General features: G+C 64.0%; 54 protein-coding genes and 1 pseudogene (1 of these 55 running past the window's edge). 36 read left to right on the top strand and 19 right to left on the bottom strand.

Going from position 1 to position 57,671, the window contains the following annotated elements:
* On the top strand, positions 1–95 hold the 3' portion of the coding sequence (locus tag AC50X9_RS11355) for an AAA family ATPase (protein ID WP_494893597.1). Its footprint begins 2,737 nt before the window's first position; 95 of the gene's 2,832 nt are visible here — the last part of the coding sequence; its start codon lies beyond the left edge, outside the window; the stop codon is at positions 93–95.
* Positions 96–134: 39 nt separating this feature from the next.
* Here the strand turns inward: AC50X9_RS11355 and catC are convergent, their stop codons facing one another.
* The 4 genes from catC to AC50X9_RS11335 all read right to left on the bottom strand — a co-directional run bounded on the left by catC (position 135) and on the right by AC50X9_RS11335 (position 3,993).
* Positions 135–413 (bottom strand): muconolactone Delta-isomerase, encoded by a 279-nt coding sequence (catC, locus tag AC50X9_RS11350; protein WP_494893595.1) that lies wholly within the window; start codon positions 411–413, stop codon positions 135–137.
* 25 nt (positions 414–438) lie between these two features.
* Positions 439–1,542 carry a mandelate racemase/muconate lactonizing enzyme family protein gene (locus tag AC50X9_RS11345; RefSeq protein ID WP_494893593.1) on the bottom strand — a complete coding sequence of 368 codons (1,104 nt, stop codon included), beginning with the start codon at positions 1,540–1,542 and terminating at the stop codon, positions 439–441.
* Positions 1,539–2,477, bottom strand: a complete 939-nt coding sequence (locus AC50X9_RS11340) for a LysR substrate-binding domain-containing protein (protein ID WP_494893591.1) — start codon at positions 2,475–2,477, stop codon at positions 1,539–1,541. Before AC50X9_RS11340 ends, AC50X9_RS11345 begins: the two co-directional genes overlap by 4 nt.
* 130 nt (positions 2,478–2,607) lie before the next feature.
* On the bottom strand, positions 2,608–3,993 hold the full coding sequence (locus AC50X9_RS11335) for an MFS transporter (RefSeq protein WP_494893589.1): 1,386 nt from the start codon (positions 3,991–3,993) through the stop codon (positions 2,608–2,610).
* A gap of 283 nt (positions 3,994–4,276) precedes the next feature.
* Between AC50X9_RS11335 and AC50X9_RS11330 the strand changes: the two genes are divergently transcribed.
* The 3 genes from AC50X9_RS11330 (at position 4,277) to AC50X9_RS11320 (ending at position 7,203) form a co-directional block, all read left to right on the top strand.
* Entirely contained in the window at positions 4,277–4,975 is a 699-nt protein-coding gene (locus tag AC50X9_RS11330) for a maleylpyruvate isomerase family mycothiol-dependent enzyme (RefSeq protein ID WP_494893587.1), read from the top strand.
* Positions 4,976–5,885: 910 nt separating this feature from the next.
* Positions 5,886–6,617 carry an SDR family NAD(P)-dependent oxidoreductase gene (locus AC50X9_RS11325; protein ID WP_494893585.1) on the top strand — a complete coding sequence of 244 codons (732 nt, stop codon included), beginning with the start codon at positions 5,886–5,888 and terminating at the stop codon, positions 6,615–6,617.
* Between the two features lie 25 nt (positions 6,618–6,642).
* Positions 6,643–7,203 carry a GNAT family N-acetyltransferase gene (locus AC50X9_RS11320; protein WP_494893580.1) on the top strand — a complete coding sequence of 187 codons (561 nt, stop codon included), beginning with the start codon at positions 6,643–6,645 and terminating at the stop codon, positions 7,201–7,203.
* Positions 7,204–7,532: 329 nt separating this feature from the next.
* Here the strand turns inward: AC50X9_RS11320 and AC50X9_RS11315 are convergent, their stop codons facing one another.
* The 4 genes from AC50X9_RS11315 to mftR all read right to left on the bottom strand — a co-directional run bounded on the left by AC50X9_RS11315 (position 7,533) and on the right by mftR (position 11,495).
* Complete coding sequence (locus AC50X9_RS11315; RefSeq protein WP_494893575.1) at positions 7,533–8,834, bottom strand: type II toxin-antitoxin system HipA family toxin; 1,302 nt, start codon at positions 8,832–8,834, stop codon at positions 7,533–7,535.
* Positions 8,827–9,042, bottom strand: coding sequence for a helix-turn-helix domain-containing protein (locus AC50X9_RS11310; protein WP_494893573.1), 216 nt, complete (start codon positions 9,040–9,042; stop codon positions 8,827–8,829). Before AC50X9_RS11310 ends, AC50X9_RS11315 begins: the two co-directional genes overlap by 8 nt.
* Before the next feature lie 102 nt (positions 9,043–9,144).
* The gene (locus AC50X9_RS11305; protein WP_494893571.1) at positions 9,145–10,785 is read right to left on the bottom strand and encodes a GMC family oxidoreductase; all 1,641 of its coding nucleotides are present in this window, start codon (positions 10,783–10,785) and stop codon (positions 9,145–9,147) included.
* Positions 10,782–11,495, bottom strand: a complete 714-nt coding sequence (gene mftR, locus AC50X9_RS11300; RefSeq protein WP_494893569.1) for a mycofactocin system transcriptional regulator MftR — start codon at positions 11,493–11,495, stop codon at positions 10,782–10,784. The genes AC50X9_RS11305 and mftR overlap by 4 nt, the downstream gene beginning before the upstream one ends.
* A gap of 94 nt (positions 11,496–11,589) precedes the next feature.
* On the opposite strand from mftR, the gene mftA reads away from it, so the two are divergent.
* The 12 genes from mftA to mftF all read left to right on the top strand — a co-directional run bounded on the left by mftA (position 11,590) and on the right by mftF (position 22,523).
* Entirely contained in the window at positions 11,590–11,718 is a 129-nt protein-coding gene (gene mftA, locus AC50X9_RS11295; protein ID WP_494893567.1) for a mycofactocin precursor MftA, read from the top strand.
* Positions 11,719–11,727: 9 nt separating this feature from the next.
* On the top strand, positions 11,728–12,003 hold the full coding sequence (gene mftB, locus AC50X9_RS11290) for a mycofactocin biosynthesis chaperone MftB (protein WP_494893565.1): 276 nt from the start codon (positions 11,728–11,730) through the stop codon (positions 12,001–12,003).
* On the top strand, positions 12,000–13,313 hold the full coding sequence (gene mftC / locus AC50X9_RS11285; RefSeq protein ID WP_494893563.1) for a mycofactocin radical SAM maturase: 1,314 nt from the start codon (positions 12,000–12,002) through the stop codon (positions 13,311–13,313). The genes mftB and mftC overlap by 4 nt, the downstream gene beginning before the upstream one ends.
* A gap of 203 nt (positions 13,314–13,516) precedes the next feature.
* Positions 13,517–14,350, top strand: coding sequence for a mycofactocin-coupled SDR family oxidoreductase (locus AC50X9_RS11280; protein ID WP_494893561.1), 834 nt, complete (start codon positions 13,517–13,519; stop codon positions 14,348–14,350).
* Between the two features lie 88 nt (positions 14,351–14,438).
* Positions 14,439–15,272: a mycofactocin-coupled SDR family oxidoreductase gene (locus AC50X9_RS11275; RefSeq protein ID WP_494893559.1), complete on the top strand. Its 834-nt coding sequence runs from the start codon at positions 14,439–14,441 to the stop codon at positions 15,270–15,272.
* A gap of 89 nt (positions 15,273–15,361) precedes the next feature.
* A complete protein-coding gene (locus AC50X9_RS11270; protein WP_494893557.1) occupies positions 15,362–16,195 on the top strand; it encodes a mycofactocin-coupled SDR family oxidoreductase in 834 nt (277 codons plus the stop codon).
* 66 nt (positions 16,196–16,261) lie between these two features.
* Positions 16,262–17,122, top strand: coding sequence for a mycofactocin-coupled SDR family oxidoreductase (locus tag AC50X9_RS11265; RefSeq protein ID WP_494893555.1), 861 nt, complete (start codon positions 16,262–16,264; stop codon positions 17,120–17,122).
* 78 nt (positions 17,123–17,200) lie between these two features.
* Complete coding sequence (locus AC50X9_RS11260) at positions 17,201–18,112, top strand: AAA family ATPase (protein WP_494893553.1); 912 nt, start codon at positions 17,201–17,203, stop codon at positions 18,110–18,112.
* 108 nt (positions 18,113–18,220) lie between these two features.
* Positions 18,221–19,096, top strand: coding sequence for a vWA domain-containing protein (locus AC50X9_RS11255; protein WP_494893551.1), 876 nt, complete (start codon positions 18,221–18,223; stop codon positions 19,094–19,096).
* A gap of 62 nt (positions 19,097–19,158) precedes the next feature.
* On the top strand, positions 19,159–20,355 hold the full coding sequence (gene mftD / locus AC50X9_RS11250; protein ID WP_494893549.1) for a pre-mycofactocin synthase MftD: 1,197 nt from the start codon (positions 19,159–19,161) through the stop codon (positions 20,353–20,355).
* 24 nt (positions 20,356–20,379) lie between these two features.
* Entirely contained in the window at positions 20,380–21,117 is a 738-nt protein-coding gene (gene mftE / locus AC50X9_RS11245; RefSeq protein WP_494893544.1) for a mycofactocin biosynthesis peptidyl-dipeptidase MftE, read from the top strand.
* Positions 21,114–22,523, top strand: coding sequence for a mycofactocin biosynthesis glycosyltransferase MftF (gene mftF / locus AC50X9_RS11240; protein ID WP_494893542.1), 1,410 nt, complete (start codon positions 21,114–21,116; stop codon positions 22,521–22,523). Before mftE ends, mftF begins: the two co-directional genes overlap by 4 nt.
* 287 nt (positions 22,524–22,810) lie before the next feature.
* Here mftF and AC50X9_RS11235 read toward each other — a convergent pair whose 3' ends face one another.
* A complete protein-coding gene (locus AC50X9_RS11235) occupies positions 22,811–23,152 on the bottom strand; it encodes a YciI family protein (protein ID WP_494893540.1) in 342 nt (113 codons plus the stop codon).
* Between the two features lie 350 nt (positions 23,153–23,502).
* On the opposite strand from AC50X9_RS11235, the gene AC50X9_RS11230 reads away from it, so the two are divergent.
* Complete coding sequence (locus tag AC50X9_RS11230) at positions 23,503–24,387, top strand: AraC family transcriptional regulator (RefSeq protein WP_494893538.1); 885 nt, start codon at positions 23,503–23,505, stop codon at positions 24,385–24,387.
* Positions 24,388–24,690: 303 nt separating this feature from the next.
* Here the strand turns inward: AC50X9_RS11230 and AC50X9_RS11225 are convergent, their stop codons facing one another.
* A complete protein-coding gene (locus AC50X9_RS11225) occupies positions 24,691–26,934 on the bottom strand; it encodes a S9 family peptidase (RefSeq protein ID WP_494893536.1) in 2,244 nt (747 codons plus the stop codon).
* Positions 26,935–27,070: 136 nt separating this feature from the next.
* Positions 27,071–27,943, bottom strand: a complete 873-nt coding sequence (gene rfbA, locus AC50X9_RS11220) for a glucose-1-phosphate thymidylyltransferase RfbA (protein WP_494893534.1) — start codon at positions 27,941–27,943, stop codon at positions 27,071–27,073.
* Positions 27,944–28,009: 66 nt separating this feature from the next.
* Between rfbA and rfbB the strand changes: the two genes are divergently transcribed.
* The gene (gene rfbB / locus AC50X9_RS11215; protein WP_494893532.1) at positions 28,010–29,008 is read left to right on the top strand and encodes a dTDP-glucose 4,6-dehydratase; all 999 of its coding nucleotides are present in this window, start codon (positions 28,010–28,012) and stop codon (positions 29,006–29,008) included.
* A gap of 3 nt (positions 29,009–29,011) precedes the next feature.
* Positions 29,012–30,433 (top strand): sugar nucleotide-binding protein, encoded by a 1,422-nt coding sequence (locus AC50X9_RS11210; protein WP_494893530.1) that lies wholly within the window; start codon positions 29,012–29,014, stop codon positions 30,431–30,433.
* A 54-nt stretch (positions 30,434–30,487) separates the two neighbouring features.
* Here the strand turns inward: AC50X9_RS11210 and AC50X9_RS11205 are convergent, their stop codons facing one another.
* Together AC50X9_RS11205 and AC50X9_RS11200 are read right to left on the bottom strand one after the other, a co-directional pair.
* Entirely contained in the window at positions 30,488–31,570 is a 1,083-nt protein-coding gene (locus tag AC50X9_RS11205) for an LCP family protein (protein WP_494893528.1), read from the bottom strand.
* Positions 31,571–31,628: 58 nt separating this feature from the next.
* Positions 31,629–32,219, bottom strand: coding sequence for an arsenate reductase/protein-tyrosine-phosphatase family protein (locus tag AC50X9_RS11200; RefSeq protein ID WP_494893774.1), 591 nt, complete (start codon positions 32,217–32,219; stop codon positions 31,629–31,631).
* A 237-nt stretch (positions 32,220–32,456) separates the two neighbouring features.
* Between AC50X9_RS11200 and AC50X9_RS11195 the strand changes: the two genes are divergently transcribed.
* From AC50X9_RS11195 to AC50X9_RS11185, 3 genes are all read left to right on the top strand, one after another.
* Positions 32,457–33,035, top strand: coding sequence for a hypothetical protein (locus AC50X9_RS11195; RefSeq protein WP_494893526.1), 579 nt, complete (start codon positions 32,457–32,459; stop codon positions 33,033–33,035).
* Positions 33,036–33,275: 240 nt separating this feature from the next.
* Positions 33,276–34,400 carry a hypothetical protein gene (locus AC50X9_RS11190; RefSeq protein WP_494893524.1) on the top strand — a complete coding sequence of 375 codons (1,125 nt, stop codon included), beginning with the start codon at positions 33,276–33,278 and terminating at the stop codon, positions 34,398–34,400.
* 95 nt (positions 34,401–34,495) lie between these two features.
* Entirely contained in the window at positions 34,496–35,962 is a 1,467-nt protein-coding gene (locus AC50X9_RS11185) for a tyrosine-protein kinase domain-containing protein (RefSeq protein ID WP_494893522.1), read from the top strand.
* A gap of 60 nt (positions 35,963–36,022) precedes the next feature.
* Here AC50X9_RS11185 and lepB read toward each other — a convergent pair whose 3' ends face one another.
* On the bottom strand, positions 36,023–36,739 hold the full coding sequence (lepB, locus tag AC50X9_RS11180; protein WP_494893520.1) for a signal peptidase I: 717 nt from the start codon (positions 36,737–36,739) through the stop codon (positions 36,023–36,025).
* A 131-nt stretch (positions 36,740–36,870) separates the two neighbouring features.
* Here lepB and paaA point away from each other — a divergent pair, with 131 nt between their 5' ends.
* Genes paaA through galU form a run of 7 tightly spaced genes read left to right on the top strand, consistent with a single transcriptional unit; the run spans position 36,871 to position 42,650 of the window.
* Positions 36,871–37,902: a 1,2-phenylacetyl-CoA epoxidase subunit PaaA gene (paaA, locus tag AC50X9_RS11175; protein WP_494893518.1), complete on the top strand. Its 1,032-nt coding sequence runs from the start codon at positions 36,871–36,873 to the stop codon at positions 37,900–37,902.
* Positions 37,899–38,204, top strand: a complete 306-nt coding sequence (gene paaB, locus AC50X9_RS11170) for a 1,2-phenylacetyl-CoA epoxidase subunit PaaB (protein ID WP_136321706.1) — start codon at positions 37,899–37,901, stop codon at positions 38,202–38,204. Before paaA ends, paaB begins: the two co-directional genes overlap by 4 nt.
* Positions 38,201–39,139 (top strand): 1,2-phenylacetyl-CoA epoxidase subunit PaaC, encoded by a 939-nt coding sequence (paaC, locus tag AC50X9_RS11165; protein WP_494893515.1) that lies wholly within the window; start codon positions 38,201–38,203, stop codon positions 39,137–39,139. The genes paaB and paaC overlap by 4 nt, the downstream gene beginning before the upstream one ends.
* Positions 39,140–39,141: 2 nt before the next feature.
* Positions 39,142–39,666 (top strand): 1,2-phenylacetyl-CoA epoxidase subunit PaaD, encoded by a 525-nt coding sequence (paaD, locus tag AC50X9_RS11160; protein ID WP_494893513.1) that lies wholly within the window; start codon positions 39,142–39,144, stop codon positions 39,664–39,666.
* A gap of 15 nt (positions 39,667–39,681) precedes the next feature.
* Positions 39,682–40,902 (top strand): 1,2-phenylacetyl-CoA epoxidase subunit PaaE, encoded by a 1,221-nt coding sequence (gene paaE / locus AC50X9_RS11155; RefSeq protein WP_494893511.1) that lies wholly within the window; start codon positions 39,682–39,684, stop codon positions 40,900–40,902.
* A 39-nt stretch (positions 40,903–40,941) separates the two neighbouring features.
* Positions 40,942–41,721: an enoyl-CoA hydratase/isomerase family protein gene (locus tag AC50X9_RS11150; RefSeq protein ID WP_494893509.1), complete on the top strand. Its 780-nt coding sequence runs from the start codon at positions 40,942–40,944 to the stop codon at positions 41,719–41,721.
* 38 nt (positions 41,722–41,759) lie between these two features.
* Positions 41,760–42,650 carry a UTP--glucose-1-phosphate uridylyltransferase GalU gene (gene galU / locus AC50X9_RS11145; RefSeq protein WP_494893507.1) on the top strand — a complete coding sequence of 297 codons (891 nt, stop codon included), beginning with the start codon at positions 41,760–41,762 and terminating at the stop codon, positions 42,648–42,650.
* Here galU and AC50X9_RS11140 read toward each other — a convergent pair.
* The 5 genes from AC50X9_RS11140 to AC50X9_RS11120 all read right to left on the bottom strand — a co-directional run bounded on the left by AC50X9_RS11140 (position 42,643) and on the right by AC50X9_RS11120 (position 48,646).
* Positions 42,643–43,077: a VanZ family protein gene (locus tag AC50X9_RS11140; RefSeq protein WP_494893505.1), complete on the bottom strand. Its 435-nt coding sequence runs from the start codon at positions 43,075–43,077 to the stop codon at positions 42,643–42,645. The two genes, galU and AC50X9_RS11140, sit on opposite strands and share 8 nt — an antisense overlap.
* 86 nt (positions 43,078–43,163) lie before the next feature.
* The gene (locus tag AC50X9_RS11135; RefSeq protein ID WP_494893503.1) at positions 43,164–43,778 is read right to left on the bottom strand and encodes an LPXTG cell wall anchor domain-containing protein; all 615 of its coding nucleotides are present in this window, start codon (positions 43,776–43,778) and stop codon (positions 43,164–43,166) included.
* Between the two features lie 172 nt (positions 43,779–43,950).
* Positions 43,951–45,687, bottom strand: a complete 1,737-nt coding sequence (locus AC50X9_RS11130; RefSeq protein ID WP_494893498.1) for a DUF4012 domain-containing protein — start codon at positions 45,685–45,687, stop codon at positions 43,951–43,953.
* 150 nt (positions 45,688–45,837) lie between these two features.
* Positions 45,838–47,151: a UDP-glucose dehydrogenase family protein gene (locus AC50X9_RS11125; RefSeq protein ID WP_494893494.1), complete on the bottom strand. Its 1,314-nt coding sequence runs from the start codon at positions 47,149–47,151 to the stop codon at positions 45,838–45,840.
* 58 nt (positions 47,152–47,209) lie between these two features.
* Positions 47,210–48,646 (bottom strand): sugar transferase, encoded by a 1,437-nt coding sequence (locus AC50X9_RS11120; protein ID WP_494893772.1) that lies wholly within the window; start codon positions 48,644–48,646, stop codon positions 47,210–47,212.
* Between the two features lie 265 nt (positions 48,647–48,911).
* Here AC50X9_RS11120 and AC50X9_RS11115 point away from each other — a divergent pair, with 265 nt between their 5' ends.
* From AC50X9_RS11115 to AC50X9_RS11085, 7 genes and pseudogenes are all read left to right on the top strand, one after another.
* Positions 48,912–50,099: a glycosyltransferase gene (locus tag AC50X9_RS11115; protein WP_494893492.1), complete on the top strand. Its 1,188-nt coding sequence runs from the start codon at positions 48,912–48,914 to the stop codon at positions 50,097–50,099.
* 69 nt (positions 50,100–50,168) lie between these two features.
* On the top strand, positions 50,169–51,161 hold the full coding sequence (locus AC50X9_RS11110) for a glycosyltransferase (RefSeq protein WP_494893490.1): 993 nt from the start codon (positions 50,169–50,171) through the stop codon (positions 51,159–51,161).
* An 8-nt stretch (positions 51,162–51,169) separates the two neighbouring features.
* Positions 51,170–52,165, top strand: coding sequence for a glycosyltransferase family 4 protein (locus AC50X9_RS11105; RefSeq protein WP_494893488.1), 996 nt, complete (start codon positions 51,170–51,172; stop codon positions 52,163–52,165).
* Positions 52,166–52,197: 32 nt separating this feature from the next.
* Entirely contained in the window at positions 52,198–53,271 is a 1,074-nt protein-coding gene (locus tag AC50X9_RS11100) for a glycosyltransferase family protein (RefSeq protein ID WP_494893486.1), read from the top strand.
* Positions 53,272–53,960: 689 nt separating this feature from the next.
* Positions 53,961–54,680, top strand: a complete 720-nt coding sequence (locus tag AC50X9_RS11095) for a hypothetical protein (protein ID WP_494893484.1) — start codon at positions 53,961–53,963, stop codon at positions 54,678–54,680.
* Between the two features lie 75 nt (positions 54,681–54,755).
* Positions 54,756–56,015 carry an O-antigen polymerase gene (locus tag AC50X9_RS11090; RefSeq protein ID WP_494893482.1) on the top strand — a complete coding sequence of 420 codons (1,260 nt, stop codon included), beginning with the start codon at positions 54,756–54,758 and terminating at the stop codon, positions 56,013–56,015.
* A gap of 305 nt (positions 56,016–56,320) precedes the next feature.
* A pseudogene (locus AC50X9_RS11085) lies at positions 56,321–57,534 on the top strand (ISL3 family transposase).
* The last annotated feature ends 137 nt before the right edge of the window (positions 57,535–57,671 follow it).

Here is a 57,671-nt window from a genome sequence, read left to right as displayed (position 1 = left end):
AGAAGACCGTGCAGTACCACCTGACGCGGCTCTACAGGAAAATGGGAATCCGCTCCCGCAGCGAGCTCGCGGCCGTGTTCCGGGCCAACGACTGACCCCGGTCCACGGCCGTTCCTCGGCCTCTTGCGCCGGTGCTACTTGACGTCTGAGGGGTGTTTCGCGAGTGGCACCACCGAGATATCCATGTAGGGAAACAGCGGCAGGTTCTGCAGGATCTCATGGAGTTCGTCGTTCGAATCGACATCGAAGATCGAGTAATTGGCGTATTCCCCCACCACTCGCCAGATTTCCGGCCACTTGCCAGTCCGCTGCAGCTGTTGCGAGTAGGCCTTCTCCGTGGCCTTGATCTCCGCGGCTTCGCCGGCTGGCAGGTCGGCGGGCAGGTTCACGTCCATATGGACCAGGTATTTCATAAATGTCCTTTCAGAAAAGGGGTTGCTATCGATCGGTGCGGTAAAGGGAGAGCTTTTCTTCGTCAACAGCGGTACCCACCCCGGGACCTTCAGGAACCCGGATGCGTCCGCCGGTGATGGCCAAGGGCACGGCCAGCAGGTCGTCGGCCATGTCGAGGTAATTGGACAGCTCCGCCGCGCGTTTGGACGAATGGGCAAAAGCGGCGCCGAAGGTCACCGAGGCGGCCGTTCCGACCTGGGTGTCGATCTGATTGCCTATGTAAACGTCGATGCCCATGCCCTCGGCCATCCCCACGATTTTGGCCGCCTCCGTGAAGCCGGACCGGGCCGTCTTTACCGCCAGCAGGTTCGCGCCGCCGGTGAGGATTTCCCGCGCGGCCTCGCCGAGGTTCGCGGCAGATTCGTCGGCGGCGATGGGGATGGGGGAGTTCTCCACGAGGCGGCGGCGGCCGAGGACCTCGCGGGCGTCGTCAGGCTCCTCAAGGAACTGCAGGCCCAACTCCGCCGTGCGACGCAGTACCTCGGCGGCCTCGTTCGCAGACCAGCCGCGGTTGGCGTCCATGTAGAGCTCGGCATCTTCGCCAAGGCCCTCCCGCAACACCCGGGCGGCCTCGACGTCGAGGTGAAGGGGACGGCGGCCGGTCTTGAGCTTGAACGTGTTGATGCCGTAGATCTCGCGGAACTCCAGGGCCAGTTCCAGCAGCTCCTGCGCAGGCTTGAAGCCGAGCATGTGAGAGACCCGGAGCGAGTCGGTGTACCCGCCCAGCAGTTTTGTCACAGGCTGTCCGAGAGTCTTGCCGATGACGTCCCAGAGGGCGATGTCTACGGCGCCCTTGGCTGTCTGGTTGTGGACCGTCCGGTACAGGATTGCCTGGACCTTCTCTCGGTCGAAAATGTCGACGCCGACCAGCTGCGGAGCAAAAATGTCCTCCACCACCGCAACTATCGACTTCTGCGTCTCGCCGTAGGTGTAGGGGCGCGGCGGGGTGTCAGCGGTGCCCACCACACCGTCATCGGTGCGAAGCCTGACGAGCACATGGTCTGCCTCGTGCACGGAACCGGACGCGAAGTGCAGTGGATGAAGGTAAGGGATCGAGTACGGAATCGCCTCAATGGCTGCGATCTTCATACGTGGGTAAGCCTTTCATCAGTGGGAAACGGCGCAGGGCCGGGGGCAGGCGCCGTCGCTCCCGCAGTTGCGGTCACCACGACCTCCAGAAAGTTGTGTAGCAGCGCAGAGTGATGCCCGCGCATCCAGGCGACGGCGAGCTCCACTTCGGGGACGTTTTCTATCTCCCGGTAGACCACGCCTTCAAGCTGGAAGGCCTGAACGCTGGACGGCATGACGGCCACCCCGCCCCCTGCGGCTACGAACGCCAGCATGGTGGAAGTCTCTCCAACCACCTGGCTGATGCGTGGCTGGAAGCCCGCCTGGCGGCACAGGTCTGCGGTGGTGCGGTAGAGCACGGATTGGGGCCCGTAGGCGATGAAGTCCTGGTCCTGAAGTTCGTGCATCGCCACGGGCCGATCCACGGCCAGGGCGCTGAACGAGGGAAGCGCGACGACGAGCGGCTCCCTGGTCACCGTCCGGTAGTCGATGTCCTGGGAGGCGACGGGGGGACGCAGCAGCGCGGCGTCCAGAGTACCGTCCCGCAGCCCCGCTTCCATGGATGGCGTAAGCATTTCGCCGCGCAGCGCAAGGGACAGGCCTGGCAGGACCTGTTTGGCAAGGCGGGCGATTTGGGGCATAACGCCGTAGGTTGCCGACCCTGAGAAGCCCACCCTCAGGACGCCGGTGGCGCCCTTCCCGACCTGATATACGTCGGCCTGAAGAGTCGCTACGTCGTTGACGATCTGCCGTCCGCGGTCCAGCAGGAGTTGGCCCGCGGCTGTCAGGTCAACCCTGCGGGTGGTCCGGTTGAGCAGCCGGACTCCAAGCTGGTCTTCCAGCTGGCGGATCTGCTGCGAGAGGGGTGGCTGCGCCATGTGCAGGCGCTTGGCCGCGCGGCCGAAATGCCTCTCTTCAGCAACCGCGATGAAATAGTTCAGTTGGCGGATGTCCAACGTAGTGCCGTCCTTCCGCTAACCGGCCCGCGAGATGCTGCCCTGGGCTCATGATTCATTCAGAGAATAACCATAATAAGCCCTACTAGGATATTTCGTAGACGTAATATTGTCAGGGCAGCCGCGCGGACTATCTGAGGTGGTCAGCGGGGCTGCTGGCCTCTGCCCGGCCTTCGACGATTTCCTCCACTTTGTGCTCGGCTTCCTCCAGCTTTCGCTGGCGGGGGACCAAAATGGTCACGACTGCGCCGACGAGGGCTACGGCCCCATAGATATAAAACGCCGTGGCCCCGCCGATGCCTGCGGCAGCCAGCCAGCCACCGATGATCGGCCCTAGTATCCCGCCGAAGCGTCCCACGCTGGCGCACCATGCCACGCCAGCGGCCCGGGCATTGGTGGTGTAGTAATTCGACTGGAACCCATAAATCAGAACCTGGGTGCCCAGTGTGCCTACCCCGGCGAAGGCGATGAAGGTGAACAGCAAGGGGAGCGGGAAGCTGAAGGTCATCAGCACCAGGCTGATGGTCGCCAGTACAAAGGTGGAGGCGATGACCCGCTGGGGGCCGCCCTTGTCAGCGAGGCGCGAAAGCAGCAGACCGCCCGCGACGGCACCCAGGTTCAGCGCCAGGGGGAAGAATAGGGCGTATGTGCGCCCGTAGCCGTAGCCTTCCATGATTTTCGGCAACCATGTGTTCAGGCCGTAAGTCAGGAGCAGGCCACAGAACGACATCAGGCCAAGCAAAATGGATGGCACAGCGAACTGCCGGGAGAACACCGCGGCGAAACCTGTTTTTTGCGGTGCGGCGCCCACCTGTTGAATGACCCGTTCCTCGATAAGCGGAACGCCAGTGCGTTGGGAAGCGGCCTGGGCTTCCTGCTCACGGCCGCGGGCCAGCAGCCAGCGCGGAGACTCAGGGAGCTTGAACCACGCGATGGGCACGAGGAGGACGAGGGGTAGGGCGCCGATCATGAACAGTCCGCGCCAGCCGATGTCATTGAGCAGCAGGATGCCCATGATCGAAGCGAACACGCCGCCGGCGGGAACGCCGGAGTAAACGATCGCGTTGTAGAACTGCCGCCTTCCCGCGGGCGCGAATTCAGCCATGGTGGCGCCGGCGGTGGCGATAACCACTCCCAGGCCGAGTCCGGTCACGAACCGCAAGGCACCGAAGGCAGGGACGCTGGTGGCAAAAGCTGTGGCGAACATACCGACGGAGAACCAGGCGATGCCCAGGAGCATCAGCCGGCGCCGGCCGAAAAAGTCCCCTACGGCGCCGCAGATCAGTGAGCCTACGAGTACTCCGATGAGGGCCCAGGACCCGAGGAGGCCGGCGGTGACTGCATCAAAAGCTCCGATCTGGCTTGGGTCTGCGAGCAGCCCCGGTAGGACGGTGCCGTAGATGACGAGGTCGTATCCGTCAAACAAAAGGGCGGTGCAGATGACGAAGGCGACCCAATTTGCCGTGCGCGCCTCCTTCTGCGGATTTTCGGCTATAACGGCATGCGGTTGTGTCATGGTCCCCAACTCCTCTCTGAGTGAAGCGGAGGCCAGCGGCACAGGGAGGATCCGAGGGCCGTCCTCCGAGTGATTTCAGCTTGACAGACATGTGACACAAGTCATATGAGGGGAATCCCCTGCTTTCCACCCGGGGGGTATTTATATGCTGGGGCTCTCAAACAGCCATTTGGTGGAAGTCCACCGTCATTGATGCTCCCCCTTCTCAGTCCATACCATCTGGATATGGAACGGTGGCGCAGGAAGGGTGGTTCGGGAACCGGCTCGTGAGTAGGCTGGGACAATGATCAACGCCGCACGCCTCCACTCGGATCTGTCCCGCCTCGGCAGGGAGACGGACATGTTTCTGGCCACCGTCGAGTCCCTTGCCGACAACGAGATGGCCGTTTCCTCGCAGTCTGAGGGGTGGACGCGCGCGGACGTTATCGCCCACGTCGCCTCCAGCGGCCGTGCCCTGGTAAAGCTCATTGACTGGGCGACCTCCGGCGAGGAACGTCCGCTGTATGCCTCCAGCGAGGCCCGCTCCCAAGAGATCGCTGCCCTGGCGGCCCTGCCGCGGGAGGAGCTCATTGGGGAACTGCGGGAGTCGGCCCGGAACTTTGCCGAGCAGGCACAGCGGCTAAGCGGGGAACTCGCGGCCAGGGAAGTGCAGGTTAGCGGCAAGGTGGTCCCCGCCACGTCCATCGTGGCGCTCCGGATAGCCGAGGTCGTGGTGCATCACCATGACCTCGACACTGCCTGGACCATCGAGGAAGCCGATCCGGATTCGCTGCTGAACGCCCTCGAAGCCGTGGTGCGGTCCCTGCGCGCCAAGGGTGCTCCGGGTATGACGCTGGTGACCGAAGAACGTGACGAGTGGGTGATCGGCGACGGCGGGCTGCGCGTTGGATCCGACCGCGAGGGCCTGCTCCTGTGGCTGGCACGCGGGGACGCCGAACATGTTGATGCTGACGGCCCGCTGCCGGTACTACCGTCGTGGTGAGCACGTTGGCCACCTGACTGGCGAAACCGTGTAACCACGGGAATGCCCGGTTCGTTCGCCGGGTTCTACGAGCACTTCCGCGTCCCTAAATAAGCGGGGAAACGCTTGAAAAGTTCCTTGCCGGGACGGCCCGGTGTTCGTCCTGCCCAAGAACAGGCGTGATCTTGCCCGCACAATGGTCGGGTTATCCGCGGCTGGAAATTGGGAGCCATTGGCTTAGCTCCCTGGCCGCAGTAGCGACGTCGCCGGCATCAGCCGGAGCGGCGCCGCTGCTGGCACCATCAGCACGGGGAGAAGGCACAGCGGGCCGCCCACGACCAGCGGCTGCAGGACGAGCTGCTGGACTATTTTTCCGCATCACCGGAGAGGGCCCTGCCAGATCCCACACACATCGCTGCCATTGACTGCACGCACTGTTGGCTGCGGGGGCGTCTCTGGGTGGCTTGGTCGGGGAGGGCGGAACGCCGTTGCGGGCAGGCTTGGGCTTAGCCGGAACGGCTGCACGCGACCCTGGCAGATGTACCCGGTGGGGCTCCTTTCCGGGTTGGGGCTCGATGCCGCAACGGAGGTCACGCTGCTCGTTGTTGCCGGGGCGCGGCAATATTGGCTCTTCCCTGGTACGCCTTCTCATCCCTGGTACGCCTTCTCATCCTGCCGACGCTTTTCGCCGCTGGGAGGTGCCTGGTGGACACCTTGGACGGCTGGTTCATGAATCTCGCCTACGGGCCGGGCGTACTCCAGCCGGCGCAGAAGGATGGCATACAACCCCGTGCTCACGGGCTTCCTGCAGCGGTCGCCCTGGGCATCGGCTCGGGGCAACTGATGTCCCTGTCCGCAGCCGACGCCGGCGCCACCGGGGGCCGGCTGCTGCAATCGCAGGCGCGTCACGTAGGGGCCCATAATTGGGGACATGGGGCGCATCTTCATCACCGGTTCGAGCGACGGACTCGGCCGGGCTACCGCACAGTCCCTGCTCGACGACGGCCACAGTGTCGTCGTGCATGCACGCAGCGCCGGCCGCCTTGCCGCGGTGCAGGATCTCCTGGACCGCGGCGCGCTAGGCGTAGTTGGTGACCTTTCGGACCCCGGGCAAACGCGAGCCGTCGCCGACCAGGTGAACCAAGCCGGTCCCATGGACGCCGTGGTCCACAATGCCGGCGTGTTCAACGGCGCTCATATCTTTCAGGTCAACGTCGCCGCCCCCTACCTCCTCACCGCCCTCATCCACCGCCCGCGCCGGCTGATCTACCTCAGCAGCGGCATGCACCGCGGCGGCCGCACCGACCTCACCGGCATCAACCAAAGCGGAGGGGCCCGAAAAGTGTCCTACTCGGACAGCAAGCTCTACGTCACCGCCCTGGCATTCGCCGTCGCCCGGTTATGGCCGGAAGTCCTCAGCAATGCCGTGGATCCCGGCTGGGTGCCCACCAGGATGGGCGGCCCCGCGGCCCCGGACGACCTGCGCCTCGGCCACCTCACCCAGGAATGGCTCGCGACCAGCGACGACGCCGAGGCACAAACGAGCGGCGGTTATTGGCACCACCAGCACCGGGCGGCAGCACACCGGGCCACCTACGACCGCCAGCTGCAGGACGAACTGCTGAAACATCTCGCCCGCATCACCGGCGAGCCACTTACCTGATCCCATCGACGGGTACCGTGGGGGCATGACGGAACTGAACCTGCCGATCCGCACCGAACGGGTGGTGCTGCGGCGCTTCGAGGCCGGGGACCTGGCCGCGTACCACGCCTACCATTCGCTGCCCGAGACCGCCCGGTTCCTGCCCGGGGAGGCGAAGAGCTACACCCAGTCGATGGAGTCGGTGGGCAAGTATGCCAACTTCGTCTTCGAGAAAGAGGGCGACTGGATCTGCCTGGCCATCGAGGCGGCGGACTCGCCCGGACTGCTTGGCGAGGTTGTGCTGAAGTGGCTGCCGGGCTGCGGGCAGGCCGAGATCGGCTGGAGCCTCGCCCCGGAAGCCCGCGGAAAGGGCATCGCGACGGAGGCCGCCGGGGCCCTCCTCAGGCTGGGCTTCGAGGAACTCCACCTCCACCGTATCGACGCCAAGCTGGATGCCCTCAATACGGCCTCCGCGGCGCTGTGCGAACGCCTCGGCATGCGGCTGGAATCCACCCAGGTCGACAAATGGCACTACAAGGGTCAATGGGCCACGGAAGTCGTCTACGCCCTCCTCGCCGACGAGTGGAAGTCCCGCCGCCCGGCCTGAATCCGCCCTTAGGACTTCAGCGATTCGCCACAAACGGCCGCTATGGCCTGTTGCTTCAACCGGGCGGTCACCGATCCGCCGCAGATGGCCGCTATAAGGGGTCCCATAGCGGCCATCTGTGACGAATGGCGGCCGCGGATTCCTCCTCCGTGCCGCGCCCGATGAAGTAACACCCTTCCGCTGGGCGCAGCTTGCGGCACCGATACGCCCAGCCTTCAATGACCCGGAAATGCGTATTTCCTATTGCGCATCGCGGCCCCTACCGTTAGGACAGCGCCGAATTGGGCGACTGTGACAGCGCCGACTGGGGCGGTGCGGCCCCCGGAACGTCAGTCCCGGCGTGCCTCCGGAACGGGACCCAGCGCCACCAGCGACGGGTGCGGACCCCCGACGCCGGCCGCCTTGCCGTCCAGCAGGTTGCGGGTGCCGTGGCCAATGTGGCGGGGGGCCTGTTCCCCGACGGCGGCTGCATCCGCGCATTGGAGGGCGTCGGCCAGTTGTTCCAGGGTGCCGGTGACGGCCGCCCTCGCGTGCCGTGCGTCGAGGCCCCAGGAAACTCCTTCGGCGACGAGGTCCTCGATGGTCAGGGACGGTTGGTAGCTGCGCGAGTTGACCCGCAGGGACATGTTCAGCTGTCCGTTGGGCGCCAGGGCAAGGGTGGACACATCGTAAAGTGGCGCCAGGGTGACAGCCCCGTCGGCGGTCCGGAGGGTGGAGAAGTTCTTGGCATGCGCATCAGTATTGCCGACGGCCGTATTGAAGGTTGTGTGCGCCAATAACGTCTCGCGGTCGTCGGGCCCGGCGCCGACGATGCTCCGCCGGCGCGGCAGCAGGCCGGCCAGGTTCCGCAGGTTCGCGGCCGAATCGACGCTTTCGAACTTGCTGTCTGTGTCCCAGGTCAGGCCAAGTGCCTGGGCACCGTCCTCCTGGTGGACGCGCTCAACCTTCCGGCCGGAGATGCGTCGGTCGTAGCGTTCCAAGACGAGCACCGTCCGGCCGGCGAAGCTCCGTACGTCGCTGGCGAACGTCGTCAGCCCGATCCGGCGCGAAAGCTCCAGGCAGTACGCCTCGGCATGCAGGGCGTGCTCGTTCCCGGCAGCGACCGGCTTGATGATATGGGTCGACGCTGCACCGTCGACGCCGGCGTGCCAGACGCCGTCCAGCAGGGCGAGGGTGGTTTTTGGCTGGTATCCGGCCAGGGAGCCGCCGCCGCCGACGGCACCGAGGGCGTAATCGTTGATGAGGATCAGCCGTTCAGCGATCTGCTCATCGGTGAGGGCCTCATAGGTTTCCGCCGGTTCTCCGGCATCTCCGCCGATCCGGATGGCCCCGGCGACATCCCGGCCGGCATAAGAGACCAGGGCGTAGACGTCGTCGCGGCTGGCACCGGCTTGTTTGGCCAGATTGGACCGGCCGGAGCCTTCGGGCAGCAGCCCGCCGAAGAACGCGGTAGCGGCCTGCGGCGTGGAAACCCGGGGGCCGAGGGGCAGGTTGGCGGAGAGGATCCGGGAGCCGATCCCGAACCGCGACATGCCGGCGTCGGACGTTTGGAAGGTGACGGTGGTCGGGCTGGCGCGGACCATGCGGCCAATGACCGTTCCATAGAGGTGGACATCCTGGGCCTCAGGCACTGTCGGTTCCGTCCCGGAAGCTCAGCTCGATGCCGAGTTTCCCCATAACGGCGAAGAACTGGTCGTTGAGGACCTTGGGCTTGCCGGTCTCGAGTTCGGAGAGGTACCGCTGGCTCACCCCTAGGCGGCTGGCGAGCTCGCGCTGGGACAGCCCGCTGCGCTGGCGGATGCCGTAGACCATCAGGCCCAGGTCGGACATGGATTTCATGATGCCGTGCAAAGGCCCTCCTGATGAGCTTTTCGTAATAGGCGTGGTCTGACTACCTTTTCGTAATCATACTACTGTGATTACGAATAGGTAGTGACGCACCTAGTCGCCGCGGCGGATGAAACCAGCGATGAGCTCCCCGATCAGGACCGCTGTCGCGGCCGGGCCGCGGGTCGGGGTTGTCGGCAGGATCGAGGTGTCGGCCACGCGAAGCCCCGGGACTCCGTGCACGCGGCCGTACTGGTCCACCACACTCGAGGGATCCTCGGCGGGCCCAAGCTTTGCGCTGCCGCACAGGTGGATGGCGGTGCCGAGGTGCAGGCGCATCCACTCGTCGAGGCGGGCGTCGTCGTCGAGCGTCTGGGCGGTCAGTTCGGTCAGGCGCCGGAACAGCGGCCGGAATGCCTCGGTGCCCAGGAGCCGGACCGCGGTGCGGACGGCCTCACGCATCCGGCGCAGGTCCGACTCGGTGGACAGGTAGTTGTAATCGATGCGCGGCTGCACGTCCGGGTCGGCGGACTCGAGGGTGATCTGGCCCCGGGACGTCTCCGCCTGCACGGCCACCAGCAGTGTGAGATCGCCCTGGCGGACAGCCTGCTGCCGGAGGCGTTTGAGCGAAACCCCCTTCAACGCGCTGAGGGAGCGGAGCGGATGCCGCAGGTAGGTACGGATTCCCCCGCCAAAGACGGCCGTGGAACTGCCGGTCAGCAGATACCCCAGGGGCCGGATCATTGGAAGGATCTCGAGGTCGCCCGCGAACTCCGAGCCTGCCGACGTGAAGTTCAGGCAGTTCGCCATCGACTGCCGCCTCTCGTGCTTCCCCAGGCTGCGTTTGAGCTGCCAGTTGACGGCAACCTCCGGGTGGTCGCTGAAGCCTTTGCCCACGCCCGCCAGCTCCTTGACCACCGGGATCCCGAACCGCTCCAGCTCGGCCCGCGGTCCAATGCCCGACACCAGCAGCAGGTGCGGCGACTTCACCCCGCCGGCGCAGAGCACCACCTCCCCGGCCTCGATGACCTCCACGGCGCCGCCGCGGAGGACCTCGACGCCGGTCGCCCGCGTACCGTCGAACAGCACCCGGCGCACGGGGGAATTCCCCTGCACGGTCAGGTTCCCGCGGCCGCGCACGGGGTTGAGGTAGGCGATGCCCGTGTTCACGCGCACGCCGTCGACGGCGTTCATCGGGATGGGCCCGCACCCCGGCTCGCCCTGGCCGTTCTTGTCCGGCTCGACGGCGAAGCCGAGCTCGGCTGCTGCCCGGGCGAAGGCGACGGTCACGGGGTGTTCCTGCGGCGGCCGGGCCACGGGCATCGGGCCGGCGCCACCATGGACGGCGCTCTCCCCGAAGTCCAGGTCATGCTCAAGCTTGCGGTAGAGGGGCAGGACCTTGTCCCAGGCCCACTCGGTGTTGCCGGCCTCGGACCAGCGCTGGAAGTCCTGGGTCCGGGCCCGGATGAAATAGGCGCCGTTGATCGTCGATGACCCGCCGAGAATCCGGCCGCGGGCGATCGTGTACGGCAGGTCCGGCGTGAGGTGACCCAGAAAGGACCAGTTCCCCGGGTGCCCCGGCATCGCGCCCTGGACGGTGCTGGAATCGAGCAGTTCACGGGGGAAGCCCTCGGTGGAATCGGGAACAGGGCCTGCTTCGAGCAACAGCACGGACCGGCCGGGGTCCTCGCTTAGCCGGGCCGCCAGCGGCGCTCCGGCCGTCCCCGCGCCGATTACGACGACGTCGTACCTCACCTGACGTCGCTGTTCAGGCCGGACCCGCCAGGCCCCGGGCCAGCCCAGGCAGCACTCGTGTCTGCCTGGGCAGCACCGGGCCGCTCCAGCGTTCCCGGCAACCCCGGCGCGTCATACATAGTCCTGAGCATAGTGAGGGCCGACTCGATCAGCGGGATGAGCTCGGCATCGTCGTGCTGGAGCCACTGCTCATAGGCGGACAGTGAAACCCCCAGGAAAATCCACCCGATCGACCGCGGCTCCAGGGCATCGGGCTCCACCCCGAGCCGGCCTGCGGCGTAAACCGCGATGACCTCGCGCCACGCGGCATACCGAAGCGTCGAGTGCGCCACCAGGGCCGGCACGTTCAGCAGGAGCTCCATCCGTTTCCGGTGGTACGGGATCTCCTCGGCCGGGAAGCGGTTGAACTCCACGATCGCGGCGAAAAGCGCGTCCATCAGGGGCAGGTCCGCGGGAAGGCCAGCGAGAAAATTGCGCATGTCCTCCAGTCCGGCCTCAAAATCGCCCCACGGCAGGTCATTCTTGGACGGGAAATAGCGGAAGAGCGTGCGCCGCCCGATGCCGGCCGCGTGGGCGATATCGTCCACGGTCGTCTCCTCGAATCCCCGCTCGATGAACAACTGCAGGGCCACGTGGCTGAGGTGCGCGCGGGTCGTCGTCGGGTGCCGGCCCCCGCGCGCTGAGGCGGAGGCCCCAGATGCAAGGGCCAAAGTACCCCTTCCTAACGGCACTCGGTGCCATTACCGTGACTCAGGTAACAGATATTCGTCAGAGTAGCCGATTTATTTGTACCAGGAGGTTTACATGGGCCCCATCAAGCCGATTGCAGCCGAAGAAGCACAAACAACCCCCGAGGCGGATCTGGAATCCGTCGTCGAGGCCGACACCCTAGTCGAGGAAATCTCCATCGACGGCATGTGCGGCGTCTACTAGGCGCCGGCCATGCCAGCCCTGGATCTTGATCGCGGGTGGGACTTGAACCCCCAGGTGTCAGTCCGCCCCGAACCCTTCGGCGCCCTGCTCTATCACTTCGGCACGCGGCGGCTGTCGTTCCTGAAGGACCGTGTGCTGCTCGCTGTGGTGCAGTCCCTCGCCGAGTCGTCGACCGCCCGCGCCGCCTGCAGTTCAGCCGGCGTCAGCGATTCCGACCTTCCGCGCTATCAGCGGGCCCTGGCCACGCTGGCGGAGTCTTCCACGGTGATTGAGAGGACAGAATGAGCCTGCTTGAAACCGCGCCAGCCAGACTGGACACCCCCAAGACCTCCGCAGCCAAGACCAGTGCCCTCAAGACCGCTGCTCCGCCGGAAACGAACCGGCTCGTTGACCTGTTCGAATTCGGCCTCGATGCACCGATCTGCCTCACTTGGGAACTCACGTACGCCTGCAACCTGTCCTGCGTGCACTGCCTGTCCAGTTCCGGGCGGCGCGACCCGCGTGAGCTCTCGACGGCGGAAGCCAAGGGCGTGATCGACGAACTCCAGCGGATGCAGGTCTTCTACGTGAACATCGGCGGCGGTGAACCGACCGTGCGGTCCGATTTCTGGGAACTGGTGGACTACGCGACTGCGCACCAGGTCGGCGTGAAGTTCTCCACCAACGGAGTCAAGATCACCCCCGAGGTGGCCCGGCGGCTGGCCGGAAGTGACTATGTCGACGTGCAGATCTCGCTCGACGGCGCGACGGCGGAGGTAAACGACCACGTCCGCGGCGCCGGCTCCTACGAAACCGCCATGCGGGCCATGCAGAACATGGCCGACGCCGGGTTCAAGGGCTTCAAGATCTCGGTGGTCTGCACCCGGCAGAACATCGGCCAGCTGGACGAGTTCAAGGCGATCGCCGACCGCTTCGATGCACAGCTTCGCCTCACCCGGCTCCGCCCCTCCGGACGCGGGGCCGACGTCTGGGACGAGCTGCATCCCACCCAGGCCCAGCAGCGCGAGCTGTACGACTGGCTGGTGCTGCACGGCGAGGGCGTCCTCACCGGCGACTCGTTCTTCCACCTCTCCGCGTTTGGCGACGCGCTCCCTGGCCTCAACCTCTGCGGAGCCGGCCGGGTGGTGTGCCTCATCGATCCGATCGGTGACGTCTACGCCTGCCCATTCGCGATCCACGACGAGTTCCTCGCCGGAAACGTGCGCTCCGAGGGCGGGTTCGCCGAAGTCTGGCGCGAATCGGAGCTGTTCACGAGGCTCCGCCAGCCGCAGTCCGGCGGCGCATGCTCCTCGTGCCAGTTCTTCGATACCTGCAAGGGCGGGTGCATGGCCGCCAAGTTCTTCACCGGCCTTCCGCTCGACGGGCCCGATCCGGAGTGCGTCCAGGGCTACGGGGATGAGCTCCTCAAAGGCCTGAAAGACAAGCAGGACGTACTGCCGAAACCATCCGGGGACCACTCGCACCGCACTACCCGGGCGCCGCGCTCGGGAAATGGACCCGTTCCCCTCACCCTGTCGCGCCGGGAGGATCTCGTCGCTGCGCCGGTGAGCGCGTGCGCCGAAAACCCGCTCGCGGGGTTCCGTCCCCCGACCTGACGCGCTGAAACACTAGCGCGCCGGCCCTTTATCGACCAAAGCCACCCAAACCAACCCTCGAGTCACCAGCCAGCGGATCCCCTGGGGCGATCCGTGGTGAACCAACGCAGGCAAAACCAGGCGGTCTTGGACCAACCCGTTCAAAAAGCCGGCACCAATCCGAACGATTCCGTACGTGAACCAATCTGAGAGGAGCACGCAACATGGGGCGTGTAGAAGGCAAAGTTGCATTCATTACCGGGGCCGCGCGCGGCCAGGGTCGCAGCCACGCGATCCGGTTGGCGCAGGAGGGCGCCGACATCATCGCCATCGACGTGTGTGAGGACCAGCCGGATATTCCGTATGCGGGTGCCACCGAGGAGGACCTCGCCGAGACGGTCCGCCAGGTGGAGGCGCTGGACCGCCGCATCATCGCCACCAAGGCGGATGTGCGCGACTTCGCGGCGCTGAAGGCAGCAGTCGACGACGGCGTGGCCCAGCTCGGGCGGCTCGACATCGTCTCCGCAAACGCCGGAATCGGCGTAACCCCAAGAAGGTCCGAAGACATCCCCGAGGAGGTCTTCGTGGACATGGTCAACGTGAACCTGGCCGGGGTCTGGCGGGCGGCGAAGGCAGCCATCCCACACATCAAGGCGGGCGGACGGGGCGGCTCGATCATCCTCACCAGTTCGGCCGCCGGCCTGCAGGCCTACGGCAACGCCTCCGCCTACGTCGCCGCAAAGCACGGCGTCGTGGGTCTGATGCGAACCATGGCGCTGGAACTGGCGCCCGACATGATCCGGGTGAACAGCCTCCACCCCACGCAGGTGGACACGCCCATGATCCAGAACGAGGGAACCTACCGGCTGTTCCGGCCCGACCTTGAGAACCCCACCCGGGAGGACTTCGAGCCGGCGTCGCAGACCATGAACGCGCTGCCGATCCCGTGGGTCGAATCGGTGGACATCAGCAACGCGCTGCTGTTCCTGGCCTCGGACGAGGCGCGCTACATCACCGGCGTCACGTTCCCGGTTGATGCCGGCGCGCTGATCAAGTAACCGGCGGCTGGCCGGCCCAAGAAACGTCCGGCCCGTCGGCCGGCGACAGAACACCACGAAACAGGACACAACGAACAAGGAGAACGCAATGGGGCGTCTAGACGGCAAAGTTGTATTCATCACCGGCGTAGCCCGGGGCCAGGGCCGCAGCCACGCGATCCGTTTCGCGCAGGAGGGCGCCGACATCATCGGCGTCGACCTGCTCGGACCGGTGGCCGGTTCTACCTCGGACCCGGCGACGCAGGCGGACCTGGACGAGACGATCCGTGCGGTCGAGGCGCTCGACCGGCGCATCGTCGCGACCAAGGCGGATGTGCGCGATTTCGCGGCGCTCAAGGCCGCGGTCGACGACGGCGTCGCTCAACTCGGGCGGCTCGACATCGTCCTCGCCAACGCGGGCGTCTCGACGTACATGGGTCCGTCGGAGAGCCTCAGCGATGAGGCGTTCACCGACATGGTTGACATCAACCTGACCGGTGTCTGGCGCACGGCGAAGGCAGCGATTCCGCACATCAAGGCGGGTGGGCGCGGCGGCGCGATTCTCATGACGAGTTCGGCAGCGGGCCTGATTGCCTACGGGAACATCTCGCACTACGTCTCCGCCAAGCACGGCGTCGTGGGGCTGATGAAGACGCTGGCGCTCGAGCTGGCTCCGGACATGATCCGGGTCAACAGTGTGCACCCGACGACGGTGGACACTCCGATGGTCATGAACCAGGCGACCTATGACCTGTTCCGCCCCGATCTGGAAAACCCGGGGAAGGACGACTTGGCGGAGGCCGCCGTGTCGATGAACGCGCTGCCGGTCCCGTGGCTTGAGGCGGTGGACATCAGCAACGCGCTGCTGTTCCTGGCCTCGGACGAGGCGCGCTACATCACCGGCGCTCCGCTGCCCGTCGACGCGGGCTGCGTCGTCAAATAGCCCGGCAACCAGCAGTGACCAGTTCAGCAATCAGTACGGCAAGCCCGGCCGCCCGGCCGGACTGCGAGCAATCGGCGAAGGGGAACGCAATGGGACGTCTGGACGGCAAGGTCGCATTTATCACTGGAGCGGCACGGGGTCAGGGGCGCAGCCACGCCATCCGGCTCGCGCAGGAAGGCGCGGACATCATCGCGATCGACGTGATGGAGCCGATCGACGGCGCGCCGTATAAGGGCGCCACCGAGGAGGATCTCGCCAAGACGGTGGAAGCCGTGGAGGCCCTGGACCGCCGCATCATCGCCACGAAGGCAGATGTCCGCAACTTCGGGCAGCTGAAGGCAGCGGTCGACGACGGCGTTGCCCAGCTCGGGCGGCTGGACATCGTGGTGGCGAACGCGGGGATCTTCACCTCCCCGGACACGGCGGAGAACATTTCGGAGGAGATCTTCCTCGACACCATCGACATCAACCTCACCGGAGTGTGGCGGACAGCCAAGGCCGCCATCCCGCACCTGAAAGCCGGCGGCCGCGGCGGCTCGATCATCATCACGAGTTCCACGGCCGGCCTGCAGGGCGGGCCAAACTTCGCGCACTACGTCGCGTCGAAGCACGGTGTGGTGGGGCTGATGCGCACGCTCGCGCTGGAGCTGGCACCGGACATGATCCGGGTGAACAGTATCCACCCCACTACGGTCGAGACCGACATGGTGCTCAACCAGGGCCTCTACGATCTCTTCCGGCCCGACCTCGAACACCCCACCAAAGAGGACTTCGCAACCGCGGCCCTCACCATCAACGCCCTGCCGGTGCCCTGGGTACAGCCCGTTGACATCAGCAACGCCGTGCTTTTCCTCGCCTCCGACGAGGCGCGCTACATCACCGGTGTCACGCTGCCGGTCGACGCCGGCGCCACCACGAAATAGCCACCGCTCAGCCATGAAGTAAGCGCCACCACGGAGTAACCAACGTTCAGCTACGAAGGAGAAATTATGGGAATGCTTGAAGGAAAAGTCGCCCTCATTACGGGCGGCTCGCGCGGCCAGGGCCGCGCGCACGCCGTTACCTGCGCGCGTGAGGGTGCCGACGTGATCATCGTCGACACCCTCGAACAGATCAAATCGGTGCAGTATCCGATGGCCCAGCAGGCGGACTTCGACGAGACCGTCCGGCAGGTCGAAGCCCTCGACCGCCGGATCGTCGCCGTCGACGCCGACGTCCGCTCGCAGGCGGACCTGGATGCCGCCGTCGCACGAGGCGTCGCCGAACTCGGCAAAATCGATATCCTGATCGCCAACGCCGGCATCTTCTCGCTCGGGCCGTCGTGGGAGCTCACCGACGAGGCCTGGGAGGACATGATCGGCGTCAACCTCACCGGCGTCTGGAAGTCGGCCAAGGCCGTCATCCCGCACATGATCGAGCGCGGCGAGGGGTCGATCGTGATGACCTCCTCGATCAACGGGCTGGAACCGGGCGTCAACTATGCGCACTACTGCTCCGCGAAGTTTGGCGTCGTCGGGCTGATGAAGACGCTCGCGCTGGAACTTGCCCCGCACGGAATCCGGGTGAACTCGATCCACCCCGGTGCGATCCTCACTCCGATGACCAGTTGGCAGGGCGCCTGGGACATGATGTCGGGCAAGCCCGAGGGTGAAGGCACCGAGGCGGACATGCTCGAGGCGGGTTACCACTTCCACGCCCTCAAGGGCAACGGGTTCCTCTCGCCGCAGCGTATCGCCGACACGGCGCTCTACCTGAACTCCGAGCTGGCGTCGTCGGTCACCGGTGTCACCATCCCGGTCGACGCCGGGCACCTGCTTATCCCCGGGGTCAACATGTCCCCGGTCAAGTAGCACAACCCGGCTAAAACCGCACCGCCGAATACCGCGCCACCGCCACCCGAGCCCGCCGAGACAGAACAGGACTGAGCATTGAACAATCCAGACCTTGCCGAAAACCGGAATCGCGTGGCCGCGCACCTGGTCGGCCGCGAGCGTGAAATCGAACTCACGCTCGCGGCCGTCGCCGGCGGCCGGGACATCGTCCTCGAAGGGCCGCCCGGCACCAGCAAAACCACCATTTTGAAAGCGATCACCGCGGAGTGGGGCATCCCGTTGCTCTTCGTCGAGGGCAACGCCGACCTCACGCCGGCCAAACTCGTCGGGCACCACAACCCCGCCCGTGTGCTGCGCGAGGACTACAGCCCGGAGAACTTCGTCGCCGGCCCGCTCACCGAGGCGATGCAGCAGGGCGGCTTCCTTTACATCGAGGAATTCAACCGCGCTCCCGAAGACACCGTGAACACGCTGCTGACCGCCATGGCCGACCGCCGGATCACCATCCCGCGCGTGGGAACGGTGGTGGCCGCACCAACCTTCCGCGTGATCGCCTCGATGAACCCCTACGACAACGTCGGCACCACAAGACTTTCCTCCAGCGTCCACGACCGGCTCAACCGGCTCGCTGTCGATTACCAGGACGCCGACGCCGAACACGGAATCGTCGCGCTCCGCACCCAGGTCACCGGACCGCTCGGTGCCAGGCTGATGGACGACGCCGTCGCCGTCACCCGCGCCACACGCCAGCACCACGAGATCCGCCAGGGCAGCAGCGTGCGCGGCGCGATCGACCTCGTGCTCGTGGCCGAACAGCTCGCGAAGATGCGGGCGGTCACGGACCCCGGCTCGGACGCCTACCCGCCGATGGTCTACGACGCGATGGTGGTCGCACTCTCCGGCCGCATCCATCTGGACGACGCGATCGACGCCACGCCGGAGCAGGTTCTGCGGGAGATCTGGGAAGACCGTTTCATCCTGCAGCCGGCCATCGCGGAGCCCGGTTGAAGGGCGGTCGAGGCGGATTCGCCCGTCAGCCGGCCCGCGAGCGACCGCGCCCAGCACGCCACCCGGCCGCTGCGGCGCAAGCCCAAACAACTCGACGAGGAGCCCTCCGTGTTTGAACCGGCCTCCGGCGGCAAGGGTGCGGTCTGGCGCGCCCAGCCGGGCCGGCCCGGGGCAGCGGCCGCCGCGAAGCCCGGGGGAACGGCCCAGGGATTCACCGACGAGGCAGCCGAGCTGGTGCTCGCCGTCGGCGATCTTGAGGTCGACGCGTCGGTGCGGAAGCGTGCCCGGCAGATCGCGGCCCGTCTCGCCGTCTCCCGGCCCCGGAGGGACATGTCCTCCCGCCGCGGCGTCGGCGAGCTAACCAGCCTGCCCTATAGAGGCGGCTCCGACGACATCGACCTGGACCGTACCCTGGCCCAGCTCACCGAACACCCGTTCCCCGAGGATGAAGACATCATCGTCCGCGAACGCTTGCAGACCCGCCGGTCCGTGGTGCTGCTCGTCGACGTCTCGGGGTCGATGAAGGGGGAGCAGGTCAAGACGGCGGCCGCCACGGTGGGGGCGCTGGCCGGGGAGCTGCAGCACGACGCGCTCGCGGTGGTTGCCTTCTGGTCGGATGCCGCGATCCTGTTGCAGCTGGGCCAGCCGGTGCAACCCATGGCGCTGCTCGATGACATGCTGCGGATCCCCGCCCGGGGGCTCACCAACGTGGCGTTTCCGCTGGAGCTCGCCGCCCGGCAGCTGGCGGGCGTCCCGCCGCACGAGGCCCGCGTGCTGCTGCTCTCGGACTGTGTGCACAACGCCGGGCCGGACCCGAGGCCCTTCGCCGCACGGTTGCCGCGGCTGGACGTGCTGCTCGACGTCAGCGGTGAGCACGACGGCGAGCTGGGCCGGGAGCTCGCCCGCTTCGGGCATGGGAAAGCCCGGCTGGTGCGCGGCTACCGCGACGTCGCCCCCGCCCTCAGCGTGTTGTTCAGGGACTAAACCGCAGGACACAGAACAGCACGACAGAATTAGTCAGGTCAAGCAGAGAGAAGGTCAACCCAATGGCACGAAACGCATGGTTCGAGACTGTGGCCGAGGCGCAGCGCCGCGCCAAGAAGCGGTTGCCCTCGTCCGTCTACGGGGCGCTCGTTGCCGGCTCCGAGAAGGGCCTGACCATCGACGACAACCTGGCGGCCTTCGGCGAACTGGGCTTCGCCCCGCACGTCGCCGGCCACCAGGCCGAGCGGGACCTGTCAACCACCGTGATGGGCATTCCAATCTCGCTTCCGGTGATCATCTCGCCGACCGGGGTGCAGGCCGTGCATCCGGACGGTGAAGTCGCCGTCGCGCGGGCAGCAGCGAACCGGGGCACCATCATGGGGCTGAGTTCCTTTGCCAGTAAATCCGTCGAGGAGGTCGGGGCGGCGAACCCCAACCTGTTCTTCCAGATGTACTGGAGCGGCACGCGCGAGGCCATGCTGCAGCGGATGGACCGCGCCCGGGCCGCCGGAGCGAAAGGGCTCATCGCCACGCTTGACTGGTCGTTCTCCAACGGGCGGGACTGGGGGAGCCCCACGATCCCGGAGAAGATGAACCTCAAGACGATGCTCTCGTTCGCGCCCAATGTGCTGCCGCATCCGCAGTGGCTCTGGGACTTCGCCAAGGCCGGCCGCATCCCGGACCTCACGGCCCCCAACCTGACCCCTCCGGGCGGGGAGGCGCCCACGTTTTTCGGCGCTTATTACGAGTGGATGCAGACGCCGCCGCCGTCCTGGGAGGACGTTGAATGGCTGCGCCGCGAATGGGGCGGCCCGTTCATGCTCAAGGGTGTCACCCGTGTTGACGACGCGAGGCGGGCCATCGACGCCGGCGTCACGGCGATCTCCGTGTCCAACCACGGCGGCAACAACCTCGACGGCACACCCGCCACGATCCGGGTCCTGCAGTCCGTGGTTGAGGTGGTCAACGGCCAGATCGAAATAGTGCTCGACGGCGGCATCCGCCGCGGCAGCGACGTCGCGAAGGCGCTGGCCCTCGGAGCGCGGGCGGTGATGATCGGCCGCGCCTACCTGTGGGGCCTGGCCGCCAACGGCCAGGCCGGTGTGGAAAACGTCTTCGACCTCCTGCGCGGCGGGCTGGACTCCGCCGTCCTCGGGCTCGGCCACTCCTCCATCCATGAGCTGTCCCCGGAGGATCTCTACATCCCGCCGACTTTCGCCCGGACGCTCGGAGCCCCCGTCCCGGTGAAGTTCCCCTAGCGTGGCGGCCGAAAGCGCACGGCCATGACCGGGGTGCTGGCCAACACGGCCTGGCCCGCCATTTCCGGAGCCCCGGTCGTCCTCGTTCCGCTCGGTTCAACCGAGCAGCACGGGCCGCATCTGCCCTTCGCCACCGACAGCACCATCGCCAGCACGGTGGCCCTGGGTGCCGCCGAGCGATGGCGCGGGCTGGAGAAGTCCCCTCCGCTGTACGTCGCCCCGGCGGTGCCGTACGGCGCGAGCGGCGAGCACCAGGGGTTCCCCGGCACCGTTTCCATCGGGACGGAGGCGCTCCAGCTGGTTCTTATCGAGCTCGTTCGGTCGCTGGCCACCTGGGCCGGCCGGATCATCTTCGTCAACGGTCATGGCGGCAATATCCAGGCGCTCTCGACGGCGGTTCCGCAGCTGATCGCTGAACAGCACCGGGTCGCCTGGCTGCCGTGCGCCGTGCCGGACGGGGACGCCCACGCCGGGCGGACGGAGTCATCGCTGATGCTCCACCTCGCCCCGCAGCAGGTGGACATGTCCCTGGCACGCGCGGGCAACGTGGCCCCGCTGCGTGAGCTGCTGCCGGTGCTGGCAGCGAGCGGGACCCGGGCCGTGTCGCCGTCGGGGGTGCTCGGGGATCCCACCGGCGCGAGCGCTGCCGAGGGATCGGCACTGCTGGGATCCATGGTCGACTCCGTGGTGCGGCGAATGGCCGCGGGGTCCGTCGACCACCGCGGCTGCCTGCGCGATCCCGGAACGGGCGGTATCCCGTGATCCCGCCGCCGGCCCACCTTCCTGACGGTTTCGCCGTCCGCCTGAACCGGCAGGTGCGGGTGGCCGACGGCGGCCGCGCGCTGATCGGCGGTGCGCCGGCCCGCGTGCTGTATCTGACCGAGGTGGCCCTGGCGATGATGGCAGACCGCGTGGTCACGGTCTCGGATGCCGGGACACGGGCGCTCGCGGACCGCCTCCTCGAAGCGGGCCTGGCCGACCCCGTGCCGGCCACGCTGCCCGACGTCGACGAGGCGGCGGTGACCTTCGTGGTGCCGGTCTTCGGCCGCCCGGCAGCCCTGGACCGCCTGCTCGCGAGCATCGGCCGGGGACCCGCCGTGATCGTAGTGGACGACTGCTCCCCGGACCGCGGGGCGATCATGGACGTCGCCGCGGCGCACGGCGCACGGTTCATCCCCCTGTCGGAGAACGGCGGACCGGCCCGGGCCCGCAATGAGGGGCTGAAACACGTCACCACCCCGTTTGTCGCTTTCGCCGACTCCGACATCGTGCTCGACCCGGGCGCCACCGCGGCGCTGCTCCGGCACTTCGACGATCCCCGGGTCGCGCTGGCCGCGCCGCGCGTGCTCGGCCTGCCCGACGCCGGCGGCCTGAACTGGATCGGCCGCTATGAGGAGGCCAAATCGTCGCTTGACCTGGGGGCCCACCCGGCGACTGTCCGCCCCGGCTCATCGGTGCCCTGGGTGCCGGCCGCCTTCCTCCTCGGCCGGGTCGGCGCCTTGGGGGAGGGGTTCAGCGTCGGGATGCGGGCGGGCGAGGACGTGGACCTGGTCTGGCGGCTGGCCGAACAGGGCTGGCGGATCCGGTTCGAACCCGGGGCCCGGGTGTGGCACGAGCACCGGCAGACGGCCCGGGAATGGCTCGCGCGCAAGGCCTTCTACGGCAGCTCCGCGCATCCGCTGTCGACGCGCCATCCCCGGAACATCGCACCGGCCGTGTTCGCGCCGTGGACCCTCGGCCTCGTCGCTGCGCTCCTGGCCCAGCGCCGGTGGTCGGTGCCGGTGGCAGCCGTCATCTGGGCGGGCGCCACGTGGCAGGTGGCAGGGAAACTCACCCGCAGTGAACGCCCGCTCCGGGTCAGCGCCGCGCTCACCGGAGCCGGAGTCCTGGCCTCACTGTCGCAGACCATGGCGCTGCTGGTCCGCCATTGGTGGCCGGTCGCTGCCGCCGCGAGCGTCTACTCGCGCCGCATCCGGCGGGCGGTGGTGCTGGCGGGCATCCTCGACGCCGCCCTCGAACACCGCCGCACCCGCCCGGACCTTGATCCGGTCAGGTTCGGAATCGCCCGGCGGCTGGACGACCTGGCCTACGGCGGGGGAGTCTGGTTCGGCGCGCTCAAGGGCAGGTCCCTGAGGGCGCTGCTGCCCATCATCCGGCGCCGATCCTAGGCAGTTCAGCTCCGGCACCTGCCTGCCCTGTACGTCAGCCCCGCGAGTCGACGCAGATGGCCGCTATGACGGGTCCCAAAGCGGCCATCTGTGGCGGATGGGTGAGCCGCCGGCGTTTACCGCCCAGTTGCTTCTCCCCGGACCTGTGGGGTTCAGCGCTGTCCAGGCGCACAATGCCGTCGAGACAAGACTTCACCCCGACCACGACCGGCCCGGCACACAGTGAGCGGCCCCGGAACCAAGGCAGTAGCCGCTCATCCATGCCTATTGACACCCGAACCTACGTATCAGCTGGCGGGGTCGTATTGGAAAGCGCGCACCTCCTGCGCACAACGGCAGGAGACCGCGATCTTCGCGGCCCACTCCAAGGCCGCATCGTACGAGGGCAGCTCCAACACCGAGTAGCCGCCTTCGAGCTGCCTCGTCTGCGGGTAGGTGCCCTGGCGCACGGTCCCGTCGCCGTCGACCATGACAGGCGGGATGCTCTCATCGATGCCGCCGCCGAACACCCAGACGCCGGCGTCCTTCGCCTCCTGAACGACCGCGTGCGACGCATCCGAAACGGCCTGCAGGTCTTCGTCAGGGAAGACCATTGCGGCACTCGGAAACGAGATCAGATACTTGGTCATCGCGTCGACTCCTTCTTCGCAGCACGGGGAATGGCACTCATCCTCGCCGATGCCATCGTCCCCGCGCAAGATCTCGGTGGTCCCGCGGATGCCTGTGGACGCTCGCGGATCCGCCTGCGGGCGGCCGACTCCTCCTGCTAACCGACTCGGTGTCTCGAAACCCCTGAGTCCCGAAACCGATGGGTTGTGAGATGGCCGACGGGAATTCCGGGCCGTTACAACGGGTGAGGAAGCGCTTCTGAGAGTCGACGTCGTGACGGTCGTGGTCGCTGTCCTCCGCGGCGAAACGGAGCACGATCGAATCGAACCGCAATAGTTGGGTGTGGGTTTGTGTCGATGTAGCAGGCTTGATGCGGAAGGAGGACACCGTGATCTCAGTTCTGAACCGAGTCGTCGGTTTCATCGAGGAGCACCTCACCGAGGAGATCGACGTCGCCAGCCTGACGAGCGACCTCGGCACGACGGAGTATCACGTTCGCCGGTTGTTCTCGTCACTGGCTGGCATGCCGTTGTCCGAGTACATCCGGCGACGGCGCATGACCGTCGCCGCCGCCGATGTCATAGGAGATCGCGACCTGTTGGGGACTGCGGTGCGCTTCGGCTATGGCTCCACCGAAGCATTCAACAGGGCCTTCCGGGCGGTGCATGGAATCAGTCCCGGCGATGCGCGCCGGGACGGCGGCCCCCTTCGCACACAACCACAGCTCAGGTTTCGCCTGACTATAGAAGGGAATACCACGATGGATACTCGCATCGCAGATCGACCGGCCTTCCGGCTCGTCGGCCACACGGCTCGCGTGCCGCTCATTCACCACGGCCCCAACCCGCACATTCAAGCGCATATCGCCTCGCTGCCCGAAGCGGAGCACCTTCGTCTCAAGGCACTGAGCAACACCGAACCTGCAGGACTACTTCAAGTGAGCGCCGACGTTGACCCCGACTACACCGAGGGCAGCGAGCTGACTTACCTGCACGGCGTCGCCGTCAGCGAAGGAACGCCGGTGCCCGAGGACCTCGACGCGATCGAGGTCCCAGCCGGTGCCTGGGCGGTGTTCCGCACCACCGGACCCTATCCGGCGGCCCTCCAGTCCACGTGGGCGGCGACGGCCTCTGACTGGTTCCCCTCCAACCCCTGGCGGCTGAGGCCCGGCCCGTCGGTCGTGGCCATTCTCGACCGCGCCGCCGACTTCAGCACCGCAACCACCGAGTTGTGGATGCCGGTGGAACGCGCCTGACGACGAGAGGAGTAGCGGACGGGTGAGGATGACGCCTCTCCACCACGGGATTCAACCCGCACAACCCGTACGCATGATCGGACAGAACGGTGCTGGAATACCCGAATGTGTGTAGACGCTTAACCCACCGATTCGACGAAGATGGCCGCTTTGAACGGTCTCATAGCGGCCACCTGTGGCGAATCGGCGATTAGAGCCGCGATCACGAGCGCCCGGCGCAGGCGTGGGAGCCAAGCACCATCGACTGCTCCGCAGCTGCCCTTATCCGGGCGCAAAAGGGCGGCTACGGAGCAATCGATGAGACTACTTAACCCCGGCTCCCGGCAGCAGCTCCGTGGCGCCCAGGGAGTCCGCGACGAAGGCGTAGTCCCAGGCGCGTTCCTTCCACTGCACGTAGCGGCCCGAGGCGCCGCCGTGGCCGCCTTCCATCTCGATTTTCATCACGATCGGCTCGCTGCCGGTGTTGAGTTCGCGCAGCCGCTGCACCCACTTGGCGGGCTCCACGTAGAGCACCCGGGTGTCATTGAACGAGGTGACCGCCGCGATCTTCGGGTACGCCACCGCCCGGACGTTCTCGTACGGCGTGTAGGACTTCATGTACTCGTACACGGCGCGGTCGGTGATCGGGTTGCCCCATTCCTCCCACTCCAGCGCGGAGAGCGGCAGCTCCGGATCCAGGATGGTGGTCAGGGCGTCCACAAACGGCACGGCCGCCACGATCGCCGCGTACTTCTCCGGCGCCAGGTTCGCCACCGCGCCCATCAGCAGGCCGCCGGCCGAGCCGCCCATCGCCGCGATCCGGGCCGGGTCCACCCAGCCGGACTGCGCCAGCCAGTCGGTGGCCGCGATGAAGTCGGTGAAGGTGTTCTTCTTCTGCAGCTTCTTGCCGGTGTCGTACCAGTGCCGGCCCAGTTCCCCGCCGCCGCGGATGTGCGCGATCACAAACACAATGCCCCGGTCCAGCAGCGACAGCCTCGGGATCCCGAAGCTGGGATCCATGCTGAGCTCGTAGGAGCCGTAGCCGTAGACCAGCCCGGCCGCCGTCGAATCCTGCGGCACGGAGGCGTGGCGCAGCACGGAGAGCGGAATCCGCGTCCCGTCCGAAGCCACGGCCCACTCCCGGGTCGCGACATAGTCGGCGGACGAGTAGCCGCCGAGCACCGGGCTTTCCTTGCGCAGCAGCAGCTCGCCGGCGGGCTGCTCCGCGGTGGGCAGCACAAAGTCGTAGACCCGCGACGGCGTGAAGTAGGACGTGTAGCCCATCCGGATCACGGGCGCCTCGTAGTCGGACCCGGCCACCCCGGCGGTGTAGAGCTCCTCCTCGAAGGCGGGCTCCACCGGTGCGCCCTGCTCCGGCGTGCCCAGCCCGGCCAGCGGCAGGACCTGCACGCGCTCGATCGTGTCCTTCCGGATCGAGACCACCAGATGCGTCGAGGTGACCCCGGCGCCGTTGACGCGCACCTGATCGGAATGCTCGACGACGGTGGTCCAGTGCTGCTCGGCGAGCGGCTTGGCGAGCTCGGCCGGGTCCACCAGCGAGACCATCGAATTGATCGCGTCCTTGTTGTGCGTCAGCAGGATGGCCTCGGCCTGCTTCCCCGCGGCGTCGGTCAGCAGGAACGGCTCCGCCTCGTAGAGGATGCGCTCGTCCCGGGAGATCACGGTGCTGAGTCCGGCGTCGAGCGCGTCGAAGCGCAGCAGCCGGGTCTCGCTGAATTCCGAGCAGCCGATGCCCAGCACGAGGTGGCGCCGGTCGGCGGAGAGCTCGAAGCCCAGCCACATGGCGACGTCGTCCTCCTGGTAGATGATCTCGTCCCCGGCGACGGGCGTGCCCAGCACGTGGGACTTCACCTGGTAGGGCCGCCAGGAGTCGTCCACGACGGTGTAGAAGATCCGCGTGCCGTCGGGGGAGAAGGAGATGCCGTAGAAGACGTTCTCGATCACGTCGGGGAGGAGGTCCCCGGTCCGCAGGTCCTTGATGCGCAGCGTGAACCGCTCGTCGCCGGAGTTGTCCACGGCGTAGGCGTAGAGGTTCCCGTCGATCGTCACCGCGGCGCCGCCGACGGCGAAGAACGGCTGGCCCTCCGCCTCGACGTTGCCGTCCAGCAGGATTTCCTCGCCCGGAATCTCGACGCCGACCTCGACGGCGGGGGGCGTCCAGTCGGCGACGCGATCCCCGGTGTCCTCGGCCCGGACGCGGCACTGGATGCCGTACTCCTTGCCCTCCACCGAGCGGGTGTAGTACCACCAGCCGTCTTTGCGGTTGGGCACGGACAGGTCCGTCTCCTGGGTGCGGGACTTGATCTCATGGAAGATGGACTCGCGCAGCGGCTCCTGGTGCGCGGTCACGGCCTCCTGGTAGGCGTTCTCGGCCTTAAGCAGCTCCACGACCTCGGCGGATTCCTTGTTCCGGAGCCACTCGTAGTTGTCCTCGAAGTCGTCGCCGTGGTGCGTGCGGAGGGCGGGGATTTTCTTGGCAACGGGTGCGGTCACGGCGGTATTTTCCACGGCGGTGGAAGGGCCACCCGTGGCGGGAGTCTCAGTCATGCTCCCCAATATATAGAGCCTTCCGGCGGCTGGCGCCCACTTTCGCCATGGGGGTATTCGCCCGCCCCGCAGACTGGGCGGATAGCGGCGCAGACCCGGTCCAGCGAGCGGCCGCGGTCCGACGGCGGGACCGGGGCTACCGGGCCACGTCCGCCAGCAGCCCCAGCAGGTAGCTGCCGTAGCCGCTCTTGGCCAGGGGCTCAGCACGCTCGCGGAGCTCATCGTCGGTCAGGAATCCGAGCCGCCAGGCAATCTCTTCCGGGCAGCCGATGGAGAGGCCCTGGCGCTTCTGGACTGTGCGCACGAACTCCGAGGCCTCGTTCAGCGAATCGAAGGTTCCGGTGTCCAGCCACGCGGATCCACGGGGAAGAATCTCCACCTGAAGCTTCTCGCGTTCCAGGTAGATGCGGTTCACATCGGTAATTTCCAGCTCGCCACGGGCTGACGGCTTGAGGTCCCGGGCAATCTCGACGACGTCGTTGTCGTAGAAGTACAGCCCGGGAACGGCGTAGTGGCTCTTGGGGTTTGCGGGCTTCTCCTCCAGCGAGATGGCCTTGCCCGCACCGTCGAATTCCACCACGCCATAGGAAGAGGGATCCGCAACCCAATAGCCGAAGACAGCCCCGCCATCGATGTTCGCGAAGCGGCGGAGCTGTGTCCCCATGCCGTGGCCGTAGAAGATGTTGTCGCCCAGCACCAGGGCCACCGGCCCGTCGCCGATGTGCTCGGCGCCAAGGACGAAGGCCTGGGCCAGCCCATCCGGGGAAGGCTGCTCCTTGTACGTGATGCTGACACCGAACCGGCTGCCGTCACCGAGCAAGCGCTCGAACTGTTCACCGTCGTGCGGCGTGGTGATGATCAGGATGTCCCGAATTCCGGCCAGCATCAGGGTGGAAAGGGGGTAGTAGATCATTGGTTTGTCATAAACCGGAACCAGCTGTTTGCTGATGCCCATCGTGATCGGATGAAGTCTTGAACCGGTCCCCCCGGCGAGGATTATTCCGCGCATGACGCCAATCCTCCACGGTGATTTCACGTTCAACCAAATCGGTCTTGCTGTGGAACGATGGAAAGCATGCAGCGACTTCTCGTCACCGGCGGCGCCGGGTTCATCGGTTCCAACTTTGTCCACTACGTTCTCGAGAACACCGACGACCACGTCACGGTGCTGGACAAGCTGACCTACGCCGGGAACCGGGCGTCGCTGGCCGGTCTTCCGGGGGAGCGGTTCGAGTTCGTGCAGGGTGATATCTGCGACGCCGCCCTGGTGGACGGTCTCGTGGCCGCGGCTGACGTCGTGGTTCATTACGCCGCGGAGTCGCACAATGACAATTCCCTGCACGACCCGCGGCCGTTCCTGGACACGAACATCATCGGCACGTACACGCTGATCGAGGCGGCGCGGAAGCACGGCAAGCGGTTCCACCACATCTCCACCGACGAGGTCTACGGCGACCTGGAACTGGATGATCCGGAACGCTTCACCGAGGAAACCCCGTACAACCCCTCCAGCCCGTATTCGTCGACCAAGGCCGGTTCGGACCTGCTGGTCCGGGCGTGGGTGCGGTCCTTCGGACTGCAGGCGACGATCAGCAACTGCTCGAACAACTACGGCCCGTACCAGCACGTGGAGAAGTTCATCCCGCGCCAGATCACCAACGTGATCGACGGGATCCGGCCCAAGCTGTACGGCAAGGGCGAGAACGTCCGGGACTGGATCCACGCCAACGACCACTCCTCCGCCGTCCTGGCGATCATCGCCAAGGGACGGATCGGCGAGACCTACCTGATCGGCGCCGACGGGGAGAAGAACAACAAGGACGTCGTCGAGCTGATCCTCAAGCACCTGGGCCAGGCCTCGGACGCCTACGACCACGTCGTGGACCGGCCCGGGCATGACCTGCGCTACGCGATCGACTCCGCCAAGCTCCGCACCGAACTCGGCTGGGAGCCGCGCTTCTCCAACTTTGACGCCGGCCTCGAGGACACGATTGCCTGGTATCGGGAGAACGAGGACTGGTGGCGGCCGCAGAAGGCCGCCACGGAAGCCAAGTACACGGAACAGGGCCAGTAGATCATGCCGATCGAGTTCTCGAAGACACTCACCGCCCACAACACCCCGATCCCCGGCGTCGTCCTCTATGACCTGCCGGTCCATGGCGATAACCGGGGCTGGTTCAAGGAGAACTGGCAGCGCGAAAAGATGCTGGCGCTCGGCCTGCCGGATTTCCGGCCGGTGCAGAACAACATCTCGTTCAATGAAAAGGCCGGCACCACCCGCGGGATCCACGCCGAACCGTGGGACAAGTTCATCTCCGTCGCGACCGGCCGGATCTTCGGTGCGTGGGTGGACCTGCGCGAGGGGCCGTCGTTCGGTGCGGTCTTCACCGCCGAGCTCGATGCCAGCCAGGCGATCTTCATTCCGCGCGGTGTGGGCAACGCCTTCCAGACCCTGGCGGACAACACCGCCTACACCTACCTCGTCAACGACCACTGGTCCGCGGACGCGCAGGGGCAGTACACGTTCCTGAACCTCGCCGACGAGACTGCTGCGATCGCGTGGCCGATCCCGCTGGCCCAGGCCGAACTCTCCGATAAGGACAAGAACCATCCGCGGCTCGCGGACGTGACCCCGATGCCGCCGAAGAAAACCCTCGTCGTGGGCGCGGATGGCCAGCTCGGCAAGACCCTGCGGGAACTGTACGACGGCGACCCTGCCGTCGAGTTCGCCGGCCGGGCCGAGTTCGACCTCGGCACCGAAGAGTCGTTCACCGCGCGGAACTGGAAGAACTACGCCACCATCATCAACGCGTCCGCCTACACCGCGGTGGATGCCGCCGAAACCCCCGAAGGCCGCACGGCTGCCTGGGCCATCAACGTCACCGCCGTCGCCCGGCTGGCCCGGGCCGCCGTCGACCACGACCTGACCCTCGTGCACGTCTCCTCGGACTACGTCTTCGACGGCACCCGCGAGATCCACCCCGAGGACGAGCCCTTCTCCCCGCTGGGCGTCTACGGCCAGACCAAGGCCGCCGGCGACGCCGCCGTCAGCGTGGTGCCCCGGCATTACATCGTGCGCACCAGCTGGGTCATCGGCGAGGGCAACAACTTCGTCCGCACCATGGCCTCCCTCGCGAGGCGCGGCATCGAACCGTCAGTGGTCAACGACCAGATCGGGCGGCTGAGCTTCACCCAGGACATCGCCGCCGGAATCCGCCACCTGCTGGAGTCGGGCGCGGCGTACGGCACCTACAACCTGAGCAACGACGGCGAACCCCAGTCCTGGGCCGACATCGCCGCCGACGTCTACGAACTCGCCGGCACGCCGCGGGACGCCGTGACCGGCGTCAGCACCGAGGACTACTTCCGGGGCAAGGCGGCAGCGCCGCGGCCGCTCAACAGCGTGCTGCCCCTGCACAAGATCCACGCAACGGGGTTCCAGCCCAGGCACACGAAGGAAGCCCTCGCGGACTACTTCGCTGAGCACCTGGCTGAGTAGACCTCCAGGCTGACCACCGCGTCAGCACCTGGTGACGCCCCCACCCGGAGCAAGTCAGTTGCCGTTCTGCAGCCCGTTCGCCGCGACGTAGTCGGCCAGCGTCCCGGAGGACAGCGCGGCGGACACTGCGGCGGTGGCGGCGGGGTTTTGCCAGATGACCGACTGGCCGGTCCGGGTGGTCCCGACTCCGGCGGTGGGGAGTGTGAAGAACACGCCGTTACCGGGGGCCGTGCTGCGCAGACTGAACGCGAGCCGTTCCAGTGTCTCCACCGTCAGCCCCGGGTCCACCGTGACGTGCGGGAGGACCGTCGCCACCAGCTGCTTCACGGTGTTGCGGTCCGACAGCCCGCCCTCGGCCGCCATCTTGGCCATCACGGCCTTGAGGAAGGTCTGCTGGTTCCGCACCCGCTGGTAATCGCCGTCGGCGAACGCCTTGCGCTCCCGGACAAAGGCCAGCGCCTGCCCGCCGTTGAGCCGGTTCACCCCCGCCGGAAAATACACGTGGTCGTCGATCGTGCCCTGAAAGGGCTGCTTGATGTCGACGTCGACTCCGCCGAGGGCATCGGTCATGGCGGCGAAGCCCTGGAAGTCCAGCATCACGGTGTGGTCGATGTGCTGGCCCAGCAGGGCCTCCACGGTCTGCGTCATGAGCGGCACCCCGCCCAGTTCGAGCCCGGCGTTGACCTTGGCCCCGCCGACGCCGGGGACGTCCACCCACAGGTCACGCATGATCGAGATGCCGTAGACGCTCTGGCGGTCCGCGGGGAGATGGATGAAGACAAGGGCGTCCCCGCGCTGGTCGGAGGTTCCGCCGGATGCCGCGACCGCGCGGTCGTTCACGCGGCTGTCGCTGCCGACCAGCAGGATGTTCAGCGCGGTGGGCGGCGGATCCGGGGTCGGCGTCGGGGTCGGGGTGGGCTCCGGCGTGGGCGCAGTTGTCTCCGGTGCCGGGGCGGACGTTTGCACCGGGGCCGCGGTTTCGGTGCGCGGCCTGTTCAGCAGGAAGGCTGCGGCGGCGACGGCGAAGACCACCAGCCCGGCGATGACGGCGATGACAATTTTTCGACGGCGGTTCATTCCGCCCGGTGCCGCGGCTGAGCCTGCGGCTGGTCCTGCTGGTTCCGGCGACGTTCCCATGGCCGGACACTACCACCGCGCACCATCAAAAGGTGCTGGCGGCACAGGGATTAAGAGGTCAGCTGTGTTGGCGGGCGAACCGCAGGATGGTGAGGATCGCCGGGGCGAGCTCGTCCTCCATCTGGTTGTACAGCTCCGGCCCCCGCCGGTACGGGTCCACCACGTCGTTGTCCGACGCGTCGGGGGCCAGCGCCAGGTGCCGCACGGAGGCCGCGCGGGCGGGCAGTTCGCGCCAGAACGCCGGAAGATCGACGACGGCGGTCGGCGTGTCGCGTTGTTCCAGGACCTCAAGCATCCGGGCGAATTCGCGGATCGTGAAGGTGCGCTTCAGCAGGGAGGCGTCCATCTGCATCACGGCGCCGCGGTGTTTGGCGGTCATCGCCAGCACCAGATCGGACTCCCTGAGGATTTTGGGCGTGAGCTGGCGGGCCGCGAAGCCGTCCGGGGTCCCGCCATAGGTCCTGACAATGTCCGCGGAGAGCGGCTGGATCGGATCACCCACCATGGCGTGCGTTCCGGCGCTGCGCACCTCAAAGGCGCCGGGCTGCACCTGGTCCAGGCCGGCCTGCAGCAGGCGCTCGGCGGCGGGCGAGCGGCAGATGTTGCCGGTGCAGACCGTCAGGATCCGGACGGGGTGGGGCGTTTCCAAGGTTTGTCCAACTTCCATTAGCGAGGCTCGTGCCGGTGGCGTGGTTTTCGAGTCTAGCCGCGCCCACCCGACCGTGACTGCCGAGAGGAGATAGGCCCGCTTCCTGTTGTTCTTGATAATCAAGAAGCTTGATATTGAAGAATCATGCTTTCCTGCGTACACTCGGCAAAGGCTGCCGAAACGCTCGGCAGGAGCATGCCCTGAAAAGGGGTTTCTCCGCCGCATAAGAACTTGGGGATGAAGATGTCGGAGATCCAGAGCCTGGCCGCACCGAAAGCCAGTTTCGACCGCCGCACCGTGGTAAAGACCGCCGCGTGGAGCGTGCCCGTCATTGCGGCAGCCATTGCAGCGCCGGCCGCTGCGGCGTCACATCACACGGGGACCTTGAATGCCTCTCTGGAAGGTGCTGGCACTGCGGTGGCTTACGCAGGAACGCCGGACATGGCCGGAACGACGCCCAAGAGCGTAAAAATCGTCAACAACACCAATGCCGCCATCAATGCCAACGCCTCTGTTACCGTCACGCTCACACCGGTTTCTCCCGCAACTGCCGGAATCCGCATTGGAAAAATCGTGGGGGGTACGACCTCGGTTGCTGGAACCTGGACCACAGCAAACGTCATCACAACTACCTTCACCGTCCCGGTGAACCTGGCGAGTGGCGCATCCATGAGTTTTGACTTCGACCTGACGTCGTACTCGCATAACGCGAAGGGCGCACACGCTGGCGTCTGGAACTACACCATGAACATGGTCGTAACTCTCGGGGCCTACACGCCGTCATCCAGCGCGACGCTTACCTTCAATAAGAAGTAGCACCCGCCGCCGGACTCAAGCTCCGCGTGGCATTCCACAAATGATCTAATGGCCACAGGCAATATGCCGGGATCAAATTGGGGGTGCCATGTCGGAAGGGTTATGGCCGTGCGGGCGTTTGCTGACAGAAGGCATCAAGGTACTAAGGCATGGCTGGATTGGTGAAACTAGTTGAAGGCCTCCGGGGATTTGTATCTTGATGTGCTGGGTACCAGCTTCAGTATTCGGTGGGGTGCCGCCGTGACTGACGCCCAGCGGCAAGCGATGGCCCAAGCCTGGAGCCGGTGCCTTGATGATCCGAGACCCATAGCTGCGGAGACGCCGCACAACAAATCTAGCTTCCCCTTCACAGCCTCTTTTCACTTCCGCTCTAGGCTCCACGGCACCGGGGTGCGGCACCTCGGCTCGGATACTTTTGAGGGCCTGGCCGAAGCGGTGACCTCGGAAGTGACCGTTGCTGCCATTCTGGAACGTGCCGGCGAGCTGACCATGCTCCACGCGTGCGGCGTAGCGGACGCCGACGGCGCGGTCATCGCCTTAGTGGCGAAGTCTGGCACGGGCAAAACTACTGCCTCCTCGCAACTCTCGCGGACCTTCGGCTATATAACTGACGAAACTGTCGCGATCAGGGCTGATGGAAGTGTTGTGCCGTACCCGAAGCCGTTGTCGGTTAAGCAGGCAACTCCAGGTGCCGCCAAAATGCAGGTGGGGCCGGACGAACTGGGTCTGCAAGCCGCACCGGACAACCCCCGGATCAGGGCAATTGCGTTGTTGGACAGGGTTATTGGGGAACATCAGTTGCCCATTATCGAACCCGTCCCTTTGGTAGAGGCAGTACTGGCACTTATTCCTGATACTTCGTCCCAGTCGGCCGTTGTTCAGCCGCTTCAGTCCCTGTGCCGGCTGATTGACAGTGTAGGCGGAGTTTTCAGGGTCAGCTATTCGGAAGCGGCCGACCTGAAGGTCAGCCTCGCGCCGCTCTTTCTCGCGGTGCCGCCCAACCCGGCGGAAATCACCGAGACGTGGTCGCCCGCGCTGGCGCAACCGGAGTCAGATCCCGCAGCCCGGGGAACAGGTACCACCAAAGAAGGGCCACCAGAGCAAATCCCTGCAGGCTGGCTGCGGACCGCTGACGCCGTTGATGCAGTGGAGATCGGCGAGGACCTGCTGGTCCTGACCGAAACGGAACTCACCAAGCTCAGCGGTATCGGTCCCGTCATTTGGCAGACCGCCCAGCACCCGGTCTCGATGGAGACGTTGGTGGGCCGGATCGAAGCCTTCCATGGACTGCCCGAGGGCTATGAAGCTCTGCTGGATGTGGCCGTTGACGGACTCGTCAGCCGTGGATTACTCCTGCGCGGTTAGCGCCGTAGATATATGCACATCAACGCGGTCACCGTACCGTACAGTAAATTTTCGTGTGGGTCGCTGGGGCCAGGCACGGGGGAGAGGACCATAGCGTGACTGGTTTTGAAACGGCCGATAACATCGGCCAACCTGCAGCAGGACTTGCGCTGGAGGACTACCTGCGCATCGCGCGGGCCCGCTGGAAGGGCATCGTGGCGTTCACCCTGGCACTGACCGTGCTTGCCTTCTGCTGGACCCTCCTGCAGCCCAAGATCTACGCCGCACAGTCCAGCGGGATCGTTGTCGCCGGCGGCTCGGATAACCTCAGCCTTTCGCTCATGAGCGAGAACCTGGCCCAGACCAAGGCCACCAAGTACGAACCCGTGGCCAAGTCCAGGCTCGTGGCCGAACGCGTTGTTTCGGCGCTTGGGCTCACGACATCGCCGGACGCCCTGCTGGGGACGATCTCTGTGACCCTGCCGAAGGAAAGCGCCCAGATTGCGGTCACTGCGACTTCCACGGATCCCGCAACCGCGCAACGCGTCGCGGATGCCTGGGTGAAGGGGCTGGCCGAGCAGGTCAAGGAAATGGAAAGCCTCCCCGCGGTCGAAGGCTCGGACGTTGTCGCCGTCCCGGTCGTCCGGGTGGTGCCGCTGGGCGAAGCGCCCCTGCCGACGGCCCCCACGTCGCCGAACGTCAAGCTCACTCTTGCTATCGGAGCTCTGGCAGGCCTGGCTCTCGGCGTCCTGTACGCCATGCTCCGCCATCATCTGGACCGCCGGCTCCGGAGCGCGACCGCCATCGAACGCCGCTTCGGAGTTCCTGTGCTCGGAACCCTCCCGGTGGACCACCGCTTGGACGGGAAAAGCACCGTGCTGGACGACGGGTTCAGCCCGGTAGCATCAGGCGATGGATCGCACGCGATCACCGAGGCCCTGCGGGAACTCCGGACAAATCTTCAGTACGTCGACGTCGACAATCCCCCGCGGATCATTGTAGTGACGAGCTCCGTCCCGGCCGAGGGCAAGTCAACCGTCACGGCCAACCTTGCCGTCACCATGGCTGCCGCCGGCGAGAACGTTGTGGTGGTCGACGGCGATCTGCGCCGCCCCACCCTGGTTGATGTCTTTAACTTGGTCCCCGGAGTCGGCGTCACGGACGTCCTGAGCGGCCACGCCGAGCTCGGGGACGTGCTGCAGGAATGGAGCGCGATGCCGAACCTGCGGGTCCTCGGATCCGGCCGGATCCCGCCGAACCCCAGCGAGCTGCTGGGGTCGCAGGCCATGAAGACTCTGCTCAGAACGCTTGCCCAGGACGCAATTGTGCTGGTTGACGCTCCGCCCTTGCTCCCCGTCACGGACGCCGCCGTCCTCACCCGCATCGCCGATGGAGCAATCGTTGTCATCAGGTCCGGGAAGACCACCGACGAGGAACTTGGGAAGTCTCTCGGCAACCTGGGACGAGTCAACGGCAACGTCCTGGGCACGATCCTCAACCGTGTGCCCACCACCGGTGCGGGCTCGTACCGGTACTACACCGCCTATCAGTCCCGCGAGCAGGAACCGCAGCCGGTGAGCTAGGAAAGGAAATATCCCCTCGGAGCAGATGAACTCCGGGGGATATTTTCGTCTGTAGGTAAGTCAGCCCACTCCGCCAAATCGATTCAGCGGCCAGAACCTGCCCGCCACCTGCCCGACGACGGCCGAGGACAGGATCGTTCTGACGCAATCAGCATCGGCCGCATCCGTGAAGCTCCGGCAGGCAATGACGGAATCAACCGAGTTGGACCGGTGGTCTCCCAGCACTACCAGTTCGCCCTCGGGAACCGTAAACGGGGGAATGCACCGCAGCGACCGCGGGCTACTCTGGCAGTCGAGACTGCCGGCCTCAAACGGCAGATCGTCGAAAATATAGGGTTCGTCGAGGGGCTGGCCGTCGATCCGCAGCCTGCCATTATCACCACAGCAGCTGATGGTCTGGCCACCGGTGGCAACCACTCGCTTCACCAGGAACCGCTCGTTGGAGGGTCCGATCCCAGTTATGTCACCAAAGGAACGGACAACGCCGGCCACCCCGCCAGCGCGCGGCACGGCAGTTTCCGCCTGCCAGCTCTCCGGCCGGGTGAACACCACGATGTCGCCGCCGCGGGGTCCCGAGCCGGTGTAGGCAAGCCGGTTCACCAGGATCCTGTCGCCGCCGTCCGCGGCGCCCTGGAGCGTCGGCTCCATCGATCCGGACGGGATCCGGTAGGCCTTTACCAGGAACCCCTGGACCAGGGACACGGCCACCAGGGCGATGAGCATGTTCCGGGCCACGGAGGCCCAGAGGGGGAGCTTCTTGCCGCGGCCGTTTATCACCAGTTCAAGCTATCACCGGCCACCCGCGCACCAGCGCCGCAATCGGTCCCGGTGCTTGACGCATCTCCCGCCTTCCGCATATCCTGAACGAACGGTCGGTAATTATTTATCGGAAATGCATAGGAGCAACCATGGCAGCGCAGACCCTGCAGTCAGTGCCCGGAGAGCCAACAGCGGCACGGCACGAACAGAGCCTCGAAGATGCGGCCCGGCGTGACGCCGAAGGCCAGGCATACTTCGACAAAGTCATGGCGGATGACTCGCGGATTGAACCCCGCGACTGGATGCCCCCGGCATACCGCAAGACCCTGCTGCGCCAGGTCTCGCAGCACGCGCACTCGGAGATCATCGGCATGCAGCCGGAAGCCAACTGGATCTCCCGCGCCCCCAGCCTTAAGCGCAAGGCCATCCTGATGGCCAAGGTCCAGGACGAGGCCGGCCACGGCCTGTACCTCTACTCCGCCGCCGAAACACTCGGCCAGCCGCGGGACCAGATGAACCAGGACCTGATGGACGGCAAGGCCAAGTACTCCTCCATCTTCAATTACCCCGCCCGCACCTGGGCAGACATGGGCGCCATCGGCTGGATGGTCGACGGCGCCGCTATCGCCAACCAGGTGCCGCTCTGCCGCGCCTCCTTCGGCCCCTACGGCCGCGCCATGGTCCGCGTCTGCAAGGAAGAATCCTTCCACCAGCGCCAGGGCTTTGAGATCCTGCTGGAACTCTCGCACGGCACCCCCGAGCAGAAACAGATGGCCCAGGACGCGGTGAACCGCTGGTACGCCCCGGCCCTGATGATGTTCGGCCCGCCGGATGACGACTCGCCCAACTCCAAGCAGTCCATGGCCTGGAACATCAAGCGCTTCAGCAACGACGAACTGCGCAACCGCTTCGTCGGCATGATGATGGAGCAGGTCAAGGTCCTGGAGCTCACCCTCCCGGACAAGGACATCCGCTTCAACGAAGAGACCAAGAAATGGGAGCACGGCCCGCTGGACTGGGATGAATTCCACGAAGTCCTCGCCGGCCGCGGCCCCTGCAACGCCCAGCGCCTGGAACGGCGCCGCGAAGCACACAACAATGGCACCTGGGTCCGCGAAGCCGCCGCCGCCTACGCGGAAAAGCAGAGCCGCAAGCTAGCAGAAAAGGAATCCGCAGCATGACCACCCCCGAACCGCACGCAGGAAACGTCTGGCCCATCTGGGAAGTCTTCGTCCGCTCCAGCCGCGGCCTTTCCCACGTCCACGCCGGCTCCCTGCACGCGCCGGACGCCGCTATGGCCCTGCGCAACGCCCGTGACCTCTACACCCGCCGCAACGAGGGTGTGTCCATCTGGGTTGTCCCGGCAGACGCCATTGCCTCCAGCGACCCGGACTCCAAGGGCGCGTTCTTCGAGTCGCCCCAGGGCAAGGACTACCGTCACGCGACGTACTACACTAAGAGCGAGGGCGTGAAGCACCTGTGAGCACCTCACCTGAAACTGCGGCGGCTACGGCTCCCGCAGCAGAAGCGTCCGGCCACGGGGACCTCTCCGTGGGCGTCAAGGCAGCCAGCGGCAGCGGCGAGGCCACGGCCAGCGCCACCCGCATCACGCCCGGCAACGCGCTCCGCCCGGAGGACATCGCCCTGGCCGTCCGCACCGGCACCGCGAAGCCGAGCGAGGACGTTGCCGAGTTCGCCCTGCGCCTGGGCGATGACGCCCTGATCCTCGCGCAGCGCCTCGGCCACTGGATCTCCCGCGCCCCGGAGCTCGAGGAGGACATCGCCCTCGGCAACATCGCCCTGGATCAGCTGGGCCACGCCCGCTCCTTCCTCAGCTACGCTGGCGGACTTGACGGCCGGAGCGAGGATGACCTCGCCTACTTCCGCCGCGAGAACGACTTCCGGTCGGTCCAGATCTTCGAAATCCCGAACGGCGACTTTGCCGTCACCATCGCCCGCCAGTTTGTCGTCAGCTACTACCAGTTCGAGCTGTACCGCCGGCTGGTGGAGTCCACCGACGCCACCCTGGCCGGCATTGCCGCCAAGGCCGTCAAGGAAGTGGACTACCACCGCGACCACAGCGCCCAGTGGGTACTGCGCCTGGCCCAGGGCACGGACGAGTCCCGCGAGAAGATGATCCACGGCTTCAAGGTTGTCTGGCCCTACGTCGACGAGCTGTTCCGCGACGACGAACTCACCGCCCGCCTCGCCGCAGCCGGTGCCGCCGTCGAGCCGTCGAGCCTGCGCGCCGACTTCGACCGGCTCACCGGCGAGGTCCTCGCCGAGGCCGAACTGGACGTCCCCACGGTCCAGCCCGCCCCCGGCGGCGGACGCAAGGGACTGCACTCTGAGCACCTCGGTTACATCCTCGCCGAAATGCAGGTGCTCGCCCGCGAGTACCCCGGAGCAAGCTGGTAACCATGCCTGACATGGACACCAAAACGGCCGAGCAGAAGGCCTGGGACATCGCGGCCACGGTCTGCGACCCGGAAATCCCCGTCCTCACGGTTGCGGACCTGGGGATCCTCCGGAACGTCCAGTTGTTCGACGACGGCGGGCAGACGCCCGCCGTCCAGGTCACCATCACGCCGACCTACTCCGGCTGCCCCGCAATGGACGCCATCCGTGACGACCTCACCACGGCGTTCCACGACGCAGGCTACCCCCACGTCCGGGTTGAGCTGGTGCTCTCCCCGGCCTGGACCACGGACTGGATGACCGAATCCGGCAAGGCCAAGCTGCAGGAGTACGGCATCGCCCCGCCCTCCGGCCACTCGGCAGCGGTGCGGCACGCCGGGCCCATCCGGCTGTCCCTCGCCGTCAAATGCCCGCAGTGTTCATCGCTGAACACCAAGGAACTCACCCGCTTCGGTTCCACCTCCTGCAAGGCGCTGTACGTCTGCCAGGCCTGCAAGGAACCGTTCGACTACTTCAAAGTTTTGTAAGGAACAGGTGCTCCCATGACTGTTGTCCGCCAGACCGCCGCTGAAACGGCTGCAGCCACCGGCCGCCGACGCGCGTCCTTCCACCCGCTGACCGTGGACGAAGTCCGCCGGCTCACCGACGACGCGATCGAGGTGACCTTCGGCGTCCCGGCCGAGCTCGCCGGCCAGTTCGATTACCTCCCCGGCCAGTACGTCGCCCTGCGCACCACCCTGCCGGACGAGACCGGCGAGCCGAAGGAAATCCGGCGCAGCTACTCGATCTGCGCCGAACCGCGCAGCTTCGCGGACGGCAGCAGCGAGATCCGGGTCGCGGTCAAGAAGGACCTGGGCGGGCTGTTCTCCACTTGGGCGAACGCCGAACTCAAGGCCGGCGACGTCCTGGACGTCATGAGCCCGATGGGCGCGTTCGTGTCCAAGCACGGCCGCGACGGCAAAGAGCAGAACCTGATGAACTCGATGAACCACCCGGAGGAGCTCGCGGGGGAGCCCGGCTCCTTCGTCGCGATCGCCGCCGGTTCCGGCATCACCCCGGTGATCGCGATCGCCCGCACGCTGCTCGCGGCGCACCCGGAAACCCGCTTCGACCTGGTTTACGCCAACAAGGCCGCCATGGACGTGATGTTCCTCGAGGAACTCGCGGACCTGAAGGACAAGTACCCGGCCCGGCTCGCGCTGCACCACGTGCTCTCCCGCGAACAGCGGATCGCGCCGCTGCTCAGCGGTCGGATCGACGCGGAGAAGCTGCAGGCCCTGCTGGGCACGGCCATCCACGCCGACGACGTCGACGAGTGGTTCCTGTGCGGCCCGTTCGAGCTGGTCCAGCTCTGCCGGGACACCCTGGCCGAGCGCGGCGTCAACCCGGACCACATCCGCTTCGAACTGTTCACCACCGGCAAACCGGACCGCCCCGAGGGCAACGCCGGACGCCCGGTAATTGTGGACGAGTCCCAGGCCACCTACAAGATCACCTTCAAGCTCGACGGCCTGCAGGGCGAGGTCGCCAGCCCCACGCACGCCCGCGAATCGATCCTGAACGCGGCACTGCGGGTCCGTCCGGACGTACCGTTCGCTTGCGCCGGCGGCGTCTGTGGAACCTGCCGCGCCAAGGTGGTCACCGGGGCCGTGACCATGGACGAGAACTACGCGCTGGAGCAGGACGAGCTGGACAAGGGCTACGTGCTCACCTGCCAGTCGCACCCCACGACGCCGGAAGTGACCGTCGACTTCGACGTCTAGCAGCCTCATCCCGCTTTCCGTCCCGACCACAGGAGCCCCATGATTTCCCTCTCCATCGCCGACGGCGTCGCCGAGATCGTCCTCGACGCCCCGCACAAGCTCAACTCGCTCGACGGGCAGGCGCTCAAGGATTTAACCCAGGCGTACGACGACGCCGCTGCCGCCGCCGAGCGCGGCGAGGTCCGGGCTTTGCTGCTGCGGGGCGAGGGGCGCGCCTTCTGTGCGGGCCGGGACATCGCCGGCGTGACGCCGGAGACCGACGACGTGCAGGCCTACCTGGGCGGGCTCCTGCAGCCGCTGCTCAAGAAGATGACCGCGTTCCCTGCGCCCACCTTCGCGGCGGCTCAGGGGGCCTGCCTGGGTGTCGGGCTGGGGCTGCTGCTGGCGACCGACGTGGTCTACGTGGCGGAGAACGCCAAGTTTGGCTCCCCGTTCGCGAACCTCGGCGCCACACTCGATTCCGGCGGCCACTGGTACTTCACCGAACGCCTCGGCATGCACCGGACGCTGGACCTGATCTACACCGCCGATCTCATGTCCGGCGCGGACGCCGTGGCCCAGGGCATGTTCAGCCGGGCCATGCCCGCGGCCGACCTGCTGGAGAACACCCGCGCCATCGTGGCCAAGGCCGCCGCCGGCGCCACCAGCGCGTTCAAAGCCAGCAAGGAACTCGTGGCGCACATCCGGGACCAGCGCCTCGGCCTCTGGGAATCCATGGAAGAGGAGAACACCGAGCAGGCCCGGCTCTGCAAGACCGAGGACTACTCCGAGGGGTTCCGGGCGTTCCAGGAGAAGCGCAAGCCCGTCTTCAAGGGCTAGCCATTCTCATTTTGAGGTAGCGCTTGTATGGTTCCCCTATGACTTTGGGGAAATTGGTTACTAAAGCTGTCATTCCGGCCGCCGGACTGGGAACACGTTTCCTGCCCGCCACCAAGGCGATGCCCAAGGAAATGCTGCCTGTGGTCGACCAGCCGGCCATCCAGTACGTGGTCGAGGAAGCTGTCCGCGCCGGCCTGACCGATTTGCTGATGATCACGGGCCGGCAGAAGCGCGCGCTAGAGGACCACTTTGACCGTGAGCCCAGCCTGGAACGCGCATTGGAACTCAAGGGCGATTTTGAGAAGCTGGAAGCCGTCCAGCACGCGTCCGCCCTGGGACCCCTCTACTACGTCCGCCAGGGCGACCCCAAGGGACTCGGCCACGCCGTACTGTGCGCCCGCCAGCACGTGGGCGACGAGCCCTTCGCCGTCCTGCTGGGCGATGACCTGATCGACGAGCGCGACGAACTCCTGAGCACCATGATCGAGGTGCAGGCCCGAACGGGCGGCTCCGTCCTTGCCCTGATCGAAGTGGACCCTGTCGAGATCAGCGCGTACGGCTGCGCCGACGTTTCACCCATCGACGGTGAAAGCCATTTTCGCGTCAACCGGCTGGTGGAAAAACCCACGACCGCCGACGCCCCCTCCAACCTGGCCGTCATCGGACGGTACGTGCTCCACCCGGCAGTCTTCGACGTTCTCGAGGAGACTGAGCCCGGCCGCGGCGGCGAAATCCAACTCACCGATGCGCTGCAGACCCTTGCCACCTCGGATTGCGAAGGTGGCGGCGTGTACGGGGTGGTGTTCAAGGGCCGCCGGTACGACACCGGCGACAAGCTGAGCTACCTGAAAGCCGTCATATCCATCGCATCGGAGCGTGTGGAATTCGGCGAGGAGCTCAAGGCCTGGATGAAGGCATTCGTCAGCTAGCCCTGGTGCCGCCCTGACGGCGGATAAACAGCGCAACGAGCAGTGAGCCCAGGGAGGCTCCAAGGGTGTTGGTGGCAAAGTCCAGCGGGCTGGGGAAGCGGCTGTGAAGAAAGAGCAACTGGCCCAACTCCATGCAACCGGAAACCAATAAGCCTAGGGCGCCGATCCGCCACCAAGGCTTCCTCGGGAACGCCATTGCAGCCACAACGCCGAGGGGCACAAAGAGCGCCACATTGGCGGAGGCTTCAATGAAGCCGTAACCGATCCATGCCGGAACACCGAGGGCGTGGATAAAAAAGATGAATCCGGCTACCTGTCCCCGCACTGGCTGGTCCACTGGGCTGGGCCAGAAACCAACCAGCGCCAGGAACATCAGCAGCCCCGACAGGACGATGCGCCATATGCGCGGCGCGACTGTGGCCCTCATGTGTTCCTTAGGAAGTTTCCAAAGCAAAAGGTGGTGATCTCCAGTATCCCGGAGACCACCACCCTTTTTGACGCTTGTAGCTGTGCCTAGACGGCGACGTCAGCCTTCGCGCGGCGGCGAACCACTACGACGGAGGTGATGCCGGCTGCCAGGGCGCCCGCGCCTACCAGGGACCAGATCATCAGGTTGGCATCTGCACCGGTGTTGGCCAGGGCGGTTCCATTACCCGTGTCCGCAAGGCCGGCGCCCACCGCGAGGCCCTGCACCGTGACAGTGGAGCTGGCGGAGAGGCCAGACTCCAAGCCGGTGGCGGTGAGAGTGTAGACGCCCGTCTCACTGATGGTGAGCGGGAAGGCGAAGGCGCCATCGGCTTTTGCTTCGGCGGGGAAGTTCTGCGCTGCCAGCGGCAGGGTAATCTTTCCGGAAACCGTCATGCCACGCCCGGCGACGCTTGCGCCAGTCGATGCCGGACGCTCGCCCGGCCTGACGCTGATGGTCAGACCTTCGCCGGCCTTGAAGCCGTTGCCGCGGAAGACAAACTGCTCCCCCGGGCCAACAGTGCCATCAGAAACGGCGGCGTTGGCGGAGTTGGGGGACTGCCCGGGGCCGACGGGCGGTGCCGGGTAGGTTGCCATGGCCGGAACTGCGCCGATAAGTGAAATGGTGCCGGCTAGTGCGATCGCTGCAAGTGTTTTTTTCATGAGTCCCCCTGAGACCGTATATACGAGTGTCACGCGATGTGGAGATTTCCGACCCCCCAGTGGCCGCCAGATGAAATCTCATTAGATAAGTCCCTGCAGACACTAGCATCCATAATGAGTGTGACCAAAGTGAATGAAGTTGCTTTACATACCGTTAACTCAGTGTTTACGTTCACTGATTGCAGACCGCGTCTTCTGTGGCGAGTATCACGTCATTGACAGGCTGGACGGTGGGCGTGACTACCACGTTAGGTTCCTTATGCTGGACTATTTTGCCGAACGTCAGCTCGACCGTGCTGCTTTGGCCCGGAGCCAAGGTTACGGTCACCGCTCCCACGGGTCGATTGGCGTGACGCTGGGCGGCAAAGTCCGTCTTTTTGCCGTCGACAAAGGCTGTTTCCACATTGGCCTGCACCGGGCCGTAGCCGATCACGTTGGTGCGGACAGAGCCAGCCCGAACCCCAAATGCGCCAGCGCCGGTGACGTAGGGAGGCAACGAAGTCGCCGCGTCTGCCGGGGCCGTGTTGGTGCTGGTAATGCGGACTGCTGTTTGTTCGTACCCGTCAATGGCGCACTTCTTGACAAGCTGGACAGTTCGCTTGACATGGAAGTCCATTTTTGCGCCCGTGCCGTCGTTGAAATAGACCCCGAACTGCGCAGGGGCGACGCTGGGGCCAGCGATTGATCCGCTTACTGGATATTTAGTTAGAACCGACTGTTCCTGCGTGGCGGCCGACCACAAAAGAATTCGGCCCTCCGCCACCCCGCGGGAGATGCCGTCAATGAGTCCCTTGGCGTCTCCCGTTCCACCAGACGAAATGGTACTGAAGACCTCCTTCGCCACTCCGGCGTAGTAAGCATCCTGGTACTTTGGCAACGGAATCTTCGCGTAGACGTCGGAAAGGAGGGTGGGTACGACGTTCTTGCCGCTCAGCTGCGTCGGCAGTCCGCCGCTAGCCAGGGCAAGGAGCTCGGGCTCCGTGAGTTCTACAGGTCCGGTTGCGTCCAGGACGTACCCCAACGAGATTGGGTCCATGGAAATCACACCGTCCACCCGCTGACCGGTCTTCTTTTCCCACATGGCTTGCGCAGTGGCAGCCGCGGTGGGGAAGTCAGGCGTCAGATTGACGTCCTGCATGTATTTGCCAAGTCGCGTCGAGTAGATCTGTTGCTGCTCCTCGTCCACTGCGATTGAAGGCGACATGGTGCCAACTTCGCCGGCACTGCTCTGTTCGCCGAGAGTCAGATTGCCGTCGTTCAGTGTGAGTACAGCCAAGGCTCCCGGAATTCCGCCCGAGGCTCTGGCCTCAGCATTGTTCTGGACCATGAGCAGGTAGTTCCGCTGGCCGTCGGCTCCGAGCATGCCGGGGGCGATTTGGGCCGCCACAGCCGATGCATCCAGCGCACCAGTCACTTCCTGCAGCTGCTGACGTGCCCGCACCAACGGCTCGGCCACTTGGGGCCATAGGCTGCCCGCATCGATTCTCTCCAGCCGTTCGGCTGACGTCCTTACCGCGTGTGCGGCGGCTGAAACGCTGGGAGAGGCGGTTTGGATTGGTTTCAGGTCAGTCCCCGCGCCGCTTGGTACCAGGCTGTCCCAGCTAAGGGAACCGAAGACCTTGACGAGGGGAACCAAGCCCAAGGCGGCGACATCGTCCGCTGATCGGGCAACTTCAGCGACGGCGCTGAAGTTAGCGCCGAGCCCGGGGACTGCGGAGGCCAGGGTCCAGAGGGGATCTCCTGCTGCCTCGCGGGCCGTCGACGTGTGGGCGCGCAGCTGATCCACCGTCGCACTGGCCTCTGTCGAATTTTCGCCAACGATACTGGCTTTGAGAACGGGAATGAGCTGCGTCGTGGCCTCTAGTTCGTTCTTGATGATGGTAGCCCGGGAGCCGAGCCAAGCTGCCACAACCACAGCCAAGACCGCGACAGCCGCCAGGCATGATGCAGCAATAATCAGCCGACGGCGACGCCTGCGCGGGTCGTCTGCTCGGGCCCAGCCCGATTTGGCGCGGCTTCTTTCCCCGGCCCATTTTGCCTCGCCTGTTTCAGTCATGGCCTATGGACGCCCGAGTCCGCGATAAGTCCATCCGGCTGCACGCCATTTTTCGGCATCCAGGACGTTTCGCCCGTCTAGGATGCGGGGAGAGCCAACCGCAGCCGCCAGTTCGTAGGGATCCAGGTCTCGGTATTGCTGCCATTCTGTCAGGAGCAGCAAGGCATCGGCCCGCTGTACGGCCTTGTCTGTGTCCAGTTCGTAGTGAAGTTCCGGGAAACGTCCGGCGGCATTGGTCAATGCCTTCGGATCCGTGACGGTCACAACGGCGCCTTGTAGTTGGAGCTGGGCGGCGATGCTCAGGGCTGGCGAATCGCGGACATCATCGCTCTCAGGTTTGAACGCGGCACCGAGAACGGTGATCCGCTTTCCGAGCAGCATGCCACCGCACAATTCGCGCGTAAGCTCCACCACCCGAGTCCGGCGACGCATGTTAATCGCATCCACTTCGCGAAGGAATGTCAGCGCCTGGTCGGCGCCCAACTCGCCGGCACGGGCCATGAACGCCCGAATATCCTTCGGAAGGCATCCCCCGCCGAAGCCGATGCCGGCGTTCAGGAACTTCCGGCCGATTCGGTCATCCATGCCGATTGCGTCCGCCAAGCGTGAAACGTCGGCGCCGGCAGCTTCGCACACCTCAGCCATGGCATTAATGAAGGAAATCTTGGTGGCCAGAAAAGAATTAGCTGCTGCCTTCACCAACTCCGCGGTGGCGAGATCCGCCACCAATCGAGGCGTGCCTGTGGCCAAAGATACGGAATAGACCTCGTCCAGTATTGCCACGGCCGGATGGTCCTCGGAGCCGTCCGGCACGCCGTAGACGAAGCGGTCCGGTTGAAGCGTGTCGGACACCGCGTGCCCCTCGCGCAGAAACTCCGGATTCCAGACGAGGTGAGCAGCCGGTTCGACGTTCAGTACCAATTCTGCCAGCCTGGCAGCCGTTCCTACGGGCACAGTCGACTTCCCGACGACGACGGTTCCGTGTTGGAGATGGGGGAGAAGCGCCAGCGTGGCGGCGTCAACGTAGCTCATATCGGCGGCGTTTTCACCCTTCTTCTGCGGAGTTCCCACGCAGATGAAGTGGACGTCGCTTCCGGCCGCCGCGGCCATGTCGGTTGTGAAGGACAGCCGGCCCACCAGTTGGACTTCAGCGAGGAGTACATCGAGTCCTGGCTCGAAGAACGGTGCTTTGGCGGCGGAAAGGGCTGCGATCTTATGTTCATCGACGTCAATGCCGACGACGTCGTGCCCCAGTTTGGCCATGCAGGCAGCATGAACGGCGCCCAGATAGCCGCAGCCGATTACAGAAATTCGCATATTTTGCCTTCCTCGATAAAGGATTGGCGGACAGGGCCGCTGGAATGTGAGGTCTAGATCAGACAGCCCCGGTACCTACAAATACTGCTCTGAACGTCTTGAAAAGTATCAGCACGTCACCCATTAGCGACCAATTCTCTACGTAGTAGAGGTCGAGTCGAATACTCTCTTCCCAGCTCAAATTGGAACGGCCGCTCACCTGCCACAGGCCGCTCATTCCGGGGCTTACGTATAGGCGGCGGTGGGCGGCATCGTCGTACAAAGCCACCTCGCCTTCCCGTTGAGGCCGTGGACCTACCAGGCTCATGCTACCGCCGAGGACGTTCAGTAGTTGCGGCAGCTCGTCGAGCGAGTACTTACGGAGGAATCGTCCGACGGACGTGATTCGAGGATCGTTCTCCACCTTGAAGAGCGGCGTATCGCCAGATCCTTGTGCCTGAAGCAGGGAATGGAGGTCTGCGTCAGCATTAACCTTCATTGATCGAAACTTCAGCATGCCAAATGTAGATCCCCGAAGCCCGATTCTCTCCTGTCTGTAGAACACCGGGCCTGGGTCAGTAAACCGAACCAAGAGGGCCAAGAGTAGGAAGACCGGTGATAGGGCGGCCACGAGGATTCCTGCGAGTGTAATATCAAATGCTCGCTTGGCCACTTTTTTTCCGCCGGTCAGTTTCGGTGTTGACACGTGGATTAGGGGTAGTCCCGCGATGGCCTGAGTATGGATTCTCGGCCCTGCTACGTCCGTTAGTGCAGGCGCCAATATCATTCCAATGTCTCTAGCGGCCAATTCCCAACCAAGCCGTCGGAGATCCTTAGGATGCAAATTCACGCCCGCGGATATAGCCACTGCGTCAACATTCGTCGCCACTATGACGGCGAGAATGGACTGAATATCTGTTTCTACCCCGGTCACTGGAAGTTCCGAACCCGTCAAGCGTCGATTTTCCTCAGTAGCTCCAGGCAGGTGGGTGGCCACCGGGAGGTAGCCTGCATCCGGGACGCTTTGTAGTGATCGTACGAGATGGGCGGCGGAGTAGGGCCCGCCGATGATCAGGACTCGAGAGCTGCTCTTGCCCCTTTTCCGTTCCATGCTCAGGTGTTGGCGAAGTAGCCATCGAGCAGTCAGTAGCCCGACCGCACCAGCGGGAAATGCCAATCCGACAAAGCCGCGGGCCGTGTCAATACGGAGCGAGTAGGAAATGAGGGCAACTATGCCGAACAACCAAGCTGAGGTCGCCAGCACTCGCTTGTACTCCTCGGAACCGGATCCGAGGATCTTGGAGTCGCGAGATCCCCAGAACTCCAGCATTAGCCACCATGCCAGCGTCAGCCCGACGGACAATACTGCATAGTCGACATCCCGTACGCCCGTCTGTAGGTCCGAGAAACCGAAGCGGACTCCGAAGGCGCCGGCCACAGCCCAAAGTACGACACAGGCATCGATCAACCGCAGACGCCTGACGTACTTCCGCCGCCAGTTGTGCACTTGGTGCAGCTTCCCCACATCTACCCCTTGTGCTGTCTGTCCATCTGCCCTAGCGGACTGTACGATACTATCTGCTTGAGGCTTCAACTTCATTCGGGCTGCTATGCGGAGGAGTCCAATCGTAGGATGTCCGGTGAGAACCCAAAAAGCCCTCGGATTTTGTCAGGTTTGCAGGAAGCAGTACCGCAGTCGTGACACACTTAGCCTCGTTTCTACCCTGCATCGACCGCATCAGGTCGCAAGCCTGAAGCGTTCGTAACTGTGATGGGCAAATGTGGCCAAGTGGCCCGTACTCGCGAGGATTCTGGGGAAAGTCGTGTCTAGCAATACAACAGCAGTGAAGGTACCAAACATCACGATAGTTCACGAATGGTTTGAATCGATCGGCGGTTCGGAGAACGTTGCGACAGCCATGATGGAGGCTTTTCCAGGGTCTGACCTGTTTTGCCTTTGGCGATCGTCAGGGGCTGACTTGGAGTCAGCAGTGACAATATCTGAAAGTGTCCTGGCTCGTCGTCCCTTCCGTGGACGCAAGATTTTGTCCCTTCCCTTGATGCCACTAGTGTGGCGCCACACCAATTTGCGCTCAGGCGCCGCTCAAGTGGCCCTCGTTAGCTCACATTTGTTCGCGCATCACGTGCGGCTTCGTCGCCAAATGCACAAACTGGTTTACGTCCACACTCCGGCCCGCTATATATGGGAACCCGACCTCGATGAACGCGGCCAGTCAACGCTGGCAAAGCTGGCCTCGGTCGTGCTGAAGCCACTGGATAGGCGCCGCGCTAAAGAAGCTTCCGCGATAGCTGCGAATAGCATGTTTGTGAAGGAACGTATAATGCGGGCATGGGGCCTCGAAGCTCACGTCATATATCCGCCGGTTGATGTAGCGGAAATCCGGGCCAGGGCTGATTGGTCGTTAGCGCTCTCGTCCGATGATCGAGCCGTCTATGACGCTTTGCCTGCTGAATTTATCCTTGGAGCCTCGCGCTTCGTGAGTTACAAACGGCTGGATGTTGTGATCAGGGCGGGAGAAATATCGGGAATCCCGGTTGTGTTGGCCGGCGGTGGAGCTGATGAACCGCGGTTAAGGATATTGTCTTCCGCCTCTACGGTCCCGGTCACCTTCATCGACAGACCCTCGACAGAGTTGTTGCGCGCGCTGTACCAGCGGGCGGTCCTATACGTGTTCCCGCCTGTCGAGGATTTTGGGATCATGCCCGTAGAAGCTATGGCCGCCGGTACCCCTGTGCTTGCAAATCAGTTAGGTGGGGCCAGTGAGACGGTCATCGAGGGCGAGACGGGGGCGTTGTTTGACCCGCTTGATGAAACCACATTTGGTCCGGCAATACGTCGAGCCCTGTCAGTTGATCGGTCGCGAATCGCAGACCACACAATTCGCTATTCCAGACAACGATTCCAAGAGGAGATTCGCGAATGGGTCGCCCTTCATGTAGAGGCCTAACTGGTGTTTTGTGTGTGGACTTGACACGTCGCGAGTACTGGATCGTTCGACACCGAGATTGTGAGTTTGATGGAAACTAAAACCGTCGCGATTACTGTTACGTATGGTGATAGATCTGACATGTGCGTTGAGACGGCCAGACGGGCGCTTAGCTCCGGCGCTTCAAAGGTTATTGTTATTGATAACGGTTCCATTTACAAAAGCAGAACGGAACTCGAAGCCTTTCGTATAGCTTCGGCAGGGACGGTGGAGATCGAACGTTTCGAAGAAAATGCAGGAACTGCGATTGCATTCGGAGCCGGAATCAGTGCTGCATTAGAACTTGACGCAACGCATATTTGGATCCTAGATGACGATAATTGGCCAACCCCCGGCTGTCTTGAGGCTTGTTTCGAATTTTTAGACGTGCTGGGACTTCCTTCGAGCTCGGTTGCAATTGCTTGCAACCGAGATACCGACGAGCACCATGCGCTGCTGACTTCAGGAGCAGATGCTTCAAATGTGTTTGAACCGGACGGTGTTTTCTTCGGCTTTGATCTCTTTTCTCGCGTATTTGGCGTTAAGGGGAGAAAACGAAATCTGGCTCGGGCAGCTCTTCCACAGGCGCCCTATGGTGGACTTTTTGCACCAAGCGAAGTTTTTAGGCGCGTAGGGCTCCCGCGAGAAGACTTTGTTCTCTATTTTGATGACGTTGAGTACACGAGACGGATGAGCGATCTAGGCGTGAGGATCCATTTGTGTGAAAGTGCGAAGATTACCGATGCTGGTAGCAAATGGGTCGATTCTACGACTGACCGGTATCTAACTGGCATGATAAAGGCTGAGAATGATGCTCGTACTTATTACTCCTACCGAAACTGCCTTTTCCTTGACCTGGCGCGAGCACGTCGTAGACATGTTTTGTTCCGGTTCCTGCTGAACTTTGCTGTTTATTCTGGTTATGTTGTTGCGATGTGTTTACGTCATCGAAACATGAGGTTTTTTTCAGTCTACTTCCGAGGCTGCCGAGATGGAATACTGCAAAAAATGGGCGGTCGGATGTCCTTAAAGAGAGTCGGATAGGAGCGAACATGTCAAAATCCAGAGCCGGCGCCATTTATGTTGATCAACGTTGGACGGGCCATCATGGTATTGCTAGGTTTGGGCGCGAGGTCACAAGTCGACTGCCTGTTCCTTTCAAGAAGCTCGAATCTCGATTGAAGCCCACGTCACCGCTCGATGTAGTCAATGGGCAGCGGCTCCGACTTGGTACTCGCGACATCGTATATACGCCTGGATTCAACGCAGGTATCTGCCGAGGAGTTCAACTACTTACAATTCATGATCTAATCCATCTGGATATTGATGAAGAGAGTTCCGCACTCAAGAAGGCCTACTATGAATTTGTGGTTCGACCCGCGGTAGTCAAGGCTCGGACTGTTTTCACAGTCTCAGAGACGTCTCGTGAGCAAATTCGCATTTGGCTAAATGACGAAGATATCGAAGTGGTGAATGTCGGAAATGGAGTCTCAGAGGATTTCTGCTTCGCGCACGAGCCGGCAGATGTTTCTCCAACCAGCTTTGTGTTCGTTGGAAATCTTAAACCGCATAAGAATCTCCGCGTTCTATTCCTTGCTCTTCGGCTGAGACCCAACTACTCAATCGCTGTAGTTAGCTCTGATGAGGCCGGAGTTCGGCTTTTGGCCGAGGAGATAGGAGTGGAATCGCAAATCCGTGTCTACAGCCAACTTTCAGACCAAGAATTAGCTCACTTGTACAGGCAGTCTGCAGCCTTGTTATTCCCCTCAATCCTGGAGGGGTTCGGGTTACCCGCGGTGGAAGCGATCCGATGCGGGACCAGGGTTGCCTTTTGGAAAGGTTGTGCAACTGTGGCTGAGATTGCACGAGAACATGGGAGCTGCGTCGACGATGCGTATGATCCGAAGGGATGGGCTGACGCCATGGATACCTGCGCCTCCACCAGCGAGGGTGGGCCGATAAGTCCGAGCGATCGGTGGAGAAGTCGTTACGATTGGTGCAACGTTGCGCGAAAAGTCTCGGATGCGCTTCTGGCATACCCTTCATAAGCGAGTCACAGAGACGAGGCGAGGTAGTCCCAATGAGCAAGAAAATCCTGTTTGTGAGTCATACAGCTGACGGCGGCGTGTTCAAAGTTGGGAGTCACCACCTTGCGCGGGAAATGTCTCGGGCTGGGGGTCACGTTGCGCATGTCTCCACTCCATGGTCTTCGCTTCACCGAGTTCTCGGCCGAGGTGACCCCGTTCGGCGGGGTTTGGCCATGGATGGCCCCAAGGAGGATGCACATGGGGTGGTGCATGCGTGCAGCCAGACGCTCCTTCCGAGTCGTTTGAGCCGCGGATCCTATCTTGAACCGCTCTTACGGCAGATTGGCTTCGAGAGCCCCGACTTAGTATTGATAGATCAGCCACTAATGGACAGCAAGTATCTTCGTTCGTTAGGGAGGGTACGCATATTCAGGCCCACCGACCTTTACCTCAAGGGCGCGGCGGGTAGTTGCCAGCGACGGCTAATTCCCCATGTTCACGGTGTTGTAGCAACTTCAGAACCGGTACTTGATGCGCTCCCGAAGTTGCCAGGACAGCCCCGAATGCTCGTGGCAAACGGTGTTGAATACGCTAGGTTTGCCTTGAATCCGAAGGTTCGGCGAAGGGGTGCGGTGTATGTCGGCGCCATTGACGAGCGCTTTGACTGGAAGGCTGTTGTCCATTTCGCAAGGACCATGCCTGATGAATTGTTCACAATTATAGGCCCCGTGAGTAATCCTGCACCTGCAGACTTGCCTTTGAACGTGAAAGTAGCGGGTCCAATGCCTTACGATGAAATTCCATTTGTCCTCGCGAAAGCGAAGGTTGGGCTGCTGCCATTCACGAACTCTGATTTGAATTCGGGACGAAGCCCAATGAAGTTATTTGAATACCTAGCCGCGGGCCTCTTTGTAGTCGCAAGACGCCAACGTACTGACAACACGCCAACAATTCCTGGAGTGGGTACGTATTCTTCTTTTGAGGAAGCTGGCCACTGTCTTCGGCGCCACTTTAGCGAACCTCATTACAATGTCCTCGGGTCCAGTCGGTCGCTCGTCGAAGACTGGGCAGTGAAAGCTTCTGAGATACTTCGATTTTCTAATCGAATAGAATCGCAAATGCAATAGCGGCTGAGCTGCGAAGAACCGACCAGACTATGTAGTGGACTCTCGCAGGCTGCAGGGTTGGCTACGACAACGGCCGTTCCACCAGAGTTGTCGGTCATCATGGAAGAACGGACTTGAGTAATAGCGTGAAGAGCCTAATAAAACGACTTCTTGGATTCTCGGCGCTGCCGTTCATATCTGCTTTAACCCCGCTCATCCTGCTTCCTATTGTCGCTAGATTAGGAGGGCCCGAGGGGTGGTCAAGCGTTGCCATCGGGCAAGCAGTCGGCGCGATAGGGTCCGTTGCAATCGGATATGGAAGCATGATTTGGGGGCCACCCGCCATCGCTTCGTCCGATAGGGCCGACGTCCACCGCGATACATATATAGAGGTGCTGTCCGCCAAAGCTCTGGTCTCGATATTAGTCCTACCCAGCATCGTTATCCTTTCCATTCTGATGTGCCCTCCAGGGCATTTGCTTGAAGGGGTAGGCATGGCTATATCGATGGCACTAGTCGGTTGGTCTCCCTCCTGGTACTTGATTGGCCGAGGCAGGCCCGGGCCAATTGCCAGATTCGAAACTATTCCGAAGTTGGTGGCGACGGCGCTGTCTGCGGGACTGCTACTTCTAACGGGGATCATTTGGCTCTATCCTCTACTTCTTATTTTGGCTACGGTGTCCGGACTATGTTTCTTTCACCGTCAACTGTTGGGTACTCTGCTGCCGCGGGTTCGACCTTTTAGCGCCGATACGCTGAAGATGCTGCGTCGCCGGTCAAACACGGCATTGATAGAAGCTACCGGCATCGCCTATGTAGCGGCACCTATTCCAGTTGTTTCGATTGGCGGCAGCGCGAGTGAGATAAGCTCTGTCGCGTCCGGGGACAAGTTATACAGGTACGGGCTTTTTGCGATAGTGGCATTAGCCAACGCGGTGCAAGGCTGGGTTCTGGAGCCATCCGCACGCAATGCCTTCCGTCGCCACCTGGCCGTAATCATCGCCCACAGTATTCTTGGCCTTTTTGGTCTGGGATTCCTCTGCCTAGCAGGTCCATGGGCGTCTGAACTCTTGTTTGGCTCCGCCGTAGCTGCCCAGAACCCGATGACGGCTTTCTACGGGGTTGCATTCTTTGCGGTCTCCGCTTCGACTCCCCTCGTTCGAAATATACTTATTCCCGCTGGAAAGACCCAAGTCGTCTTGGTTGCCACGATTATTGGAGCAATAATAGGCCTTCCGGCGATGGTGATGCTCAACTTGACTTCAGGTCCCTCCGGTGTTGCTTTGGGATTAGCGATAAGCGAGCTCTTGGTTCTTACGATGACAAGCGTTGCGGTGACACCTTTGTTGAGAAGCTTCAGAAGAGAGTCGGCTCTTCGACACGAGGTACCGATGCCATCCGAACAGGAGAAACTTGAGCGAACTAACTAAATTCCGGCCTGAGGTATCGGGCCAGCGCTGGGCCTCACATGACTTGGGCTCTTGCGTACATCCAAGGAAGCGTCGTTGAAACTCGCATCAGTAGTTCAACCAGGATTCGTCTTTGTCATGCCGCTCGTGTTGAGCGCCGCAGCGTGGGCTGTGCCAGGCGAGTCGATATTTCTACGTGGTTTCTCTCAGCGCACTCAATTTACCTGGGGAGGATTTGTAATTCTTGGGGCATGGTACATGCTCTGTTTCCTCGTATTCAGCGCTGGCCTGATGTTTGGGAAGTCTATTGCTCCGCTCCGGTCGATCGCCTCAGTCGAATCATCGCTGCACTATGACAAAATGTTTCTCAAAATTTTGACAGCTTTGGCGACGGTGGGAGTGCTGTACGCGCTCTTCCTGGCGCAGCAACAAGGTTCAATCCTCTCTGCATTGGCCGAAAATTCGGGAAATGATCTCTCCGAACCGCTTAAGGGGGGTGCAGGGATTGCTACTGCGAGGTACACAACCGTACTGGCTGCACCGTTCGCGGTTGCACTGTGGTTGAGGAGGCGGTGCTCTCTATTGATGGCCGTCTGGAACGTCGGGCTGCTGATTGCAAGTGCTTTGTTTTCCTCACGAATGTCGCTGCTGATGGCAATTGTGGTTTTTGTATTCTTTTACAGCCACTCTAATCCTGATGCCAGGATGAAGCTCTCGCGCGTTGCTGTTGCTGGCTTTACTGTTTTCTCACTTTTAGGCATTCTGAACTTCTTTAGAAATGCTAAGTATTACATGGTTTACGACATTGATAATCCCGTACTCATGAACTGGTATCAGATACTCACCTATTTGGGCGCTCCATTTCAAGTTTCTGGAGCTGTGGCTAGTTCTGTTTTTAGCGGAATGTTCCCAGACAGGGGCAGTTTCGAGAACTCGCTTGAAATTTTGGTACCAACGTTTTTCCAAGATAAGCAAGGCGAGTTCGTGATTAGCGGTGATTCGCGGTATGCCAACCAGGTTGATGTGGCCGGCAACCTGACGACGAACTCTGCATTTGCCGATATTTACAATACCTTTGGTCTGTGGGGGCTGATTTGGAGCTTGGTTGCCGTTGCGCTATCAGGAATCACGTACGGACATTGCAAACAATACAAGTCAGGATTCGCTTTGGGTGCTGGTCTTGCGCTCTACCTATTGGCTGAGTACTGGAGGATTTTCCTGTTCAACCAAGGAATTGTCGTCTATCTGTTTTTGGTAATTTTTGTGGCAGGGATGGCTTCCGCCGTAGCCGGTTCCAAAAATAGGATCCAAGACCGGAACAGTGTCAGTCCCAAGAGTGTGGTTCTCCGACGATAGTAGTTATTGCGGATATGGAGCCCTTCGCATGCAAACTCTGGTTTTTCGTCCTGACCGCCGGCGGGTGGTAGTCATCTGCGCCGGTGGTGGGTGTGCGGAAGCATTTTACGGCTCTTCGTGGTTCGTGGGGAATTGATTCCGTGTCGTAGCTAAATAAGGGGCCCGTGGCCCTGCTGGGATGAGTGTGTCTAGCATTCAACCAGGAACAGGACCACGAGCCTTGATCGAGCCTACCGGGGCGGCGCCCGACGCTGCCACCAGCATCTTCAACCTGCCCACCGTCATCGCCGCGACCGTGCTGGCTGATGGCCGGCGCCAGATCATCGTCGAAACCGATCAGCCGCCGGGTTGCCCAGCTGCGGTGTCGTCGCGACGCGGCGGAAGGAACGACGCGGCGGAAGGAACGACGCTTCCAACGGATCCGCGACATTCCCGTCGCCGGCGCCGTGGAGGTCCTCTGGTCCAAGTACCGCTGGCACTGCGAGGAGCCGGCCTGCCCGCGGCTGTCGTTCTTCGAATCCACCGCCCAGGTCCCGCCCCGTGCCCGATCCACCGGCCGGCTCCGGGACCACGTCGTTGACGCGGTCATCAGCTCCGGCCGGGCCGTGTCCGAGACCGCCGCCGCGTTCGCGGTATCCTGGTGGCTTGTCCGTGCCGCACTGACCGAAGCCTGCCTTCTGACCCTGCCCGACGTGGATGAGCTCAGGCCCCGGATGCTCGGCATCGACGAGCACAGGTTCCGGTCCGTGCGGTACTTCCGGGACCCTGACTCCACATCGTGGATCCGGCACGAGCCGTGGATGACGACCATCGTTGATCTGGACACCGGACAGGTCCTGGGCGTGGTCGATGGCCGGGACCACAGGGGCGTCGGGGACTGGCTGTTCGCCCGACCGCTGCAGTGGCGTCTGGGTGTGCAGGTCGTCGCGATCGACCCGTCGGCGGCGTTCCGGAAAGCGTTGAGGATGTGGCTCCCACGCACCGCCGTCGCGGTCGATCACTTCCATCTGGTCTCCCTCGGAAACCAAGCCGCCAGAACCTGTCCCAGCAGGTCAAGGGCCGCCGCGGCCGTGGCGTTGACAAGGCCTGGGCCCACCGGATGCTGCTCCTTCGGGCCGGCGACACGCTCTCCGAGACGGCTGCCCACCGGCTGGCTGAGGTCTTCGCCGCCGACGACCCGACCAGCAAGCTGCAAGCCGTGTGGAAGGTCAAAGAGCAGCTCAGGGCGTTGCTGCGCACCGACTACCTGACCGCCGCGGCGGCCGCGGCGGCCGCGAAAGCCGAACTCAAGGTGCTCGTCGAGGACGCCGGCCGGCCCGAGACAAACAAGCTCTACCGCACTGTCTGCCGGTGGTCGAACGAGATCGAAGTCCTCATCGTCACCGGCGCCACCACTGGCAAGGTCGAGGCCAATATCACCGGCATCAAGCACATCAAACGCACAGCCCGCGGCTACCGGAACGCCGGCAATTACAAATCAGTTATTCTCATGAGAAGTGCCGCCAGGACGGCGGCATGACACTCATCCGGGAATCCATTTCCCCACGAACCTTGAAGAGATTCCCTAACGCTTGTCAAGCCTTTTTTGGCTCTGGACGACAGGCAGGGTTGAGTGCACCGTCACCTGTGTTCTGCCGGTGGCGGTGGGTGCTATCC

The sequence above is a fragment of the Pseudarthrobacter sp. HLT1-3 genome (assembly GCF_059383535.1).
The sequence above is the reverse complement of the archived record's forward strand: the minus strand, read 5'-3'. Positions and strand labels throughout refer to the sequence as shown.

Bases quoted from the DNA above. Each gene is read 5' to 3' on its own strand.
- mftD (WP_494893549.1), top strand. From the start codon at position 19,159: ATGGCACGAAACGCATGGTTCGAGACTGTGGCCGAGGCGCAGCGCCGC.
- AC50X9_RS11320 (WP_494893580.1), top strand. From the start codon at position 6,643: ATGACGGAACTGAACCTGCCGATCCGCACCGAACGGGTGGTGCTGCGG.
- galU (WP_494893507.1), top strand. From the start codon at position 41,760: ATGACTTTGGGGAAATTGGTTACTAAAGCTGTCATTCCGGCCGCCGGA.
- paaA (WP_494893518.1), top strand. From the start codon at position 36,871: ATGGCAGCGCAGACCCTGCAGTCAGTGCCCGGAGAGCCAACAGCGGCA.
- mftA (WP_494893567.1), top strand. From the start codon at position 11,590: ATGGGCCCCATCAAGCCGATTGCAGCCGAAGAAGCACAAACAACCCCC.
- mftB (WP_494893565.1), top strand. From the start codon at position 11,728: ATGCCAGCCCTGGATCTTGATCGCGGGTGGGACTTGAACCCCCAGGTG.
- rfbA (WP_494893534.1), bottom strand. From the start codon at position 27,943: ATGCGCGGAATAATCCTCGCCGGGGGGACCGGTTCAAGACTTCATCCG.
- AC50X9_RS11105 (WP_494893488.1), top strand. From the start codon at position 51,170: ATGTCAAAATCCAGAGCCGGCGCCATTTATGTTGATCAACGTTGGACG.
- AC50X9_RS11335 (WP_494893589.1), bottom strand. From the start codon at position 3,993: ATGACACAACCGCATGCCGTTATAGCCGAAAATCCGCAGAAGGAGGCG.
- AC50X9_RS11345 (WP_494893593.1), bottom strand. From the start codon at position 1,542: ATGAAGATCGCAGCCATTGAGGCGATTCCGTACTCGATCCCTTACCTT.
- AC50X9_RS11225 (WP_494893536.1), bottom strand. From the start codon at position 26,934: ATGACTGAGACTCCCGCCACGGGTGGCCCTTCCACCGCCGTGGAAAAT.
- AC50X9_RS11110 (WP_494893490.1), top strand. From the start codon at position 50,169: ATGGAAACTAAAACCGTCGCGATTACTGTTACGTATGGTGATAGATCT.
- paaB (WP_136321706.1), top strand. From the start codon at position 37,899: ATGACCACCCCCGAACCGCACGCAGGAAACGTCTGGCCCATCTGGGAA.
- AC50X9_RS11280 (WP_494893561.1), top strand. From the start codon at position 13,517: ATGGGGCGTGTAGAAGGCAAAGTTGCATTCATTACCGGGGCCGCGCGC.
- rfbB (WP_494893532.1), top strand. From the start codon at position 28,010: ATGCAGCGACTTCTCGTCACCGGCGGCGCCGGGTTCATCGGTTCCAAC.
- AC50X9_RS11310 (WP_494893573.1), bottom strand. From the start codon at position 9,042: ATGAAATCCATGTCCGACCTGGGCCTGATGGTCTACGGCATCCGCCAG.
- AC50X9_RS11275 (WP_494893559.1), top strand. From the start codon at position 14,439: ATGGGGCGTCTAGACGGCAAAGTTGTATTCATCACCGGCGTAGCCCGG.
- AC50X9_RS11265 (WP_494893555.1), top strand. From the start codon at position 16,262: ATGGGAATGCTTGAAGGAAAAGTCGCCCTCATTACGGGCGGCTCGCGC.
- AC50X9_RS11205 (WP_494893528.1), bottom strand. From the start codon at position 31,570: ATGGGAACGTCGCCGGAACCAGCAGGACCAGCCGCAGGCTCAGCCGCG.
- AC50X9_RS11270 (WP_494893557.1), top strand. From the start codon at position 15,362: ATGGGACGTCTGGACGGCAAGGTCGCATTTATCACTGGAGCGGCACGG.
- AC50X9_RS11140 (WP_494893505.1), bottom strand. From the start codon at position 43,077: ATGAGGGCCACAGTCGCGCCGCGCATATGGCGCATCGTCCTGTCGGGG.
- AC50X9_RS11235 (WP_494893540.1), bottom strand. From the start codon at position 23,152: ATGACCAAGTATCTGATCTCGTTTCCGAGTGCCGCAATGGTCTTCCCT.
- catC (WP_494893595.1), bottom strand. From the start codon at position 413: ATGAAATACCTGGTCCATATGGACGTGAACCTGCCCGCCGACCTGCCA.
- AC50X9_RS11325 (WP_494893585.1), top strand. From the start codon at position 5,886: ATGGGGCGCATCTTCATCACCGGTTCGAGCGACGGACTCGGCCGGGCT.
- AC50X9_RS11100 (WP_494893486.1), top strand. From the start codon at position 52,198: ATGAGCAAGAAAATCCTGTTTGTGAGTCATACAGCTGACGGCGGCGTG.
- paaD (WP_494893513.1), top strand. From the start codon at position 39,142: ATGCCTGACATGGACACCAAAACGGCCGAGCAGAAGGCCTGGGACATC.
- AC50X9_RS11195 (WP_494893526.1), top strand. From the start codon at position 32,457: ATGAAGATGTCGGAGATCCAGAGCCTGGCCGCACCGAAAGCCAGTTTC.
- AC50X9_RS11135 (WP_494893503.1), bottom strand. From the start codon at position 43,778: ATGAAAAAAACACTTGCAGCGATCGCACTAGCCGGCACCATTTCACTT.
- AC50X9_RS11125 (WP_494893494.1), bottom strand. From the start codon at position 47,151: ATGCGAATTTCTGTAATCGGCTGCGGCTATCTGGGCGCCGTTCATGCT.
- paaE (WP_494893511.1), top strand. From the start codon at position 39,682: ATGACTGTTGTCCGCCAGACCGCCGCTGAAACGGCTGCAGCCACCGGC.
- mftC (WP_494893563.1), top strand. From the start codon at position 12,000: ATGAGCCTGCTTGAAACCGCGCCAGCCAGACTGGACACCCCCAAGACC.
- AC50X9_RS11330 (WP_494893587.1), top strand. From the start codon at position 4,277: ATGATCAACGCCGCACGCCTCCACTCGGATCTGTCCCGCCTCGGCAGG.
- mftE (WP_494893544.1), top strand. From the start codon at position 20,380: ATGACCGGGGTGCTGGCCAACACGGCCTGGCCCGCCATTTCCGGAGCC.
- AC50X9_RS11150 (WP_494893509.1), top strand. From the start codon at position 40,942: ATGATTTCCCTCTCCATCGCCGACGGCGTCGCCGAGATCGTCCTCGAC.
- AC50X9_RS11210 (WP_494893530.1), top strand. From the start codon at position 29,012: ATGCCGATCGAGTTCTCGAAGACACTCACCGCCCACAACACCCCGATC.
- AC50X9_RS11230 (WP_494893538.1), top strand. From the start codon at position 23,503: ATGCGGAAGGAGGACACCGTGATCTCAGTTCTGAACCGAGTCGTCGGT.